Below are 56261 nucleotides of genomic sequence, written 5' to 3' on the forward strand. Positions count from 1 at the left end.
GGCGGGGGGCCGCCCCCCGGGGGGGGGGGGGGCCCGGTGTGCGGCGGGCCCCGCCCGATCCGTGTAGGTCAGTTGTCGGAGATGTTCTCGCGAGCGTGCTGAGCCTGGTCTTTCACTTCACCGGCGGCGTTCTGTGCTTCATCCTTGACCGTGGAGACGGAGTCCTGCGCCGATTCCTTCACGGATTCGACGGAGGCCTGCACGGGCTCTTTCAGATGCTCGCCGACTTCCTTCGCGACGTCTGTGACCTCGTCCACCAGCGGCTGCGCCTGCTCCTTCACCGTGGCAGCGAGATCCTTCTCTTTCGACGATGCAGGGATCAGCGAGGCGACGACCAGACCGGCACCGAAAGCGATCAATCCGACCGCGAGCGGATTGCCTTCCGCTTTGGCCACGGCGCGGTCCTTCACGTCGCCGACGTGAGATCCAGCGCCCGACAGTGAGGAGCCGGCGTCGTCTGCGGCGCCCATCACACGCTCCCGCACGGAGCCGAAAACTCCGCGGACCTTGTCGATCTGCCGGTCCACGATCTTCGACGGCGAGACCTTGTCGGCCAGCGCGTCCACATCCATGCCGAGGTCTTGGCGGGTCCGCTCGATGTCGGCGCGGATCTCATCGGGTGAATCGCTCATCGGTTCTCCTCATTTCTCTTCAGCGTTTCGGGGATCTCTTTGAGGGTGTCCACGGTTTGCGGGGCGCCCTTGACTTGCTTGAACTGAGTCCGTCCCACCAGGAACAGGATCGCGGCGATAATCGCCCAGAGAACGGCGACGACGACGCCAGACCAGCCTCCGCCGATCAGGGTTCCCAGTGCCCACCACAGTGCGACAGACAAGAAGAACACCGCCATCAGCCCTCCGTAGCCGGCGGCACCCATGAGGCCTGCGCCCTTGGCGGACTTGGTTGCCGAGTCCTTCAACTCCGCTTTGGCGAGCGTGACCTCTTGGCGCATGAGCGTCGAAATGTCACGGGAGACCTCGCCCAGCAGATCTCCGATAGACGTCGACGCGGCCTTCGCCTCAGACGGCGTTGGGTCGGTCATAGCCGCCCTCCCCGAGAAGATCCGGACGGCTAGAAGCCGTCTGTGTGTAGACGGGGGTGCCGCCCGCGCCGAGGTCGTTCACGACAGGGACAGGTACCGAGGGGTCCGGGTGCACCTGCTGCGGCGGCGACACTGGTGCCGATGAGGCGTTTTTCTCGTCCGATGCGTTCGCGGCGAGAGCGCGCGTGAGGCGGCCGACGACGATTCCGCCGATCGCTGCGGCGAGGATGAACGTGCCCGGCTTGCGGCGGGCATAACGCTTGACTTCCGTGAGCACGGAACCGGGATCGCGGTCACCGAGCCACGTCGCGGCTGCGGACAGGCGACCCGAGACTTGCTGGACCAGATCGCTGGCGACGCCGCTGCCGTCGGAGTTGGTGGCCATGGAACCGAGTTCGTCGCTGACCGAGCGAAGACCTCCCGCGAGGCGCTGCTGCTGCGTGTTGGCCTGCTCCGACAGCTCCCGCTGGGTCTGCGCGTACAGATCCTTCGCCTGCGTCTTCGCCTCCCCCACGACGGTCGCAGCCTCATCCTTGGCAGTGCCAAGAACGTCCTTCGCCTGAGTCGCCGCCGTGTCCTTCAGGTCGGTGGCTTCCTGCTTGGCAGCGTCCACCTTGCCTGAGGAATCCGGGGATCGTACGCCCGAGCCGCTCGGGCTGGTCGTCTCATAGTTGTCCGACATTAGTGCTCCTCTCGCGGACCGATCAAACCGATCGGTGAATCCTGTTGTAGACCCCCGCACCCGACTTCATCAGGACCCTTGCACCGAGCAGCCTTACGGTGTACCCGGCCCGCCGGATCTCGAACAACGCCAGAGCCGGAGCCTTACTATGTAAGGTCGCATACAGTACGCCTCTATCTCCGGGAGGACAACCATCTCCCTGCTCACACGTCGTCGGCCTACTTTCTCCGTATGACCAGCAACGACTCGAACGAGTATCGGGAGCCCGGCGCGCCGGTGTACGACGAGGACTCCCCCCATGCGGCTGTCCCTGTTGACGCCGATCACACTCTCCGCACCGACGTCCACGAACGCGAGAAGGCCGAATTCGGCGGGTTCAAATTTGGTTCCGCCTTCTTCGGCTGGCTCACGGCAATGGGCACCACAGTGCTCTTGACCGCCCTGGTCGCAGCGGTCGGGGCTGCCATCGGTTTCGGCAACGGCACCACGCCGGACGAAGCCGCAGACGCTGCCGCCGAGAACGCGGGCACCGTCGGTATCGTCAGCGCGATCGCCATAGGGCTCGTGCTGCTGATCTCCTATTTCGCGGGCGGCTACGTCGCCGGGCGAATGGCACGGTTCAGCGGAGTCAAGCAGGGAATCGCTGTCTGGCTGTGGGCCATCGTCATCGCGATCATCCTCGCGATCGTCACCGCGATCGCCGGCTCCCAGTGGGACATCCTCGCCAACCTGCAGAGCTTCCCCCGTATCCCGGTCACCCCCGAAACCGCCACCCTCACCGGAATCCTCACCGCCCTTGGCGCTGCCGTGGTCACTCTCCTCGGCGCAATCCTCGGCGGCCTCGCAGGAATGCGCTACCACCGCAAGGTCGACCGCGTCGGACTCGGCCGCTGACCCTGCGGCAGACATCCGCGTCTTTGAGCGTTTCTCTCCCTCCGCCCCACCAACGAACGAACGAAAGGCAGCATCGCATGATCAGCGAACAGAACATCGCCAGTCTCATCGGAGCCAACGTCACCGACACTGAGGGCAACAAGATCGGAAAGGTCGGCCAGATCTATGTCGACCCCACCACCGGCCGCCCGAACTGGGCGACAGTGGTGACCGGCCTGTTCGGTACCTCCGAATCGTTCGTTCCCCTCGACCAGGCCGACGCCGTCGACGGGGAACTCCGCGTCCCGCACACCAAGGACGTCGTCAAAGACGCTCCGCGCATCGACTCGGGCACCGACCTCACCGACGCAGAACAAAACGAGCTGTACACCTATTACGGACACGGCGGTGCTCCTGCCACCGCTCCCGCAGACGGTAACACCGCTCAGGCCGAGGGGTACGACACCTCCGGCCCGACCACCGACGACGCGATGACCCGGTCCGAGGAGCAGCTGCACGTCGGCACCGAACGGGTCGAGACCGGTCGAGCCCGCCTCCGCAAGTACGTCGTCACCGAACAGGAGACCGTCTCCGTCCCCGTCAGCCACGAAGAGGTTCGCCTCGAGCGGGAGCCGATCACTGACGGAAACGTCGGCGACGCTCTCGACGGCCCCGACATCAGCGAAGAAGAGCACGAAGTCGTCCTCACCGAAGAACGCCCCGTGATCGCGAAGGAAACAGTACCGGTCGAGCGTGTCCGCATCGGCACCGAAACGAAGACCGACACCGAGCAGGTCAGCGCCGAAGTTCGCAAGGAAGAGATCGAGCTCGAGGACGGCACCACCCACCACACCGACCGCTGACCCAACCGTCAGTCCACTGAAAGGAGAATCCGATGGGTATCGGAGACGACATCAAGAACACCGCCGAAGATCTGAAAGGCAAAGCCAAGGAAGCCGCCGGCAAAGCAACCAACGACAAGTCCACCACCGCCGACGGTCACGCCGACCAGGCCAAGGCTGGCGCGAAGAAGGCCGGTCAGAACGTCAAGGACTCTCTGACCGACAAGTAACACCCTCAAGTTTCACGACGTATCCGGTGCCCCTACTTTCCCTTCGGGCACCGGATACTTTTTGCCCCGACCTTCCCCGTGCCGCGTTCGACGCTCACCGCTCCTCACGACTGCGCGAGAGCAGGCGGTGAACCTCGTTCTCAGGGAGGCCAGGGAGGGCGGCAACGGTCGACGTAGGTATCTCCGGGTAGTTCTCGTATATCCGCCGCCCAGGATCAGTACCCACCTGTGAACCCGGCGCGGGACCGGCTGCGGTGATCCACTCTGCAGCAGCTCGACTGAGGACCGCGATTGTGGCTGCGGCCACGTTCCTGATCGTTGTCGCTTCATCGATCCTGCGCAGAAGGCTGTCCACCACGGAGGATTCATCGCCCTGTCCGATGCGTCATCTTCTCATTCGTCGTTCTGACAACTCTTCGCACGCCGTGGATAAAGCAATGGGTCAGAGGCAGGTGTTCGCCCCGCTGATCGATGCGAGACTGGAGACCTCACGACACAGCGCTTACGTCCGGGTGCGCCTTTTGGCATGGTGTCCGTGATGCGAAGACCGAGGAGTGCATGTCATGGGAAAGCTCATCTATGAGGGCGGGCCGAAGGCCGAAATCGAAGACCGCGCTCTCACTCATCTTCAGTTGGTCATCACCGCGAAACTTCGCCGCGGTGAGCCGTTCTCGTTCACGTGGAAAGAGGACGTCAGTCTCGGCGGCGGGCGTACGACGGTCTGGATACACGCAGGTAGTTCGCTGGTGTTCAAGTATTTCGGTAGCCGACAGCCGGCAATCAATCGAGCATGGATCGATGCTCTCGCCCTCGCCGCTAACGCGCCCACCGGGCTCTACCTCACCCCCGAGCCAGCCGAGGGGTCTCGTCTTGAACCTGCACCAGCCTAACCGTAGGCGCAACCCCCTTCGTTCCCACGGGCACGCCTCGTACCGTAGGCGCATGCAGGAACGCACCGTGATCCACACCCTCATCACTATCGACGGTGCCAGCTTCGTCCTCGCTCCGACACAGGACGCCGACCAGCTCTGCGAAGAACTCGAGTCTGCCGCTGCGGGCACGGGAACCGTCGTGCGCTTTGAGGCCGCAGGGCACCGAATCGTCCGCTCACTCATCACTCCACGCAGCCGCGTGATCATCACCGAAGAAGAGGTGACACTGAATTCTGAAGATACGGTGATGTCGCTGAGCCAGTCAGGGAATTGGGATCTTCTCTAGTCGCCTACAGAATCCAGCTCCGGCGAGTCCAACATCTCATCGACGAGTACGATCCCGCCAAACGAACTCGCGGTATGCATCAGCTGTTCGATCCACTTCAAACTGATCTGCGGCGGCTCAGCCTCGTCAAAGATGAACCGCAGGGGAATCGACGGGTGAATCCAGATTGTCGAACGCCCTGCCGGATCACCCTCCGGATGTGTCCAAGACAGCGTGAAGCTCTCGTTGCGTCGCAACTTCGTCGCGATGACGATTTTCAAGTGCGCGAGAGCACGATCCTCGATATGGATCGGATTCGCGCTGTCGCCGTACACAAGACTCGCCATGAAGACCACCCTACCTACGTCAGCGCGGCGCGAACGTGTACAAGACTGCCTGCGGGTGGCGACCTTTTCGGCGCGCGTCGCGAACACCTGCCGAAATCGATCGATTTCGGTGGGCTGATGGAAGTTGCCTACCGCAAATGCGACACGCCGAGGCTCGACGCGCCGTAACCCCCTGCCGAAACCCAAACGCACCGAAACGGGTGGTGTACCGTTTGCGGCTGAAGATCTGTCCATGAACCGCGTGGGGTCAAGGCGTGGGGTTTTCACCGTCCGGACGACGTCGTTCGAGGGTCAGCCGGACTATCTGACTCATCTGTCCCAGCTTCTCCTCCGCTGCCCGGATGCTGATCTCGATTCCCTCGAGTTCGCCGAGCCACCCCATGCGCTTGGCCTCCGCGCGTCGCTCGTGCAGATTCGCGAGGATGGTCTCGAGGCGGTGACGTTGCGCCGAGTCGGGGCGGAGCATCGGGCAGCGGATGCACGCGTGCTCATGAATACAGGGGGTTCCGTAGCCGCGTGAGCAGGATCCGAGTTCGACCTTGCGCTTGGAGAAGTGCGCGTGGAACTCCTCGAGCTCAGTCGGCGATGGGTCGCGGTAGTCCTCCGCTGGCCTCAGCGACCGGCGGCGATCGACGAACTGCCGGAAATGCCGGGCAACATCTTCGTCGAAGACCGCCGCGTAGCCCTGGGTGGTGGAGATGTTCAAGTGCCCCATCACCTTGGCGAGGATGTGCACGGGGAGCCCGGATCGCAGCGCGTCCGTCGCAAACAGTCGCCTGAAATCGTGCGCAGTCAGACGAGTCTCAGGGCTGTCGAGGCCCGCCGCTCGCACGGCGTATGCGACGAAGTTCTTGAATGCCGCAGGGGAGAACACCCGCCGTATATCGCCGTCTTTCCACTGAAACAGAAATGGCAACGGTGGGGAGAACTCTCGCTCGAGCGAGTCGTAGCGGATCACAAGCGGGACCTGACGTTCATCGCCGCGCGCTCTTTGCCTGAGGCGAGCGAGAACGTGTGCGAGTTCGGGTGAAACGAGGAGCACGCGTTCTCGATCGGATTTCGACGGGACAACCTGTAGCAAGAGCATCTTCTCACCTGTCGATGCTTCGTAGGTGAACAAGGCGGTTGCCGTGAGCTCCGAGACTTCTTCCTGCCGCATGCCGGTCTCGTGCATGACATGGACGATCGCCCAGGACCAGAATGCTCGCTCCGCGATCCGTGCCTGGAGGATGCGGGTGTCGGTCGCGAGATCCAGAATCGGAACTGCCGTCATGGACACCCCGGGACCCGCACCCGTTTCACGAAGGTACGCTCGTCCAGCCCATTCGAATCGCTCTCCGAGAGGGGCCGCGGTCGCCGCGAGCAGAAGTGACTCCTGATGCTCGAGGTCTGCGTCGATGGCAGCCAGGAGCTTCGGGACGCTAGGGGCGATCTTGCGGACGCGCTGGTGGTGAGCTGCGATCACTCGCCGTCTATGCTTCTGGTGGCCTGCGGTGTCGATCTGAGTCACGATGCTCGCGGTCGACCAGGTCGCCCAGTAGGCGTCATGGGTAGCCCACACCGCGATGTCGAGGTACATCGCGCGCACTGCGAACAGGGTGCGGTAGCGGTTTTTCAGGCGTCCGACCGATTCGGTTTTCCACCACTCTGCGATGTCTGGCGCGATGCGCAGGTCGGCTTGCTCGGGATTGCGCGAGCGGATCTCCATCCAGAAGTTCCGGAGCAGCTCGGTCGACATCGCCTGCAGAGTGGGGTAGTCCACGCCTGGTGCTCGAGACTTGAGGTAACGTGCGAACATCTCTGCGACGGCGGGCGGCTCGATCTTGTTCCTCGCGACCATCGCCGCGGCGTCCGGCCTCGGCGGCTTCGCGAGCTGCCGAAGAGGCGGCAGGGCCAGCGGAACAATGCCGAGCTGTTTCAGGATCTCGAGTGCGTCTGCGAGCCCGCGGCGGATGGGTTTGCGGGCAACCGCGGCGAAAGCCACGACGTCGTCCGCCGTGATCTCTCTCAGATGTTTGCCCGTCGCCGCCTGGAGGATGAGGACCGCTCGCAACGTGTCTCGTGCAGCATCCGTGGGGAAACCTTCGAGCGACCATGGCGAGAAGCCGTTGAGGCGGATGCGACCTACCCGGTTCAGGAACTCTGCACTCGGTCGAAGTGCGTCGAGGCGAATGAAGATCGACACCGCTACGCCTGGACTCGTGCGGAGCTCGCGAGCGACATCGTTGAGGCCGGGGAAGGCGTCGTACCAGGTCAAGCTCGGCATGTCCTCGACCCCGCTGGCGTCCCAGCGCCGTTGCCAAGTCTCGCCGGGGAAGGTCATCAGCGTATCGATGAAGATCTGAACGATCGGGCGATAGTCGCTCCGGATTCCATCGTCGTACGGCGTGTGAGGAATCGCGGCGTTGAGGAACACGCCGGGGCGTGATCGTCCTCGGGACGGCTGTCGATGTCGACGGAGTTGCGGCGCTGTAAGCGGCGCTTCGATCGGGTCTTCCGTCTCGATGAGGTCTTTCACCATGATGCGTCCCCCAGAAGTTCGTCAAGATCGGAGCTGTCGTAGGTCAACCCCGGAGCCTCCGGCGTGGGCTTAGGCTCTGACCGCGCCAGAAGGTGCTGAGCGACGCGCTCGATGATGTCGTCGTCATGCTGTTGGAGGTACTCCTGGGTCGTGGACAGATGCAGGTGGCCGAGAATGCGTTGGATGTCGCTGAGTGTCAGAGCGGGGTCGTTGGACATCCGCACCGCTGCAGTGTGCCGAAGGCCGTGAAGGCGCAACTTCGCATCTATCTCGAGGCCGACCCTGTTGAACATCGCTCTGGCAGCGTCATACCCGAACGGCCGATACGGGCGTCGATTCGTCCACCACACCGGGTTGCCCTTCGCGAGTAAATCGGGCGGCAGCGACTCTTGGTACAGCCGCAGCCACAGGAACGCGTTGGACGAGGCTGGCAGCGCCTGCTTTGCGCGAGAGCCCTTCCGCTCAACAGTGATGCGCTGGGACCCCGGGTCGACGTCTTCGAGAGTCATGCCGAGCAGCTCTGAAGGGCGGGCGGCGCTGGAGAGGTAGAACTCGACGAGCGCGCGATCCCGCGCATTGTTGATGGTTTGAAGGATCTCGGCGACGCGCGACTCCACGATCAGTCGAGGCGCCGTCTTCGGGACCTTCTGACGAAAGTCGGCCCGACGGTCACGTCGGAACGCCAGTTCAGGGTTGTGGTGAGCGTTCAGCCGCTGGCCGCTCTGGGCACGGCGCGCAGGTACGGGATTGATGATCGGACCGCGCTGTTGCGCAAGCTGATAGTCGTAGAAGGCCGAGATCACGGCGAGGTTGTGATTCAGCGTCCGAGGCGAGAGCGGCCGAGCGCTCAGAGCCGAAGGTTGGCGACAGGCGAGCACGAAGTCGCGCACTGTTTCACGTGCTGCACGTTCCCAGTTCTCGCGCTCAAGTGCGAGATGACGAAACCATCTCAACAGCCCGTACGCGTACGACCGGCAGCTCGATTCAGCGTTCCCACGTGCCCAGAAGTCGAGCATGAAGTCCGAGACTGCCGCGATGACCTCGCCATCACCATCGATGACAGCCCAGAAGGGAGGGTCATCGAGGGCCAGCACGGCGCCGACGCGAGTTCGCTTCTCCATCTGATCGAGCATCGCACCGAGGACCGACAGGAGAGCGGCTTAGTTCGGTATACACACCTTCTCCATGCGCGCATTGATGAGCGGCGCCCGCTGCGGGCGATTCGGCGGGCTCTGCCAGTCCCACCGCACGAGCTCGAGGATGCGCCCCTCGCCGCGGTCGCGCACGATCGGCGCGTGCTCGGTCGGAGCGATGGAGTACGCACCCTGCCATGACTTCCACCAGTCCTCCGGCTTGCCGCCCTCGGCGACGAACTCGCGGATGAGCTCGTCGGTCGCGGCATCGTTCGCGAATCGTCCGCACATGTCACCCTCGGCATCCGTGTCGTCGGCCGCTGCACAACGCAACGGCCGTCATCCCCTCCATCATGCTGCACGCCGGGAGGTACGGGCCCGCCGCTGGCATCAGACCACGGCGATGACGGCGCCTCCGGTCAGGTGCTGCAGCTGGTCGAACGTCAGGGGCATCACCGTGTGCGGGTGGCCTGCGGCGGCCCAGACCAGTGGATGCGCCTGCAGGGCGTCGTCGAGGAAGGTGCGCAGCGGGGCAGGGTGCCCGACCGGCGCGACGCCGCCGATGGCCTGCCCCGTGGCCTCGCGGACCACGGCGGGCGGCGCCATCGTGACCTCGTCGGCGCCGATGCCCTGCGCCAGCACGGCGGGATCCGCGCGGTGACCTCCGCTGGTCATCACCAGCACCGGAGCGCCGTCGGCCAGGAACACCAGGCTGTTGGCGATGGCCGCGACGTCGCATCCGATCGCCGACGCCGCCGCGGCGGCGGTGCGCGCCGAGTCGGGGAGGACCCGGATCTCGGTGTCGACACCGGCATCGTGCAGGTGCTGCTGCACGCGCCTGCTGCGTTCGGGAAGGACGGTCGCGTCGGTCATCGCCTCACCGTACCCGAGGAGTTCAGCCTGCGTCGCCGACGAGGATCGCCGCCGCGTCCTCGCCGACCGGGTCAGCGGGCTCGTCGTCGATGTGCGCCAGGGCACGCCGCCCGAGGAACACCGTCAGCGCTGCGAGGAGGACGGCCACCGCGGCGAACAGGTACGGCACGGTCGCGCTGAAGAGGTGCCACAGCAGCGCGGCGATCGGCGGGGCCATCGCACCGCCCAGAAAGCGGACCGCCGAATAGGCGGAGGAGGCGACAGAGCGCGGGAGGTCGGTCGCCTCCATCACGGCCTCGGTCAGCACGGTGTTCATGATGCCGAGCAGCAGGCCGCCCACGATGATGCACGTGACGAGCGCCGCGGGCTGCGCGACCACCAGCCCCGCGACGATCAGGTCGACGGCGAGCAGAGGAAGCACGATGAGAATGATCCGCGTGCGGGGCATGCGGCGCATGAGCACGGGTGCGACCCACACGCTGGTGATCGCGAGTGCGACACCCCAGCCGAAGAAGGTCAGCCCGATGCCCATGGCACCGAAGCCGAGCGGGAACGGTGAGAACGCCAGCAGGACGAAGAAACCGATGTTGTAGAACAGCGCCGCGACGGCGAGGATCGCCAGGGCCGGTCGGCGCAACGCGGTGAACGGGGCGGAGAACGGCACGGGCGTGCGTGTCTCCCGGGGGCCGCGAAGCAGCACGAGCACCGCCACGAACGCGACCGCCATGAGCGCGACGACGCCGAAGAAGGGGCCGCGCCAGCTCTGCTCGCCGAGGAGTCCGCCGAGGAGCGGACCCACGGCGATGCCGAGCCCGAGCGCGGCCTCATAGAGGACGATCGCGGCGGCGCTGCCGCCCGATGCCGCCCCGACGATGGTCGCGAGGGCCGTGGAGATGAACAGCGCGTTCCCCAGGCCCCAGCCGGCACGGAACCCGATGACCGCGTCCACGCTCCCGCTCACCGCGCACAGGAGCGAGAACACCACGATCAGACCCAGTCCGACGAGGAGAGTGGCCTTCGCGCCGATGCGGCTGGAGATCCAGCTGGTCACGAGCATCGCCAGCCCGGTGACGAGGAGATAGCTCGTGAACAGCAGCTCGGTCTCGACGGGTGTGGCATCGAGCGACTCGGCGATCGCGGGAAGGATGGGATCCACCAGCCCGATGCCCATGAAGGCGACGACGCATGCGAAGGCGACGGCCCAGACCTGAGCGGGCTGCTTCCAGACGGAGGGGGCGGGCGCGGAGGGGGTGGCGGTCATCGAGCTTCTCCTGTTCGAGCGACGGCGGTGGCGGCTGCGAGGATCTCGGCTGCCCTGGTGAGCGCGGCCCAGTCCTCGTCGCCGAGGTCGCTGAATCGCGGCGCGATGATCGCGCGGAACTCCTCGCGCCAGGCGTGGAGCGCCTCGGTTCCGCGGGTGGTGATCGTGACGACGGTCGCGCGCGAGTCCTCGGGGTCGGGGGAGCGCCGCACGAGTCCGTCGCGTTCGAGCGTGCCGAGGAGTCGTGTCATGCCGGGCTGCGTCGTGCGCGCGGACGCCGCGAGCTCGCCCACTCGCCGCGGCCCGGCCTGCGCAAGCAGACTCAGCACTCGCCACTGCGCGGCCGGAGCCTCGTTCCCGGCGTCCTGGGCGGCGATCCGGCCGAGCGCATACCCGGACAGGACGAGGGAGGGGATCACATCCGGTCGATTCATACCAGCAAGTATATATCTCCTGATATGAATCCGGCTCACCGTCGGGCGTTCGCGATGCGTGCCGAGAGCTGATGGGCGTGGGCCAGCAGGATCCGCCCCAGCTCGGCCTGGCGGTCAGGACCGAAGCGGAAGGCGACCCCGGTGAGGCTCAGCGCCCACTCGGGCCGGCCTGAGCGATCGAAGACGGCGGCCCCGAGCCCCCAGCTGCCCTCGACGATCAGTCCGGGGTTGACCGCATACCCGCGCTCCTTGGTCTCTGCCAGTCGCGTGCGCAGCGGGCGCGGGGCATGGGTTCGCCCCCACGTCGTCGCCAGCTCCTGATGCCGCTCAAGGTACGCATCCACATCGTGGTCAGGAAGGAACGCGAGGATGGCCAGACCCGCGCTCGCGACCCCCAGCGGGAACCGCACGCCCTCGCTGAGGACGAAGGAGCGGATGGGGAAGGAGCCCTCCTCCCGGAGCAGGCACACGGTCTCATCCGCGCGGCGCACCGAGAAGAACGCGCTCTCCTCGGTCTTGACGGCGAGGGAGCGCACGATGTCGCGCGCGAGGGCGGTGACGTCGTAGCGCGCGGCAGCGACCGATCCCATGAGGAACAGCTCGGGACCCGGCATCCAGCGCGTGCTGCCCTCGTCCCTGTCCACGAGTCCCTCCACGCGGAGCGCGCTGAGCAGCCGGTGCGCTGTCGACCGGGAGAGATCGGCGGCCGCGGCGATGTCCTGCAGCGTCACCCCATCGGCACCGGCTGCAGTCACCAGTCGCAGCAGCGACGCCGCCCTGGCCACCGCCTGAGTGCCGGGGACCCCGGTCTTCGATTCCATATGGTGGACGCTAATCGCGCTGACGCCCACATCGCAAGACCCGGCTGGTGCGACGCAGCCGGCCGGACGGATCCTGGGAACCGGACCACGGAACCGAAGGAGCAGACGTGATCGACAAGCAATGGGAGTCCGCGACCGCCGCGGTCGCCGACATCCCGGACGGAGCATCGCTCGCCGTCGGAGGGTTCGGTCTCTCCGGCAATCCGATCGCCCTCATCGAGGCGCTCCTCGCGCAGGGGACCGCCGACCTCAGCGTGGTCAGCAACAACTGCGGTGTGGACGACTGGGGCCTCGGCGTGCTCCTCGCGGCGCAGCGCATCCGCAAGATGACCTCGTCGTACGTGGGCGAGAACAGGGAGTTCGAGCGGCAGTTCCTCAGCGGGGAGCTGGAGCTCGAGCTCACCCCGCAGGGGACACTGGCCGAGAAGCTGCGCGCAGGAGGCTCGGGCATCGCGGCGTTCTTCACTCAGACGGGCGTCGGCACGCAGGTGGCGGAGGGCGGTCTTCCTCGCCGCTACCATCCGGACGGCTCGATCGCGGTCGCCTCACCGCGAAAGGACGTGCGGTCCTTCGCGGTCGACGGCGAGATGAGGGACTTCGTGCTGGAAGAGGCGATCACCACCGACTTCGCCCTCGTGCACGCGGCCCGCGGAGACCGACACGGCAACCTCGTCTTCACCAAGGCCGCTCGCAACTTCAACCCGCTCGCCGCCATGGCCGGACGGGTCTGCATCGCCCAGGTCGAGGAGCTGGTGGAGCCCGGCGAGCTGGATCCGGACACCGTGCACCTTCCCGGGGTGTTCGTGCACCGCGTGGTCGAGGTCGGCACCGACATCCCCAAGCGCATCGAGCGGCGCACCGTCGCCGCGGAAGGAGCCTGAGATGGCGCTCACCCGAGACCAGATGGCGGCCCGGGCCGCCGCCGAGCTGCAGGACGGCGCCTACGTCAATCTCGGCATCGGACTGCCGACACTCGTCCCCAATCACGTCCCGGCCGACGTCACGGTGGTGCTGCAGTCGGAGAACGGGATCCTCGGGGTCGGGCCGTACCCTCGCGAGGACGCTGTGGACCCCGACCTGATCAACGCCGGCAAGGAGACCGTCACGACGCTGCCGGGGGCGGCGTTCTTCGACTCCGCCACGAGTTTCGGCATGATCCGTGGCGGCAAGATCGACGCCGCGATCCTCGGCGCGATGCAGGTGTCCGCCTCCGGCGACCTCGCGAACTGGATGATCCCGGGCAAGATGGTGAAGGGCCCCGGCGGGGCCATGGACCTGGTCCACGGCGCCGGCCGCGTCATCGTGCTGATGGAGCACGTCGCGAAGGACGGTTCGCCGAAGATCGTGGACGAGTGCTCGCTGCCGCTGACCGGACGCGGAGTCGTCGACCGCATCATCACCGACCTCGCCGTGATCGACGTCACCGACCGGGGGCTCGTGCTCGTCGAGCTCGCGCCCGGGGTGACCGCGGACCAGGTGATCGCGGCGACGCAGCCCGCGCTCGCCGTGTCACCGGCACTGCAGAACGAAAGGACCGAAGGCCATGACTGAGAACTCCACCCACGCCGACGACGTCGTGATCGTCGCCGCCGCACGCACACCGCAGGGCCGTCTGAAGGGTCAGCTCGCCGCGTTCACGGCGCCGCAGCTCGGCTCCTTCGCGATCCGCGGCGCACTCGAACAGGGCGGGATCGACCCGGGTGACGTGGACGCGGTCATCGTCGGCCAGGTGCTCGCCGCAGGATCAGGTCAGAACGCGGCTCGCCAGGCGGCCATCGGCGCCGGCATCGGATGGGGCGTGCCGGCCCACTCGGTCAACAAGGTGTGTCTCTCGGGCTTGACCGCGATCATCGACGCCGCTCGCATGATCCGCACGGGCGACGCCGACGTGGTCGTGGCCGCCGGCATGGAGTCGATGACCCGCGCCCCGCACCTGCTGATGGGGTCCCGCGACGGCTGGACCTACGGCTCCATCGAGGTGCTCGACCACATGGCCTACGACGGGCTCACCGACGCCTACGACCGGGAGAGCATGGGCGCATCGACCGAACGGCACAACGCCCGCTACGAGCTGACGCGCGAGGCGCAGGACACGGTCGCGGCGCTGTCGCATCAGCGAGCAGCGGCCGCGCAGGAGTCGGGGGTGCTCCACGCCGAGCTCGTCGCGGTGGAGGTGCCGCAGCGCCGCGGAGAGCCCGTGCGCGTCACACGTGATGAGGGCGTGCGTCCCGAGACCACCGTGGAGACCCTTGCGGGCCTGCGCGCCGCCTTCGCCGAGGGTGGTTCGATCACCGCGGGCAACTCCTCGCAGATCTCCGACGGCGCGTCCGCCGTGGTCGTCACGACTCGGGAGACCGCTGAGCGCAAGGGGTGGCCGGTGCTGGTGACCGTCGGGGCGAGCGGACAGACTGCGGGGCCGGACAATTCGTTGCAAGCGCAACCCGCGAGGGCGATCGAGCGGGCGTGCGAGAAACAGGGGATCGCGCCGGCAGACCTGGACCTCGTCGAGATCAACGAGGCGTTCGGTGCCGTGGTCGCCCGCTCCCAGGTCGAGCTCGGGCTCGACAGCGAGATCGTCAACGTGCACGGAGGGGGCATCGCCATCGGTCACCCGATCGGGGCGTCGGGAAACCGTCTGGTGGTGCACGCCGCGCACGAGCTGGTGCGCCGTGGCGGAGGAACGGCCGCCGTCGGGCTCTGCGGTGGCGGGGGACAGGGCGAAGCGCTGATCCTCATCCGCTGAGCGGCGCGGACGCCTGGGGAGACGTCAGGACCGCTTGTCCTGTGCGTGGCCCTGGGCGTCGGCGAGGGCCTTCTGCGAGCGGAACTGCAGGCGCTGCGCCTTCTTGGACTTCTTCACGGACTGCGGCGAGTCCGCGTCCACCGGGACGCCACGACGCTCGCGCCGCATGTCGACGACGGCGCCCACCGCGAGGGCCATCGTGATGCCCCAGCTCACCCAGGACAGGAGCGAGCGCCAGGTGATGGGTTCGTTGCGAGTGCCGCGCAGCAGCGAGATCCCTGCCGAGATCGCGGCGACGAGTCCGGTGCTGAAGAGGTAGCGCATGCCCCTACGGTACCCGGCGCGGCGCGGAGCGGGCCGGACCTTGACAACGCGGCGGCGGTGCTGGCAAGGCTCGTGTCCAGGAGCACCGGATATCATGGAAGGGTCGCGGGTCACCCGCGGCCGCACACACCGTGTATCTACCGGCCGCCGGCGACTCCGGCGGACAGCGGCGGCACCCGACATCGCGTCATCGACGCGCGAGAGCCATGACACGCGACACAGTCACAGCCACGACCACAGCCACTGCACGCTCGGACGATCCGAGTCTCTTCCGCATCGCGGGCCTGCCCTACTTCCTCATCGCGTTCATCGCGCGCCTGCCCTTCGCCATGATGGTGGTGGGCGTGCTCACCGTCGTCGTCTCGGCGCGGGGTTCGCTCGCGCTCGGCGGTCTCACCTCTGCGGCGGTCGGTCTCGGCACCGCGTGCTTCGGTCCGCTGCTGGGCGCCGCCGCCGACCGCTTCGGCCAGCGCGTGGTGCTGCTCCTGCTGGCTCTCGGCAACGCCTCCATGCTGCTGCTGTTCACCACGGTGGTCTACGGCACGGCGCCGGACGGTCTCGTGCTGCTGGCCGCTGTCGGCATCGGCGCGACCGCGCCGCAGGTCGCGCCGCTGTCGCGCTCGCGCCTCGTCACGATGATCGTGGAGCGCATGCCGGAGGATCGACGCACCAGGACCGTGTCCGGCACGATGGCGTACGAGTCCGCGGCCGACGAGACGGTGTTCGTCTTCGGACCGTTCCTCGTCGGCATCCTGGCCTCGGCGATCGCACCGTGGGCGCCGCTCGTGGGCGCTGCCGCTCTCACACTGATCTTCGTCGGGGCCTTCGCACTGCATCCGAGCGGACGGCACGTCTCGCAGGATCGCGACCGCGATGGCAGGGCGCCGTCCGCGGTCTCCGAGCTGTTCCGACCGCAGCTGCTCATCGTGGTGCTGGGCATCCTCGGCGTCGGCATCTTCTTCGGCACGATGCTGACGTCGCTCACGTCGTTCATGGCCGACCTGGGTGCACCGGAGCAGGCAGGACTGCTCTACGGCGTGATGGGGGTGGGGTCCGCAGCGCTGGCCCTCGGCGTCGCCTGGCTGCCCGCCCGCTTCACGCTGCGGGCACGGTGGCTCGTGTTCTCGGGCATCCTCCTGGTCGGCACGCTGCTTCTCGGCTTCGTCGACTCTCCGGCGACGATGATGCTGGCCCTGGCGATCATGGGCATCGGCATCGGGCCGACTCTCGTCACCCAGTACAGCTTCGGCGCGGCACGCAGCCCGCGAGGTCGCTCGGCCACGGTGATGACGATGCTCGGCTCCGGCGTCGTGGTCGGACAGTCTCTCGGCGCGGCCGTCGCGGGGGAGCTCGCCGAGAGTGTCGGCACCTCTGCGGCGCTGCTGCTGCCGATGGCGGCGGCCGCGATCGCCTTCGCGGCCGGTGCGGCCAACTGGATGCTCAGCGGCGAGAGTCGTCGGACCGCTTTCGTCAAGCCCTGAGCGCAGATCAACGAATGACACGGTTCCTCGATAGCCTGGAGGAAACCCCCCGGGAGGAGCCCTCCGTGACCGCTGCTGACTTCGTCGTCGTCGCCAACCGTCTACCCGTCGACCGGGTGGTGGGCCCCGACGGCGAAGAGACCTGGCGCACGTCGCCCGGCGGTCTGGTCGCCGCGTTGGAGCCGATGATGCGCAGCGTGCACGGCGCGTGGGTCGGCTGGCCGGGGCAGGCCGATGTCGAGCTGGAGCCGTTCGAGGCGGACGGGATCGACCTCATCCCGGTCGCCCTGAGCGCCGACGAAGTCGCCGACTACTACGAGGGCTTCGCGAACGACACCATCTGGCCGCTCTACCATGACGTGATCGCCCCGCCGCAGTACCACCGGGAGTGGTGGGAGGCCTACGTCATCGTCAACAGGCGGTTCGCAGAGGCCGCCGCCGCGGTGGTCGCGAAGGACGGCACCGTCTGGGTGCACGACTACCAGCTGCAGCTGGTGCCGCAGATGGTCCGCGAACTGCGCCCCGACGTGACCATCGGGTACTTCCACCACATCCCGTTCCCTGCGCACGGGCTCTACGCGCAGCTGCCGTGGCGCGACCAGGTGCTGCGCGGGCTGCTGGGCGCCGACGTGATCGGGTTCCAGCGGGCGCAGGATGCCACCTACTTCCTCACGGCCGTACGCCGCCGGCTGCGCTACGAGGTGAAGGGTGCGGGCATCGCCATCCCGGACGGCCAGGGCGGCAGCAGGACGGCGGTGGCCAAGGCCTTCCCGATCTCGATCGACACCGCGCCGTACCTCGAGCTCGCGGCGCGCGACGACATCAAGGCGCGTGCGGCCGAGATCAGGGCGAGTCTCGGCAACCCCAAGCGCATCCTCCTGGGCGTCGACCGCCTGGACTACACCAAGGGCATCGGTCACCGCATCAAGGCGTACGGCGAGCTCCTGGAGGACGGCCGCCTGGCCGTCGAGGACGTGACGCTGATCCAGGTGGCGAGCCCGAGCCGCGAGCGCGTGGACGCGTACGCGCACCTCCGCGACGAGATCGAGCTCGCGGTCGCCCGCATCAACGGTGATCACGACACGGTGGGTCATTCCGCGATCCGCTACCTCCACCAGGGCTACCCGCGCGAGGAGATGGTGGCGCTCTACCTCGCCGCCGACGTGATGCTCGTGACGGCCCTGCGGGACGGCATGAACCTGGTCGCCAAGGAGTACATCGCCACGCGCACCGACAACCACGGTGTGCTCGTGCTGAGTGAGTTCACCGGGGCTGCGGACGAACTGCGCCAGGCGGTACGCGTGAACCCGCACGACATCGCCGGTCTCAAGGACGCCATCATGGAGGCGGTGGAGATGTCGCCGGCCGAGCAGTCCCGCCGCATGCGCGCGCTGCGTCGCCGCGTCCTCGACAACGACGTGAACGCCTGGTCCTCCTCGTTCCTCGCCGCCCTCGCCGACGTGCGCACCCGGTGAGCCGTCCTGCCGCCGCACGCCCCGCGACCTGCACCCCGCACGACCCTCGAACGGAGAAACTGTGACGCGCCTCTGGACCCCCGGAACCGCTGACGCCGACCTCACGGCCCTCGCGACCACCCCGCGGCTCGTGGTCGCACTCGACTTCGACGGAACCGCATCGCCGCTCGTGGTCGACCCCATGGCCGCACGGGCGCTGCCGGCCGTGGCCGAGCAGGTGACGCGTCTGGCCGCACTCCGCGACACCGTGGTGGCGTACGTGTCCGGGCGCAGCATGCACGACCTCCGCGAGATCACCGAGCACACGGACGACTCGGTCATCGCACTGGCCGGGTCGCACGGCGCGCAGTACTGGTTCCCCGGCGAGGGGGCGGCGGATGCCCCCGGTGACGCCACGGAGGACGGCGCGCGGGAGGAGCTGTGGGCCGCCGCACGGCCGATCATCGACCGCTACGAAGGCGCGGAGCTGGAGCCCAAGACGTTCGGCATGGGCGTGCACACCCGCCGCGCCGACCGGGAGACCGAGGAGCGTGTCTTCGCCGAGATCGACGCCCTGGTGGCCGAGCGCTTCCCGCACTGGCGTCGGCGCTCCGGCCACCGCGTGCTGGAATTCTCGTCGCGAGCCGAGGGCAAGGACGCCGCGATGACGGCGCTTCGGGAGCGGTTCGACGCGACCGGGATCCTGTTCGCCGGCGACGATGTCACAGACGAGGACGCGATGCGCGCGCTGCGGCCCGGCGATCTCGGCGTGCGCGTGGGCCCTGGGGAGAGCGCTGCGACTCTCCGGGTTGATTCGCCGGAGCAGGTCGCCGCTCTGCTGAAGACACTGGCGGACGAGCGGGTCGTGGCGTTCGGGGGCTGAATCGACGGATTCGCCGAGCGCGCCGCTTCTGTTCTGGTATAGCGGTGCGCCAGCCGTGGGCACCCCATTTTCACGCTCACAGCGCGTCGCTCCGTCCTGTTCTTTTCTGTTTCTCTTCTCTCGCAGAGCCCTGGAGGTGAGGGTGTGCGCCTGAGCGGGCGCGGTCTGCAGTATCGAAGGGAAATTCGTGTTTTCTGTATCCATCAACGACCGAAGAAGTTCGCGCGCCTGGCGTCGGGGGGTGGTCCGATCCCTCGCCGCTCTCGCGGTGGCCGCTGCTGTCCTCGGAGGATCGAGCCCCGCGCTGGCAGAGACGGTCACGCCGTCGAGCTGTGGCCCTCAGGGCAAGCTCGCGCCTTCGTGCGGTGCCCTGTGGGGGGTGTACACGACCGAGGGGGCCACACTCACCACTGCCGTCACCGACCTCGAGGCGAAGGTCGGACGCCGCTTCGACATCACGTTGCGGTACCACGACTTCTCGAACCACATCCACCAGGGGCTGTTCCCCGACAGCGCCGAGCAGGAGCTGGGGCGCACGCGCACGCTGCTCTTCGCCTGGCAGTCGCGGGTGTCCGACACCAACACGAACATCCCGTGGTGGAAGGTGGCCGGAGGCGCGATGGACGGCTTCATCGATGCGGCAGCCGACCGTGTGAAGGCGTACGGGCAGCAGGTGATGATCGCGTTCGACCCGGAGTTCGACGCCGACAACAACCGCGACAAGGGGACCACGGCGGACTACGCACGGGCGTACCGCCGCGTGCACGATCGGTTCGCGGCGAAGGGCGTCAGCAACGTCACCTGGCTGTGGGTCTCGACCGGCTACCTCGGCGCGGGAAACGACGCGCGCATCATGGCCGGGTACCCCGGGAACGCGTACGTGGACTGGGTCGGGTTCGACCCGTACAACTTCTACACCTGCAACGGCACCGCCTGGACGAGCTTCGAGAACAAGGTCGCCTCGCGATCCCAGTTCTTCATCGATCAGGGCCTCGGCAGCAAGCCGCAGATCCTCTCCGAGTACGGCACCTCGTACAACGCGGCGAACACCACCCTGTCTACGAGCTGGCACCGGGAGATCCCCGCGGCACTGCGTCAGCATCCGCAGATCAAGGCGGTCGTCCGCTTCAACGCCGGCGGCGCGCTGGGGACGGGGCAGCAGTGCCAGCTGCAGCTGAACAACGGTCCCGGAATGCTCACCTCGTTTCGGGATGCGGGCCTCGACCCCTACGTGAACACGCGCCAGGGATGAGCCTCTGAGCCGGAAGCGCGGCGATCGTCGACTCCCCACAACAGATCGCCGCGCTTCTGGCGGTGGCCGCGGACGAAGCGGTCGCCGCGCAGGAATAGACTCTCGTCATGTCCTCGCATGATCCCTCCTCCCGCGCGCCCATCGACATCAAGCCCCGCAGCCGCGTCGTCACCGACGGCATCGAGGCGACGACCTCCCGCGGCATGCTCCGTGCCGTCGGCATGGGCGACGCCGACTGGGACAAGCCGCAGATCGGCATCGCGTCGAGCTGGAACGAGATCACGCCCTGCAACCTGAGCCTGGACCGGCTCGCGCAGGGGGCGAAGGAGGGCGTGCACTCGGGAGGCGGCTACCCGCTGCAGTTCGGCACGATCTCCGTCTCGGACGGCATCTCGATGGGCCACGAAGGCATGCACTTCTCGCTGGTGTCGCGCGAGGTCATCGCGGACTCCGTGGAGACGGTCATGATGGCCGAGCGCCTGGACGGCTCGGTGCTCCTCGCCGGCTGCGACAAGTCCATCCCCGGCATGCTCATGGCCAGCGCGCGCCTGGACCTGTCGAGTGTGTTCCTGTACGCGGGATCCATCGCCCCCGGCTGGGTGAAGCTCTCGGACGGGACCGAGAAGGACGTCACCATCATCGACTCGTTCGAGGCCGTCGGCGCCTGCCGCGCCGGGCTGATGAGCGAGGAGGACCTCAAGCGCATCGAGTGCGCGATCGCACCCGGAGAGGGCGCATGCGGCGGCATGTACACCGCGAACACCATGGCGTCGGTCGCCGAGGCACTGGGCCTGAGCCTGCCGGGCTCCGCGGCTCCGCCCGCCGCCGACCGGCGCCGCGACTACTTCGCCCACCGCTCCGGCGAGGCCGTCGTGAACCTGCTTCGTCAGGGCATCACCACCCGTGACATCCTCACCAAGGAGGCCTTCGAGAACGCGATCGCCCTGGCGATGGCGCTCGGCGGCTCCACCAACGTCGTGCTGCATCTGCTCGCGATCGCCCGCGAGGCCGAAGTCGACCTGAGCCTGCACGACTTCAACCGCATCGGCGACCGGGTGCCGCACGTGGCCGACATGAAGCCGTTCGGGAAGTATGTGATGAACGACGTCGACCGGCACGGCGGGATCCCCGTGATCATGAAGGCGATGCTCGACGAGGGGCTGCTGCACGGCGACGCCCTGACCGTGACGGGGAAGACCCTGGCGGAGAACCTCGCCGAACTCGACCCGCAGCCGATCGACGGCGAGGTCATCCACACGTTCGACAACCCGATCCACGCGACCGGCGGCCTCACGATCCTGCACGGCTCGATGGCCCCGGAAGGCGCCGTCGTCAAGACCGCCGGCTTCGATGCCGCCGTGTTCGAGGGGCCTGCCCGGGTGTTCGAGCGCGAGCGCGCCGCCATGGACGCGGTCGCTGAGGGCACGATCGAGCCCGGCACTGTGATCGTCATCCGCTACGAGGGCCCCAAGGGCGGACCGGGCATGCGCGAGATGCTCGCGATCACCGCCGCCATCAAGGGCGCTGGGCTCGGAAAAGATGTACTACTCTTGACGGACGGACGATTCTCAGGCGGCACAACCGGCCTGTGCATCGGCCACATAGCACCCGAAGCGGTGGACGCAGGTCCCATCGCCTTCGTGCGCGATGGTGATCTGATACGGGTCGATATCGCAGCTCGCTCTCTCGATCTACTCGTCGACGAGGCGGAGCTCGCCTCCCGCCGTTCCGGCTGGGAGCCCCTTCCCCCGCGCTATACCCGAGGCGTTCTTGCCAAGTATTCGCGCCTCGTGCGGTCCGCCGCCGAGGGAGCGACCACCGGCTAACCCGGATGCACAGGCATCCGGCGTCCTCTCCAGTTCACCAGAAGGAATGTCATGACTGCTGACACCGTCTCGGCCGTGCCGAGGCCGCCCGCCCGTCCATCCGCGCCGGAGATCACCGGTGCCGAGGCCGTCGTCCGCTCGCTCGAGCTGCTCGGCGTGACGGATGTCTTCGGCCTTCCCGGCGGCGCGATCCTCCCTGTCTACGACCCGCTGATGGACGCGTCGCAGCTGCGGCACATCCTGGTGCGGCACGAGCAGGGCGCCGGGCACGCGGCCGAGGGCTACGCGTCGGCGTCCGGCAAGGTCGGCGTCTGCATCGCGACCTCGGGTCCCGGTGCGACGAACCTCGTCACCGCGATCGCGGACGCCTACATGGACTCGGTGCCGCTGCTCGCGATCACCGGCCAGGTGTTCTCGACGCTGATGGGGACCGACGCGTTCCAGGAGGCCGACATCGTGGGGATCACGATGCCGATCACGAAGCACTCCTTCCTGGTGAAGGACGCCGCGGACATCCCCGGCGCGATCGCCGCGGCCTACGAGATCGCCGGCACCGGCCGCCCCGGCCCGGTGCTTGTCGACATCACGAAGGACGCGCAGCAGGCCGTAGCGCCGTTCGTGTGGCCGCCCAAGATCGACCTGCCGGGCTACCGTCCTGTGACCAAGGCGCACGGCAAGCAGATCCAGGCCGCGGCCGCCCTGCTCGCCGAGGCCAAGAAGCCGGTGCTGTACGTCGGGGGCGGCGTGATCCGCGGCCGCGCGTCGGCGGAGCTGCTCGAGCTGGCGGAGTCGACGGGCGCGCCCGTGGTGACGACGCTCATGGCGCGCGGCGCCTTCCCGGACTCGCACCCGCAGCACCTCGGCATGCCCGGCATGCACGGCACGGTGCCTGCGGTCCTCGCGCTGCAGGAGGCCGACCTCATCGTGTCGCTCGGTGCGCGGTTCGACGACCGCGTGACCGGCAAGGCCGCGCTGTTCGCACCGCACGCGAAGGTCGTGCACGTCGACATCGACCCCGCGGAGATCTCGAAGATCCGCACCGCGGACGTCCCGATCGTGGGCGACGTGCGCGACGTGCTGATCGACCTCGACGCGGCGTTCCGCGGAGCCACGGGAGCCGCCAAGCCGGACATCGAGGAGTGGTGGTCCTACCTGGATGGTCTCCGCAACGAGTTCCCGCTGGGCTACGCGCCCACGACGGACGGTCTGCTGGCGCCGCAGTACGTCATCCAGCGCATCGGCGAGCTGACCGGTCCCGAGGGCATCTTCGCCTCCGGTGTCGGGCAGCACCAGATGTGGGCGGCGCAGTTCATCGCCTACGAGCGCCCCAACGCGTGGCTGAACTCCGGGGGAGCGGGCACGATGGGCTACTCGGTTCCGGCCGCCATGGGAGCCAAGGTCGCCGAGCCCGAGCGCCAGGTCTGGGCGATCGACGGCGACGGATGCTTCCAGATGACCAACCAGGAGCTCGCGACCTGTGCGATCAACAACATCCCGATCAAGGTCGCGATCATCAACAACTCCTCGCTGGGCATGGTGCGGCAGTGGCAGACGCTGTTCTATGACGGCCGGCACTCGAACACCGACCTGAACACCGGGCACGGCACCGTGCGCATCCCCGACTTCGTGAAGCTCGCCGAGGCGTACGGCTGCCTCGCGATCCGCGTGGAGAAGGAGGAGGAGGTCGACGCGGCCATCCAGCTCGCGCTCGACACCAACGACCGCCCGGTGGTGATCGACTTCGTGGTGAGCGCCGACTCGATGGTGTGGCCGATGGTCCCGCAGGGAGTCAGCAACAGCTACGTCCAGTACGCGCGCGACCACGCGCCCGCCTTCGATGAGGAGGACTGAGCCATGTCGACCCACGTGCTGAGCCTGCTGGTGGAGAACACCCCCGGTCTGCTGACCCGCGTCGCCGGGCTGTTCGCCCGTCGCGGCTTCAACATCGACTCCCTCGCGGTCGGCGTGACCGAGGTGCCGGGCATCTCGCGCATCACGGTCGTCGTCGACGTCGAGGAGCTCCCGCTCGAGCAGGTGACGAAGCAGCTGAACAAGCTGATCAACGTCATCAAGATCGTCGAGCTCGACCCCGCCACCTCGGTGCAGCGCGAGCACATGCTCGTGAAGGTGCGCACGGACAACGCGACCCGCTCGAACGTGATCGAGGTCGTGAACCTTTTCCGCGCTTCGGTCGTCGACTATGCCGCCGATGCCCTGGTGATCGAGGTCACCGGGGACAAGGGCAAGGTCGAGGCGCTGCTGCGCGCCCTGGAGCCCTTCGGCATCAAGGAGATCGCGCAGTCGGGTCTGCTCGCCATCGGCCGCGGCGGCAAGAGCATCACCGAGCGCGTCCTGCGCGGCTGACCACCACCCACCGACCTGCTCCGTCGTCACCCGGCGCGGAGCGACAACGACCGCCACGAACAAGGAGAAACACACAGTGAGCACCGAGATCTTCTACGACGCCGACGCCGACCTGTCCCTCATCCAGGGCAAGAAGGTCGCGATCGTCGGCTACGGCTCGCAGGGCCACGCCCACGCGCAGAACCTGCGCGACTCGGGCGTCGAGGTCGCGATCGCCCTCAAGGAGGGCTCGAAGTCGGCCGCCAAGGCCGAGGAGGCCGGCTTCCCCGTGAAGACCGTCGCCGATGCCACCGCGTGGGCCGACGTCATCATGATCCTCGCGCCGGACCAGCACCAGCGCACGATCTACAGCGAGTCGATCGCCCCGAACCTCACCGCCGGCAAGACGCTCGCCTTCGCACACGGCTTCAACATCCGCTTCGGCTACATCGATGCGCCCGAGGGCGTCGACGTGATCTTGGTCGCCCCGAAGGCCCCCGGCCACACGGTGCGCCGCGAGTTCGTCGCGGGCCGTGGCATCCCCGACATCATCGCCGTCGAGCGCGACGCGTCCGGCAAGGCCTGGGACCTCGCGCTGTCGTACGCGAAGGCGATCGGTGGCACCCGTGCGGGCGTCATCAAGACGACGTTCACCGAGGAGACCGAGACCGACCTGTTCGGCGAGCAGGCCGTCCTCTGCGGTGGCATGAGCCACCTCGTCCAGGCGGGCTTCGAGACGCTGGTCGAGGCCGGCTACCAGCCGCAGATCGCGTACTTCGAGGTGCTGCACGAGCTGAAGCTGATCGTCGACCTGATGTGGGAGGGCGGCATCGCGAAGCAGCGCTGGTCGATCTCCGACACGGCCGAGTTCGGCGACTACGTCTCCGGCCCGCGCGTGATCGACGAGCGCGTCAAGGAGAGCATGAAGGGCGTGCTCGCCGACATCCAGTCCGGAGCGTTCGCGAAGCGCTTCATCGAGGACCAGGACAACGGCGCCGAGGAGTTCCTGTCCCTGCGCGCCAAGGAGGAGCAGCACCCGATCGAGGCCACCGGCAAGGAGCTGCGCTCGCTGTTCGCCTGGAAGCAGCAGGACGAGGATTACATCGACGGCAGCGCTGCGCGCTGAGTTCGATTCTCGAAAGAACGGGTGCCCCCACGGGGGTGCCCGTTCTCGCGTTTCCGGCTACCTCCTGCCTTAAACATCCGATGTCTGTGTCAGGATGGACACATGCGACAGGAATGGTTTGACCACGCCCGCTTCGGGCTGTTCGTGCACTTCGGGCTCTACAGCGGCGCCGCGCGGCACGAGTGGGTGCAGAACTACGAACGCCTCACCGCCGAGGACTACCGGCAGTACTTCGACAACTTCGACCCGGACCTCTTCGATGCCGCGGCCCTCGCCCGGACGGCCAAGGAGACCGGCATGGGCTACGTCGTGCTCACCACCAAGCACCACGACGGCTTCTGCCTGTGGGACTCCGCGCTCACCGACTACACGTCGGTCGCCGCCGTGGGGCGCGACCTGGTGCGCGAGTACGTCGAGGCGCTCCGCGCCGAGGGGCTCAAAGTGGGGCTGTACCACTCGGTCATCGACTGGCACCACCCCGACTTCACGGTCGACTGGAACCACCCGCGCCGGGACGACGAGAACGCGCACGCGCTGAATGAGGGCCGGGACATGTCGCGGTACCGCGCCTATCTGCACGGGCAGGTGCGCGAGCTGCTCACCGCGTACGGCGACATCGACTACCTGTTCTTCGACTTCACCTATCCGGAGGAGAAGGACGGGTGGGCCGGCAAGGGCCCGCAGGACTGGGACGCGGAGGCGCTCCTGGCGCTGTGCCGTGAGCTGCAGCCGGACATGCTCGTGAACGATCGGCTGGGGATCCCCGCCGACTTCGTGACGCCAGAGCAGTATCAGCCGACGGCGCCGATCCTCCGCGACGGCGTCCCGTTGGTATGGGAGGCGTGCCAGACCCTGAACGGCTCGTGGGGATACCACCGGGACAACACGGACCAGAAGTCGCCGGCACTGCTGGTGCAGATGCTCGTGGACTCGGTGTCGATGGACGGCAACATGCTCCTCAACATCGGGCCGGACGGCCGCGGGGCGATTGCGCCGCGGGACGCCGCCTCCCTCGCGGAGATCGGGGAGTGGATGCGGCTGCATGAGCGCGCGGTCGTCGGGGCCGGGCACGCGCCCTTCACTCCGCCGCGCGAGGGCGTCTACACGCTGCGCGGCGACCGCCTGTACCTGAGCCTGTTCAGCTGGCCGCTCGGGTTCGTGCACCTGCCGGGGCTCGCGGGCAGGGTGTCGTACGCGAGACTGCTGAACGACGGCTCCTGGCTGAAGACCAGCGTGTCCGATCCCGAGCAGCAGGCGGACCTGATGACGCCCGCCGGGGAAGCCGAGGGCACTCTCACCGTGCACCTGCCGGTGCGCCGCCCCGACGTGCTGATGCCTGTCATCGAGCTCAGGCTGACCGCGGAGTGACAGCGGTGGCGTCGGCTCAGGCCGGCGCCACCGGGATCTCCATGCCCTCCAGGGCGAGTCGAGCGGCGCCGTGCAGGATCGCGTCGGCACCGGTGCGCGCCGCCTCGATGCGCAGACGCTGTGTCGCCAGCGGATGACACGCCTCGTAGACACGGCTCCGCACCGCTGCGATGAAGGGCTCGGACGCGCTCATGCTCCCGGTCAGGAACACGGCGTGCGGGTTGAAGAAGTTCACGACGCCCGACAGTGCCTGACCGAGGTGGGTGCCCGCCGTGCGCACCAGGGTCGTCGCGAGCGGATCGGCGTCGCGCGCCAGGGTGAGCACGTCGCCGGTGGTGCGGACCTCGTCGTTGCCGCGCTCGCGCATCTGCCGCACGAGGCTGGCGCCGCTGGCCACCGTCTCCAGGCATCCGGTGTTGCCGCAGGAGCAGGGGATGTCGCCACTGCCGTCGATGCGCGTGTGGGTGATGTCTCCCGCGGCGGCGGTGGCGCCACGGTGCACGTGTCCGTCCACGATGATGCCGCTGCCGATCGCGGTCCCCGCCTTGACGGTGATGCTGTGCTGCGCGTGGCCGAGCTGCTCCCGGTGCTCGCCGAGAGCGGCGAGGTTGGCGTCGTTGTCCACCGCGACGGGGACGCCGTAGCGTGCGGTCAGGTGCTCCCCGACGCGGAAACCCGGCCACCCCGGCATGCGCGAGGGCTGATCGACCGAGCCGGTGGTGATGTCGACCGGACCGGGAAGGCTCACACCGATCGCGTGGATGCGGGTGTCGGCGACATGGCGGTCGAACACCTCCGCGACGCGCGCGAGGGTGGCCTCCGGCCCCTCGGCCACGTCGATCGCGAGCGTCTCGCTGTCGAGCAGCGCGCCGCTGAGGTCGTGCCGTCCGACGCGGGCATGGCGTCCGCCGAGATCAGCCGTGAGCACGACGCCGTCCGCGGCGATCTGCAGCACTCGCGGACGACGCCCGCCGCGCGAGGTGCCGGCGCCCGCCTCCTGCAGCACGCCCGCGTCGATCAGGGACTGGACGCGGAGGCCGACCGTGGACGCGGCGACGCCGAGGGCGGCGGCCAGTTCCGAGCGGGAGCGCGCCTGCCCGCGGGCGACGAGGTCGAGGATGCGCCGCGTGTGCGGGTCGTCGACGGGAGTGTCGGCGGGGTTCGTCATGGGAGCCCTTCGTCTCGGAGCATCGTCAGCGTAGCGGGGGAGCAGCCTGTTTCGGGGAGATGACGGAACATCACCTCCCGATAAACATCGGATGTTCAGCTTGCGGCGCCTTGCGAACTATGAAAGCCTCACTTTATACGAAATCCTACTAGGTTAATTCGACCCGCGAAATAACCTTTCCCTTCTCAGGAGGCATTCAATGAAGAAGTTGCGTGTGGGGGCTGTCGCCGCTGTCACCGGCGTCGCGGTGGCGATGACCGGCTGCGCGAGCACCGGCGGTTCCGAAGGCTCCGGTGACGGCGACACCATCGTCGTCGACATGTGGGCGGGCAGCGAGTCCGACGTGGACGCGCTCGAGGCGCAGATCGAGTTCGCCCAGGAGCAGAACCCCGACATCACCATCAAGCTGCAGACGTCGCCGTGGAGCGACTTCTTCACCAAGCTGACCACCAACATGGCCAGCGGCAACATGGCGTGCATCACCGGCATGAGCGGCGCCCAGCTGGGCGGCTACACGGGCGGCTTCCGTGAGCTCAGCGACGAGGATCTGAAGACGGCCGGCATCGACTGGTCGGAGTTCAACCCCAGCGCCGACGGCATCCTCAGCTTCGAGGGCAAGGTCTACGGCGTGCCGTTCGACGTGGCCACCATGCTCGTCTACTACAACCAGGACCTGCTGACCGCCGGCGGCGCCGCCACCCCGGAGATCGGCTGGACGTTCGACGACTTCGAGACCATCGCCGCCGACGCCACGAAGGACGGCAAGTACGGCTTCGGCATGGGAATGGGCGGGTACCAGTGGATGTCGATGCCCATCGCCTACTCCGCCACGCAGCCGGCCTCCGAGGACGGCACGCTCCACATCGACGACGAGGCGTTCGTCGACGCGGCCACCTGGTACGCGGGCCTGGTCACGGACAAGAAGGTCGCGGCACCGGTCGCCTCCGCCTCCGACACCGGCTGGGGCGAGAACCAGTACACGGGTGCGAACGCGGCCATGGCCGTCGACGGCACCTGGAACGCCGTCAGCTACCTGAACAACGAGTCCGGGTTCGCCGCCGGCATGGCGCCGCTGCCCGCGGGCGTCGACGGCAACCCCGGCCCGATCCTCGGCTCCGGCTACGGCATCGCCGAGAACTGCAAGAACCCGGAGGCCGCGCTCAAGGTGCTCGGCTCGCTGGTGGGTGAGGACGCGCAGGACTACATCGCATCGTCCGGCCGCTCGTACCCCGCGCGCACCTCCTCGCAGCCGCTGTACTTCGAGTCGATCGACGAGCAGTACCGCGACCAGGTGCAGTCCGTGTTCGAGGCGGCCTTCGCCGACACGGTGCCGCTGTACATGACCAAGAGCTGGCAGAAGCTCGACAGCTACATCCAGCCCAACCTCGTCAGCGTCTACAACGGCCAGATGACGATGGAGGAGCTGCTGTCGAACGCCCAGGCGCAGTTCGGCGAGTGAGTCGGATCCGGCCACCGCAGCAGTAACACAGAAAGACAAGAGATGACGATCACGACGAGACGTCGAGGATCGCTCGCCAAGGTCGAGGGCCGCCAGGCGCTGGGTTTCGCAAGCCCGGCCCTGGTGGGCCTCGCCCTGTTCACGATCGTGCCCGTCGGGCTCTCGATCGTGATGAGCGTCTTCGACTGGCCGACCTTCGGCGAGCGGACCTTCAACGGCGTGGACAACTACGTCAAGCTGTTCACGAGCAGCCCCGACTTCTGGCCCGCGCTGCGGAACTCGGCGGTGTACACGCTGCTGTACGTGCCGCTGAGCGTCGCTCTCTCGCTCGTGCTCGCCCTCGGCCTCGGCCCGCGGATCCGCGGTCGCGGCGCCCTGCGCGTGCTCTTCTTCATCCCCGTCGTGACCCCGATGGTCGCGAACGTGCTGGTGTGGAAGATGATGCTGCAGCCGCAGGGGCTCTTCAACGGCCTCTCCGTCACCTGGTTCGGGGTCGAGCTGCCGAACTTCCTCGCCGACCCGTCGTGGGCCATGATCATGGTCGTCGTGATGAGCGTGTGGCAGGGGCTCGGCTACAACATGCTGATCTTCTCCGCCGCGCTCGAGCAGCTGCCGGAGAGCGTGCTGGAGGCGGCCAGCATTGACGGCGCCCAGGGCTTCCGTCGGGTCTGGAGCATCATCATCCCGATGATCTCGCCCTCGATCTTCTTCGCCACGATCATGACGATGATCACCTCGCTGCAGGTCTTCGTGCAGCCGCAGATGCTCACCGGAGGCGGCCCCGGCAACGCCACCAAGCCTCTCGTCATGTACATCTGGGAGCAGGGCTTCACGTTCGGCGACCTCGGCCTGGCCGCCGCCGCCGCATGGATCCTGTTCGCGATCATCATCGCGATCACGGGTCTCCAGTTCGCCGCGCAGAAGAAGTGGGTGCACTATGAGCACTGAAACCCTCGTCCGCCCCGCCGGCACCGCGCCCCGGCGCGACCGCGACCGCGAGCGTGCCCGCGGCGCCGCGACCACCCCTGCGGCCCGGGTACGGCTGATCCTCGCCCATGTCTCGATCTACCTGGCGGCGCTGATCTTCATCGCGCCCCTGGTCTATGCGTTCTTCTCGGCGCTCAAGCCGAACTCGGAGATGTTCTCGATGCCGCCGACGCTCGTCGGATCGGAGATCCGCTGGAGCAACTTCGTCGACGTCTTCGCGTACGGACCGTTCCTGACCTACATCATGAACTCGTTCATCGTCGCGATCGGCGGCACGCTCGTGGTGCTGGTCGTGTCGACCACTGCGGGCTACGCCTTCGGTCGGCTGCGCTGGAAGGGCCGGGACGCGGTGTTCGTGCTGTTCCTCGCGACGCTCATGGTCCCCGCCGAGGTGCTGGTCATCCCCATGTTCCAGGTGATGCAGTGGTTCAACTGGGTCGACACCTACCAGGCCCTCATCCTGCCCTTCGCGTTCGGCGCGTTCGGCACGTTCCTCATGCGGCAGTTCTTCCGCGGCATCCCCTACGAGCTGGAGGAGGCCGCCCGCGTCGACGGCGCCGGTCCCGTCCGCTCCTTCCTGCAGATCATCCTTCCGCTGTCGAAGTCCGCGGTCGCGGTGCTCGCCGTGTTCACGTTCCTCTCCTTCTGGAACAGCTACCTCTGGCCGCTGATCGTGACGGTCGACTACAACGCCCACGGCACGCTGCCCGTCGGCCTGGCGAGCTTCGCTGGACTCACCGGCACGCGCTGGGATCTGCAGATGGCTGCCGCCATCATCTCGATGATCCCGACGACGATCCTCGTGATCGTGCTGCAGAAGCACCTCGTCAAGGGCATCGCCATGGCTGGACTGGGCGGCCGTTGAGCATGATCGGTCAGGAACAGGGGACCACCATGCCCATCGCCGATTCCACCGCGGGTCACGCCCTCGCCGGCATCGACATCGGCGGCACGAAGATCGGCGCTCTCCTCGTGGGCTCGGACGGAGAGGTGCGCGCCCGTGGCAGTGTGCCGGCTCCGGCGAGCCTCGGCGGCGCGGCGATGGCGGATGCGGCCGCCGGTCTCGTCGTCGCCCTCGCCGCGGAGGCCGCGGTCGAGCTCGGCGCGGTCGGGGTCGGCGCCGCCGGCGTGATCGATCACGAGACAGGGACGATCCGCGCGGCCTCGGCGACCTTCGCCGACTGGGCGGGCTTCCCCCTCGCGGAGGAGCTGGAGCAGCGGCTCGGAGTGCCGGTGCGCGTCGAGAACGACGTGAACGCGTTCCTTCTGGGCGAGGCCGCCGCGGCTGGCCGCTCCGAGCGCGACGTGCTCGGCGTGATGCTCGGGACCGGCGTCGGCGGCGCGGTCATCATCGACGGGGAGCTGCACCACGGACCGCACGGGGCGGCGGGGGAGATCGGGCACACCCCCGGGTACAGCGACCTCGTCTGCACGTGCGGGCAGGTCGGCCACCTGGAGACCCTGGCGTCTGGCACGTCGATCGCCCTGCGCTACGCCGAACGTACCGGGACGGCGGTCGCTGATGCCCGCGGGGTCGCCGACCGCGCCCGAGCCGGCGACGCCGACGCCCGCGCGGTGTTCGACGCGGCCGGCCGCGCCCTCGCACTCGCCTGTGCGAGCGCCGCCACCCTGCTGGACCTGCCATGCGCGATCGTCGGGGGAGGAGTCGCCGCGTCCTGGGACCTCCTGGCTCCCGCCATCGACGCCGTGCTGCGCACGGACTCGCCCGTGTCCGGGATCCCGCTGCGCATCGTCCCCGCCGTCCTCGGCGCGGATGCCGTCGCCCTCGGCGCGATCGAGACTGCGCGCCGCGCCCTCGTGCCCACCCCGTGAGACCGACCCCCGAGCAGACGAGGAGAACATCGTCGTGACCGCACGTCCCGAAGCCCACGAGATCTGGATGGGACCGCTGCCGCCGCTCGCGGACGGCGGACTGCCGAAGCCGCGGATCGGCATCGGCGGCATCTCGATCGAGTCGAGCACCTTCTCCCCGCACATCTCGGGAGACGAGGCCTTCACGATCCGCACCGGCGACGCGCTCCGCGCGTACTATCCCTTCCTCGACGCGGGGGAAGAGCTCGCGGAAGCCGCCGAGTGGGTGCCGCTCACGCACGGCCGCTCGCTCCCCGGCGGGGCCGTCGCCGCTGACACCTACCAGCGCATGAAGGATGCGATCGTCGAGGGCATCCGCGCCGAGGGTCCCTTCGACGGCTTCTTCTTCGACATCCACGGCGCCATGAGCGTGGTCGGCCTCGACGACGCGGAAGGCGATCTGGCTCTCGCGGTGCGCGAGGCGCTCGGCCCGGACACACTCGTGTCGACCTCGATGGACCTGCACGGCAACGTGTCCGAGACCCTGCGCGACGCGGTCGACCTGCTCACGTGCTACCGCATGGCTCCGCACGAGGACTGGCTCAACACGAAGGAGCGTGCGGTGTGGAACCTGCTCGCGCGTCTCCGCGGCCCGCACGGCGCCGACCCGCACGCCCGGAGGCCGTACACCGCGTGGGTCCCGGTGCCCGTGCTGCTCCCGGGCGAGAAGACGAGCACTCGGCTCGAGCCCGCGCGCAGCATCTACGCCGAGCTCCCCGGCATCGAGGCGCTTCCCGGTGTCGTGGACGCCTCGGTGTGGATCGGCTACGCGTGGGCGGATGAGCCGCGCTGCCAGGCGTATGTCGTGGTGACCGGCGACGACCGCGAGCTCATCGCGCGCGAGGCCGAGAGGGTCGCGCAGCTGTTCTGGGAGGCCAGGGAGGACTTCGTGTTCGTGGCGAAGACCGGGTCTCTGGACGAGGCGCTCGAGGAGGCACTCACCCCGGACGCCCCGCGCCCGTACCTGATCTCCGACTCGGGGGACAACCCGACCGCCGGGGGCGCCGGCGACGTGACATGGACGCTCGCCCGACTGCTGCAGCGCCCGGAGCTCACCGACGGCACCCGCACGACCCTCGTGGCGTCGGTCTTCGACCGCGAGGCCGTCGCCCAGGCCGTGGCCGCGGGCGTCGGCGCGACCGTCACGCTCGCGGCCGGGGCTCACGTCGACGCCGGACCGCACGGCCCCGCGGAGCTCACCGGCACGGTGTTCTCGATCACGGACGGCGATCCCGATGCGGGAACCCAGGTCGTCATGGCGGTCGGGGGCCTGCACGCCATCCTCACGGAGCGCCGCAAGCCGTTCCATCACCTGGACGACTTCCGCATGCTCGGGCTCGAACCCACGACGGCCGACATCGTCGTGGTGAAGATCGGCTATCTCGAGCCCGAGTTGTATGAGCTCGCCGCGGGCTGGACGCTCGCGCTGACCCCGGGTGGCGTCGACCAGGACCTCCTGCGCCTCGGCCACCACCGCCTGCAGCCGGGGGTCTACCCGTTCGACACCACCGGCACCCCTGACCTGTCCGCGGTGGTCGTCCGCCGCGGCGACCGCGAGGAGCAGCACGCATGATGAACTTCGAGAAGCGCACGGGCCCGGACTTCGGCGCCGCGGCTCCCGTGTATCCGTCGAACGGGGTGCCGGAGTGGTACCGCGACGCCAAGCTCGGCTTCTTCGTGCACTGGGGTCTCTACTCGGTCCCCGCGTGGGCTGTGCAGCACGGCGAGGGCGTGAACATCCCCACCGAGGACGCGTATGCGTGGCATCAGTACGCGGAGTGGTACGGCAACACCGTGCGCATCGCGGGAAGCCCCACGTGGGAGCGGCACCAGCGCCTGTACGGCCCCGGCACCTCCTACGAAGACCTCGCCGACCGGTGGGACGCGGCCGCGTTCGACGCCGAGGCGTTCGTCGGGGAGCTCGTGGGTGCGGGGGCGAAGTACATCGTCCCGACCACCAAGCACCACGAGGGGTTCTGCCTCTGGGGCACGGACACGACCGGCTTCAACACGGTCGCGCGGGGTCCGCACCGCGACCTGATCGCGGAGTTCCACGACGCGACCCGTCGCGCGGGCGCGAAGTTCGGCGTGTACTACTCCGGGGCCCTGGACTGGCACGTGAGCGACTTCCCGCCGATCGAGTCCGACACGGACCTGTTCCGCTTCCGCCGCAACGACGAGTACTTCGCGCGCTACTCCGCGGCGCAGCTGGAGGAGCTCGTGCAGCGGTTCTCGCCCGACGTGCTCTGGAACGACATCGAGTGGCCGGACGGCGGCAAGGGGAAGGACGAGTTCGCGGTCGCTGCCCTGCTGCGGCGGTACTTCGACGCGGTGCCCGACGGTGTCGTCAACGACCGGTGGGGCGTGCCGTACCACGGCTTCCTCACCCGGGAGTACACGGACATCCCCGAGATCATCCCGGAGCCGTGGGAGTCGACGCGCGGCCTCGGCTACTCGTTCGGGTACAACCAGGACGAGGACGACCGCCACTCGCTCTCCGGCGCGGCGCTGATCCGCCTGCTGGTCGACGTGGTGGCCAAGAACGGGAACCTGCTGATCAACGTGGGGCCGGCCGCCGACGGCTCGATCCCCGAACTGCAGCGCCGCGCGATGCGCGAGCTGGGCGCGTGGCTCCAGGGCAACGGCGACGCCGTGTACGGCACCCGGCCGTGGACCCGGATGGGCGAGCAGCAGGGCACGCCCCGCCGTTACACGACCTCGCAGGGCGCGGTGCACGTGCACGCGCTCGACCCGGCGACCGGGATCCTGGAGCTGCCCGCGGAGCTGGACGACGCGGAGCTGCGATGGAGCGACGGCTCCGTCGCGGCGACGCGCGCGGACGCGGCCGGAACGAGCGTGACGGTTCCCGAGGGCCTGCGCGGCGCTCCCGTCGCCGTGCTCACCGCCCGCGGAATCTGAGGGCAGGGGGCGCGCGGTACGGACCGCGCGGACGAGGGGCGCCACGGTCAGAGGCCGCGGCGCTCCTGCCGTCCTCCGCGTTCAGGGGCGCGTGAGCTCCTCCAGCACCTCGATGACGTGGCGGTACGGCCGCCCGGTCGCCCTGGTCATGCCGATCTCGCACGTGCGGTTCGCCGACACAAACGCGTCGAAGCCGCCGCGTTCCGCATCGGCTTCCGCGACCTCGGCGGACTCCTGCGCGGTTGCACTGGCCGTGAGCTCCGGGTGCAGCATGCCGCGGTCGCCCGCGAACGCACAGCACCCCCAGCCCTCGGGCACGTACACGTCCTCGGCGACGGCGGACGCGATGGCGGTGAGTGCGCCGGTCGCGCCCAGAGCGGTCGTGGAGCATGTGGGATGCACGGCGACCGTGGGCAGCTTCGCAGCGACGGTCAGCCGGGGCAGGACCTCGCGCGCGACGAAGGTCGTCGCGTCCTCGATCCGCAGTCCGGCGTAGCGGGGGTTCGCGGCCACGGCCTGAGTCAGCATGACGTCGAGCCCCTCGGTGCAGGACGCCGCATCGCACACCACGGGCAGTGCGCCCTCGCGACTCGCGGTCCACAGCGCGTCCAGCACGCGGTCGCTCATGAGCCGGTAGCCGTCCAGGTGCCCCTTCGACTTCCACGGCGTGCCGCAGCACAGCCCTCCGTTCTCCTCCGGGATCACGACGGCGATCCCGGCCCGGTCGAGCAGCGCTCGCAGCGCGTCCCGGGAACCGGGGCCTTCCCCTTCCGCGCCGAACATCGTGCCGATGCAGGCCCCGAAGAACACGGCCTCCGCGTCGGCGGGCGACGACGGCCGCGGCGGTGTCGAGCCGCCGCGCGGCAGGCCCGCGTCGTACAGCGGCACCGTGTCGGCCCCGAGTACTGCCCGCCCGAGGTGCGTGGCACCGCGCACGAGCGGAGCGGGGAGGGCGTCCGCGACCGTGAGGGCCACGCCGCCGGCGCGCGTCACGGTGCCCCAGTGCTTCGCGGCGGCGCCCCAGGCGGCATCCTCGACCGCGTTCGACTGCTCCGCGCGCAGCCGACGCACCAGGTCGCCCGTGTTGATGTCGACTGGACACGCCACGCCGCACATGCCGTCGACCGCACAGGTCTGCACTCCGTCGTAGTCGTAGTCGGCGCGGAGGTCGCGCAGCAGTTCGGTGTCGCCCTGTTCCTCGGCCCACGCCATGTCGCGGCGGAGCACGATGCGCTGACGCGGAGTGAGGGTGATGCTCTTGCTGGGGCACGTGGGCTCGCAGTAGCCGCACTCCACGCACCGGTCGACCTCGTGCTCCACGGTCGGCACGCGCTTGAGGTCGTGCAGGTAGGAGTCCGGGTCGTCGGACAGCACCACGCCGGGGTTCAGGATGCCGTCCGGGTCCAGCAGACGCTTGATCTCCCACATGACCTCGGTGAGCGCGTCGCCGTACTGCCGCCGCACGAACGGAGCCATGATGCGCCCCGTGCCGTGCTCGGCCTTGAGGGAGCCCTGCTGCGCCAGGACGAGTTCGACCAGATCGTCGGTGAAGCGGCGATAGCGGGCCACGCTGTCCGGGTCGTCGAAGCGCTCGTTGAGGAGGAAGTGCACGTTGCCGTCCTTGGCATGGCCGAAGATGACGGATCCTTCGTAGCCGTGCTCGGCGAACAGCTCGATGAGACGCTCGCACGTCGCCAGCAGCCGCGGGACCGGCACCACGATGTCCTCCAGCAGCGCGGTCGTGCCGGAGGGGCGGGCTCCGGCGACGGCGGTGTAGAGGCCCTTGCGGACGTGCCACAGTGCGGCGCGCTCGGGCGCGGCGGTCGTCAGGCGCGGGGCGATCGCGAGGGGCAGCGTGTCGAAGTGGGCCTGTGCCGCGGCGGACGCGGACTCGAGAGCGGCATCGTCCGTGGCATGCACCTCGACGAGCAGTGCGGCATGACCCTGCACGTCGATCTCGGCGATCGCGGCGGGCACGTCGCTGAGGCCCTGGGCGACGCGCAGTGAGGCGGCGTCCAGGAGTTCGATCGTGGCCAGCCCGAGCTCGGTGAGTGCGGGGAGCGCGGTCATCGCGGCGGACAGCGTCTCGAACACCAGGAGTCCGGTGGCGATCGCGGGGCGGACCTCGATGGTGCGGAAGCGCGCCTCTGCGACGAACCCCAGCGTGCCCTCCGAGCCGATCAGCAGGTGCTCCAGGATGCGCACGGGGTCGTCGAAGTCGAGGAGGGCGTTGAGGCCGTAGCCCATGGTGTTCTTCATCGAGAACTGCTGCTGGAGGAAGGCGACGTGCTCCGGCGAGGCGAGGATGCGCTCGCGGAGCGCGAGGAGCCCGTCCGCGATCCGCGGCTCGGCGGCGCGCAGCACGGCGTTCGCGTCAGGGCGGCCCGTGTCCAGGATGGTGCCGCTCGGCAGCACGATCGTCATCGACTCGATCGTCCGGTACGAGTTCTCGGTGATCCCGCAGGCCATGCCGCTGGAGTTGTTGGCGATGACACCGCCGATCGTGCAGGCGATCTCGCTGGCGGGGTCCGGGCCGAGCTTGCGGCGGTGGCGGGCGAGGCGGGTGTTCACCTGGCGGACGGTGGCGCCGGGCCCGACCCGGACGATGGCGCCGTCGTCCTCGATACGGATGTCGCGGAAGTGGCTGCGGGTGTCGACGAGGATGTCGCCGCTCACGGCCTGCCCGGAGAGGCTCGTGCCGCCCGAGCGGAAGGTGAGCGCCCGCCCGGCCGCGCGCACGGCCGCGAAGGCTCTGGCCACGCCCTCGGCGTCGGCGGGGGAGAGCACGGCGTCCGGGATCAGCAGGTAGTGCGAGGCGTCGTGTGCCCTGGCGAAGCGGTCGATGGACCGGGCGTGCACCTGCGTGTCCGCGCCGAGAAGCGCGGGGTCCAGGGGGTCGGCGAGTGTGGTCGGCACGGTGCTCCTCTGCTCCGGATCCAGATTGTCTGACAAGTGTACTGGAGTCGCGGCCGCTCGCTAGGCTGAGGTCATGACAACCGTCACCGACAACGGGCTCGGGATCATCGGGGTCGTCGACGCCGTCACCGGGCAGTTGCGTGCGCGCATCCTCAGCGGTGAGATCCGCTCCGGGGAGCCCTTGACCGAGGCAGCCGTCGCACAGCACTACGGTGTCGCGCGCCCGAGCGCCAAGGCCGCCATCGAGCAGCTCGTGGCGAGCGGCCTCCTGGAGCGCACTGCGCACCGAACGGCGCGCGTCGTCGGCATCGATCCGGCGACCGTGCGGGACGTGTACCGGACGCGTACACGACTGGAGAGCGCGGCGCTGCGGGAGCTCGCGGAGACCCGCGCGGTGCCCCCGGCCGCCGTCGCCGCGAACGACGAGCTCCTCGCGATGGCACCCGGCCCCGACCCCGCCACCGTCGACCCGGACCTGCGCTTCCACACGGCACTGATCGATGCGCTCGACAGCGAGCGGACGGGACGGATGTACCGCAGCGTGATCGACGAGGTGCGGTTGTGCATGGCGCAGGTGCAAGGCAGGCGTCTGCTCGACGCGGCCGCCATCGCCGCGCAGCACCGTGACATGCTCGACGCCGTGGCGGCGGGCGATGCGGACAGGGCCGCGGCGCTGCTGCACGCGCACCTGGGCTCGGCGGAGGAGCGACTGGTCGAGGCTCTCGGCGCGGACTGACCTCAGCCGGCGTTCTCGGGGGCGTCCTCCACCACGATGGGCGCCTCATCCGGATCCGCCCACACCGGTGCCGGCAGGGGAGTGTCGACCGCACCGGCCTGGATCGCCCGCAGCGCCTCGGTGATCTCGTCGGCGTTCTCCGGCACGGGGAGTCCACACGTGCGAAGCTCCGACGGGAACTGGAGCGTCAGCCGGATCTTCCCCGCTTCGATGGCCTGGTTCGTGGTGCCGGTGCGGATCTCGCTGCCCGTCTGGATGGCAGGCACCTCGTCGCACACGTGGTACACCTTGCCGCCGTCCACCCACACCACCTCGTCCTTCCCGAGCAACTGGATCACGGTGGACTGATCCGCCGTGTACTGCTCGATCGAGGGCGGGTCGAAGTCGATGCCGATGAACACCGCGATCGCGGCGAGCACCACGCCGACGATGCCCGCGGTCGTCTTCTGCCCCTTGTCCATGTCCTTGTTCAGGAAGATCAGGACGACCAGCGGGAGGAACGCCACGACCGCGATGATGGCGCCGAGCTGGTTCTGCACGAAGAAGCGGGCCTTGTCCGCCCTGCGGGCGGGGTCCAGACGGTTCGCCTTCTTCCACAGCAGCGAACCGGTGATGGACAGCGCCGCGATGACCACGAGGAGCACGAGCAGCGTCACGAAGGCCCACTGGGGGAACTGCGCCGTCGCCCCCTGCGTCTCCAGCAGCCCGGTTTCGGGATCGCGCACCAGAGCCCCGTCCTCGCCGACGACGACCCGTTGGCGCAGCAGCCAGAAGATGCCGAACGCCTCGCCCGCGATCGCGACGGCCCAGAGCACCGCGGCGATCCAGCGGAACCGGGTGGCTGTGGCCTTCGCTTCGGCGCTGGGCTTCCACCCCGCGGGCGGCTCGCGATCGGCCGCTCCCGTGGTGGGTCGCACGCCGGCGCCCGTGGTCTCGTCGCTGCTCTCGGCCACGCTGTTTCCTTCCCCCGAAGGCCCGGCCGCACGCGCCGAGGCAACAAGATCCTAATGGACCGGGTGTCCTACGCTGGAGGAATGACTTCCGATCCCGATGACGCGCTGAGCTGGGAGGGCGACGACGCGGTCGACGCCCGAGGTCCCGCCCGGCGGGGGCCTCGCCGCGCCAGGCCCGAGTCCTCGCCGCGCACGGCCGTGCCGTCGCAGCCGGCCACCGCGCAGGAGCAGGCGCCGACCGCGGAGCGCCCGACCTCCGCGGCCTCGACCTCCGGCGCTGTGGCGTCGGATGAGCCCGCGCCGTCATCCGTCGCCTCGGGCTCCGCGGCCCCGGGCTCCGCGGCCTCGGGGTCCGTCACCTCCGCTGATCGCGGCGCGCAGAGCAGCGAAACGGACCGCGCGGCGATCGATGACGAAGCCCCTGCGGGCCTCAGCACCGCGATGCTGCTGCTCGTCGGCGTCGTCGGCGGCATCTACCTTCTCTACACGGCGGGATGGATCATCGGCGGTCTCCGCTTGCAGCCGCTGGCCTCGTTCCTGGTCGCCGACGCGATGTTCCTGCCGTGGTTCGTGCTCGCCATCGCGGCGCCGGCGCTCTGGTTCCTCGCGACCTGGGTGCTCACGCGGGGCAGGGCGAGCTGGATCCGCGTCGCCGTGCTGCTGGCGGGCGTCGTACTCCTCGTGCCCTGGCCGTTCGTGACCGTGGGGGTGATCGGCGCATGACCGCCGCACAGACGACACCGGCGGTGGCTCCGGGCTCGCCGCGTTGGCTGGTGTGGGCCGTGGTCGGCCTGGCCGGCCTGTTCTACGCGTACGCGGTGTGGAACGCCGTCGCGCACCTGATCACGATGGCGCAGACGGGGCTCACCGGCACCGGGTGGGCGGTCCTGCTGTTCGGCGTGGTCTTCCCTCTCATCGTCTTCGGATTCGCCTTCGCGATCGGACGCCGGAGGCGCGTGGGCGAGCTGGCCCTCGTGTTCCTCGCGGGGCTCGGCATCGTCGCGGTGTTCTGGATGAGCCTGCTGGCGCTGAGCCTGACGCTGCCGAGCGCCTGACGAGGCGGACCGTCACACGGCACGGAGCGGGGTGGCGGCTCCGGTAGAGTTGTCGCGATCGCGCCCCCGACGGTGTGCGGCGCATCGGCCCCTCCCGCCCTGTCGTGCTGCCCCGAAGGATCCACTGTGCCGAAGCCCGTCGTGCTCATCGCCGAAGTACTCTCTCCCGCCACGATCGAGGCGCTCGGCCCCGACTTCGACGTCCGCCATGTCGACGGCACCGACCGCGAGGCACTGTTCGGCGCTCTCGCGGAGGCCGACGCGGTGCTGATCCGCTCGGCGACCCGCATCGACGAGGAGGCGCTGACGCACGCGCCGAAGCTGAAGGTGGTCGCCCGCGCGGGCGTCGGCCTGGACAACGTCGACATCAAGGCGGCGACCGCGGCCGGCGTCATGGTCGTCAACGCGCCGACGTCGAACATCGTGTCGGCGGCCGAGCTGACGGTCGGCCACATCCTCAGCCTCGCGCGCCGCATCCCGGCCGCGCACGCCTCGCTCGCCGCCGGGCAGTGGAAGCGCAGCTCCTTCACCGGCGCCGAGCTGTTCGAGAAGACGGTCGGCATCGTCGGCCTGGGCCGGATCGGCGCTCTCGTGGCCGCTCGTCTCGCGGCGTTCGACATGCGCGTCGTCGCGTACGACCCCTACGTCACCTCCGCACGCGCCCAGCAGCTCGGCGTGCAGCTGCTCTCGCTGGACGAGCTCGTCGCCGAAGCCGACTTCCTCACCATCCACATGCCGAAGACCCCCGAGACGACGGGCATGATCGGCGCCGAGCAGTTCGCCGCCATGAAGCCGACCGCGTTCGTCGTCAACGTCGCCCGTGGCGGTCTCATCGATGAGGAGGCGCTGCACGAGGCGCTCGTCGCGGGCGAGATCGCCGGCGCCGGTCTCGACGTGTTCACCTCGGAGCCGCCGGCGGAAGGCGGCAGCGCCCGCGCTCTGCTCGACCTCCCCAACGTGGTCGTCACACCGCACCTGGGCGCGAGCACCGAGGAGGCGCAGGAGAAGGCCGGCGTGTCCGTCGCCCGCTCGGTGCGCCTCGCCCTCGGCGGCGACCTGGTGCCGGATGCGGTGAACGTCGCGGGTGGTGTCATCGACCCGTACGTCCGCCCCGGCATCTCGCTCGTGGAGAAGCTCGGTCAGATCTTCGCGGCGCTCGCGACCTCGCCGCTCACGAGCCTCGACGTGGAGGTGCACGGCGAGCTGAACGAGTACGACGTGAGCGTCCTCAAGCTCGCGGCCCTCAAGGGCGTGTTCACGAACATCGTCAGCGAGACCGTGTCGTACGTGAACGCCCCTCTGCTGGCCGAGCAGCGCGGCATCGCCGTCCGTCTCCTCCAGGACGACGTGAGCGAGGAGTACCGCAACGTCATCACCCTGACGGGCGCGCTCTCCGACGGCACGCAGCTCTCGGTCTCCGGCACGCTGACCGGTCCCAAGCAGACGGAGAAGCTGGTCGGTATCAACGATCACGCACTCGAACTGCCGATCGAGAAGCACCACGTCGTGATGCTCTACACGGACCGTCCGGGAATCGTGGCCGTGTACGGCCAGAAGTTCGGCGAGGCCGGCATCAACATCGCCGGCATGCAGATCGCGCGACGGGCTGCCGGAGATCAGGCGCTCAGCGTGCTCACGCTCGACTCGCCGGTCTCCGAGGAGCTTCTCGACGACGTGCGCGACGCGATCGACGCCGACCTGTTCCGGCAGATCGAGATCACCGAGGTCTGAGCGGAGCGTTTCGGACGAAGGGCGGGAGCACGCGGCTCCCGCCCTTCGTCGTCTCCCGCCGCGGCTTCCTCCGGTCGCGGCTCAGGCCGTCGCGCGCAGGACCAGGGCGATCAGGTTGGCGAGCTCGTCGCTGCGCGGCACGAGCCGTTCGGGGCCGTGCACATCGAGGGAGTTGTTGAAGTAGAGGCCGTCGCTCACGAGCATGACGAGGTCGAGGCTCGCGGTGTCCCGCACGTGCGGGCGGATGGTCTCGGCCCAGCGCCGGCGGGTGTCGCGGAGCATGTCCGCCGCGCGGGGGGATCCCCCCTGGGCGAGCCGGGTGGCCGCGATCAGCGCCCGGTCCAGCGCGTCGTCCTCCATGACGGAGGTGCGGACGTAGTACGCGACCGGTCCCTCCTCGGCGGCGTTCATGCGCTCCAGGTCGAGCGTCGTGAGGTGCTCGAGCCGGTCGAGCAGACCGGTCTCCAACTCCTCCTTCGAACCGAAGTGGTAGAGCAGGCCGCCCTTGGAGACGCCTGCGGCCTTGGCGGTCGCGTCGAGGGTGGCGGCGCGTTCCCCCTCGTCGATCAGGATCGCCTCGAAGGCGTCGAGCACCTTCTCGCGGGCCAGGGGAGGGCGCGGCATGTTCATCCTCTGTTCAGTGGGGACGGGTCCAACTCTGTTACTATACCAGCCGGACGGTTCACATACGGGACCGCCGAACGACAGGAGAGGTGTTCCATGACCCGTACTGCGTCGATTCCGACGACAGAGACGGAAGCGCCCCGCGTCGGCGCACGGGGCTGGGCGGCGCTCGTCGTCCTCATGCTGCCCGTGCTGCTGGTGTCGGTGGACAACACGGTGCTGAGCTTCGCGCTGCCCGAGATCTCGATCTCGCTCGCGCCCACCGGTGCCGAACAGCTGTGGATCATCGACGTCTACCCGCTCGTGCTCGCGGGGCTGCTCGTGACCATGGGCACGCTGGGCGACCGCTTCGGCCGGCGCCGCCTGCTGCTCATCGGCGCCACCGGCTTCGCCGTGGTCTCGGCTCTCGCGGCGTTCGCTCCCACGGCGGGGCTGCTGATCGCCGCCAGGGCGCTCCTCGGCTTCTTCGGCGCGATGCTGATGCCGTCCACGCTGTCGCTGCTGCGCTCGATCTTCCAGAACCGCGACCAGCGCCGCATGGCCATCGCGGTGTGGGCCTCCGCGTTCTCCGCAGGCTCTGCCCTCGGCCCGATCGTCGGCGGGTTCCTGCTCGAGCACTTCGCGTGGGGCTCGGTGTTCCTCATCGCGGTGCCCGTGCTCATCCCGCTCCTGATCGGCGCGCCGCTGCTCGTGCCGGAGAGCCGTGACCCGCACCCCGGCCGGATCGACCCGATTAGCATCGTGCTGTCGATGGCCGCGATGATCCCGGTGGTCTACGCAATCAAGTCGTTCGCGGTGGACGGCCCCTCGCTCTCCGCGGGTGGGTGGGCGCTGCTCGGCCTGCTGATGGGCGGCCTGTTCGTGCGCCGTCAGCTGCGCGCCGACACCCCCATGCTCGACATGGCGCTGTTCCGTCGAGGGTCGTTCTCCGGCGCGATCCTCGTGAACCTGCTCAGCGTGGTCGCGCTCGTGGGCTTCCTCTACTTCGTCTCGCAGCACGTCCAGCTCGTCCTGGGGCTCTCGCCCATGATGGCCGGGCTCGCGCTCGTGCCCGGCATGGCCGCGATGATCGTCGCCGGACTCACCGTGGTGCCGATCTCCCGTCGCGTCGCTCCGCACATCCTGATCCCGGCGGCGCTGGTGTTCTCGGTCGCGGGCTACCTGATCGTGGCCTTCACCACGCACGAGCACGGTGTGACGCCGCTCATCCTGGCCTTCGCCGTCCTGGGCATCGGCATCGGGGCCGCCGAGACGATCTCCAACGAGCTGATCCTGTCCAGCGCCCCCGCGGCGAAGGCCGGTGCCGCGAGCGCCGTCTCCGAGACCGCCTACGAGCTCGGCGCCGTGCTGGGCACCGCGGTCCTCGGCGGCATCATTACCGCGTTCTACCGGGGCGCGCTCGTGCTGCCGGACGGCCTTCCGGACGACGCGGTGCACGCCGCGCAGGAGACCCTCGCGGGTGCGTACACCGCCGCGCAGCAGCTGCCGGCACAGCTCGGGGACGCGCTGTGGCGGGCGGCGGCCGACGCCTTCGGCTCGGGGGTCACGGTGACCTCGCTCATCGGCGCGGGGCTCGTGGTGATCGCAGGCGTGATCGCCGCCGTCACACTGCGCAAGGCACCCACGCACTGACCACTACGCTGGGGGGACCGGCCCGTTCGACCCGCGGTCGCTCCGCGGCCGGTCCACCCCCGTGCAGTGCGCAAGGAGTCTCATGTCGCGAGTCGTGAAGCTGGCCGTCATCCCCGGTGACGGCATCGGTCCCGAGGTCATCGCCGAGGCGGAGAAGGTGCTCGACACCGTCACCGCCGACAGCGGCGTGACGTTCGACAAGACCCGCTTCTCGCTCGGAGCCGCGAGGTACCTGGAGACGGGGGACACCCTCACCGACGACGACCTCGCCGCCATCTCCGCTCACGACGCGATCCTGCTCGGTGCGGTCGGCGGCACGCCCGGCGACCCCCGCCTGAAGGACGCGAACATCGAGCGCGGGCTGCTGCTGAAGCTCCGCTTCACGCTCGATCACTACGTGAACCTGCGCCCGTCGAAGCTCTACACCGGGGCACCGGGACCGCTGGCCGAGCCCGGCGACATCGACTTCGTGGTCGTGCGCGAGGGCACCGAGGGACCGTATGTCGGCAATGGCGGCGCGATCCGCACCGGCACGCCGCACGAGGTGGCCAACGAGACCTCGGTCAACACCGCCTTCGGCGTGGAGCGCGTCGTGCGCTACGCGTTCGAACTCGCGGAGCGCCGCCGGAAGAAGCTGACCCTGGTGCACAAGACCAACGTGCTCGTGCACGCGGGCGCGATCTGGCAGCGCATCGTGAACGAGGTCGCCCGCGAACACCCCGACGTGACGGTCGACTACCTGCACGTCGACGCCGCCACGATCTTCCTGGTCACCGACCCGTCGCGCTTCGACGTGATCGTGACCGACAATCTCTTCGGTGACATCCTCACCGACCTCGCCGGCGCCGTCACAGGCGGTATCGGCCTCGCCGCCTCCGGGAACATCAACCCGGATGGCGTCTTCCCGTCGATGTTCGAGCCCGTGCACGGCTCGGCGCCGGACATCGCGGGCCAGCAGAAGGCCGACCCGACCGCCGCGATCCTCTCGATCGCGCTGCTGCTCGACCACCTCGGACTCACTGCCGAGTCGGCGCGTGTGAGCGCCGCGGTCGAGGCGGACATCGCCGCGCGCAGCGGTGCCCGCACGACGGCGGAGATCGGCTCCGCCATCACTGCCCGCCTCTGAGCGACGGGCGTAGGCTGACAGGGCGCGAGGATGCGCCCACCCCACAAGGATTGGATGACGAGATGACGACCATCGACGCCGAGACGAGCGTGGCTCCGCTGGAGTTCGCCGTGACGAAGAACCTGAACGCGGCCAGCCCGCAGCGCCTCGCCGAGGTGCTCGAGAACCCCGGCTTCGGGGTCGTCTTCACCGACCACATGGTCGACATCTGCTGGTCGGCGAAGGGGGGCTGGCACCGCCCGCGCGTGCAGCCCTACGGCCCGATCCCGCTCGACCCTGCCGCGTCGGTGCTGCACTACGCCCAGGAGATCTTCGAGGGCATCAAGGCGTACCGGCACGCGGACGGCTCGATCCACACGTTCCGTCCCGACCGCAACGCCGCACGCCTGCAGGCCAGCGCCCGTCGTCTCGCCCTGCCTGAGCTGCCCACCGAGTACTTCATCCAGTCCCTGCGGGAACTGATCGCCGTCGACGGCCGCTGGGTGCCCTCCGGCGCCGACCAGAGCCTGTACCTGCGTCCGTTCATGTTCGCCAAGGAAGCCTTCCTCGGTGTGCGCGCCGCGCAGAAGGTGGCCTACTACGTGATCGCGAGCCCCGCGGGCGCCTACTTCACGGGCGGCGTGAAGCCCGTCCGCATCTGGCTCTCCGAGGACTACGCCCGTGCGGGCAAGGGCGGCACCGGCAAGGCGAAGACCGGCGGGAACTACGCCTCCAGCCTCCTCCCGCAGGCGGAGGCCAGCGCCAAGGGCTGCGATCAGGTCGTGTTCCTCAACGAGAAGCGCGACGTCGAGGAGCTCGGCGGCATGAACGTCGTGTTCGTGTTCAAGGACGGCCGTGTGGTCACGCCGGAGTCGGACAGCATCCTCGAGGGCATCACGCGCGACTCGCTGCTGCAGCTCGCGGAGGACCGCGGCTACACGGTCGAGAAGCGCGCGATCTCCATCGACGAGTGGCGCGACGGGGTGGCCTCCGGCGACATCGTCGAGGTATTCGCGTGCGGTACCGCCGCGGTGGTCACGCCGATCGGCGCGCTCGTGGGCGAGGGCTTCGACGAGCCGCAGCCCCTGGGCCAGCTGGCCCTGTCGCTGCGCGAGGAGCTCACCGACATCCAGTACGGCCGCCGCGAGGACAAGCACGGCTGGCTCGTGCGCCTCGACGCCTGATACGCTTCGTCACTTCCTCCACGAGACCCCGGGCGGGACGACCTGCTCGGGGTCTCGTGTGCTCGATAGGCTCTATCCATGAAGATCGCCCGGTTCAGTCACGACGACGCCATCATGTACGGGATCATCGACGAGCGGGAGCTCGTGGTGCTGGCAGGGGACCCGATGTTCTCCGGTTACGAGACCACGGGCGCCCGGGTGCCGCTGGCCGACGCAGCCCTGCTCGCGCCGGTCATCCCGCGGTCGAAGGTCGTGTGCGTGGGCAAGAACTATCACGACCACGCCGCCGAGATGGGGGGAGTGGCGCCCGAGGAGCCGCTGCTGTTCCTCAAGCCCAACACCGCCGTGATCGGCCCCGGCGACACGATCGTCCGTCCGACCGCGCTGTCGGAGCGCACGGAGTACGAGGGCGAGCTCGTCGTGGTGATCGGCAAGGTCGCGAAAAACGTCAAGGCCGAGAACGCGCTCGACTACGTGCTCGGCTACACCATCGGCAACGACGTGACGGCGCGTGACCTGCAGCGCAAGGACGGGCAGTGGTCGCGCGCGAAGGGCTTCGACACGTTCTGCCCGCTGGGGCCGGTGATCGAGACCGACTTCGACGCGTCCACGGCGACCATCGAGACCCGCGTGAACGGTGAGGTGCGTCAGCAGGCACCGCTGACTGACATGATCCACTCCGTCCCCGCGATCATCGAGTACGCCTCGGCGGTGTTCACCCTGCTCCCCGGTGACGTGATCATGACCGGCACGCCCGCCGGCGTCGGGACGTTCGTCGCGGGCGATGTGGTCGAGGTGGAGATCACCGGCCTCGGCATCCTGCGGAACACCGTGCGCGACGCCACTTCCGCCTCATGACCGACGCCGCGCTCACCGCGGCGCAGCAGACGGCGGTGCAGCGCCGCACCGTCCTGGTGCTGTCGCTCGGACAGGTGCTCGGCGGCATCGCGTTCGGGGCCACCGTGTCGCTGGGCGCGCTCCTCGCCGCGGACATCTCCGGCAGCGACGCGCTCTCCGGGCTCGCCACGGCGTCGGTCACGCTCGGCGCCGCCCTGTGCGCCATCCCGCTCGCTCGTCTCGCCGCCCGGCTCGGTCGCCGACGGGCGCTCACCCTCGGCAATCTGTTCGCGCTGATCGGCATCGCGGTCGTCATCCTCGCCGCCTCGGTGCGGGTCTTCCCGCTGCTGCTCGCCGGGATCCTGCTGATCGGCGCGGGCAACGCGGGCAACCTGCAGTCGCGCTTCGCGGCGACCGACCTTGCCGCGCCACAGCACCGGGGTCGTGACCTGTCCATCGTCGTCTGGTCGACGACCATCGGCGGCGTCGCCGGCCCGCTGCTCCTCGGGCCGGGGGAGGTCGTGGGTCAGGCGATCGGCATGCCGGCGCAGACCGGGTCGTACGTGTTCTCGTTCGTCGCCCAGTGCGCCGCGCTCGTGCTGTATCTCGTCGCCCTGCGGCCGGATCCGCTGCTGGCGGCGCAGCGCCTGGCGAAGGCGGCCGCGGCGACCACGGGGACCGTCGTCGCGGATCGGCCCCGAGTGGCGCGCTACGCGATCTTCGCGATCGCGGGTTCGCACGTGGTGATGGCATCCGTCATGGCGATGACCCCGGTGCACCTGTCGCACATGGCGCACGGCGCGCACGGTGCAGCGGCGACGCCCGCCGACGTCTCGGCGCTGGTGGGGATCACGATCGCGCTGCACGTCGGAGGCATGTACGCGCTGTCCCCGGTGTTCGGCGTGCTGGCCGACCGCTGGGGGCGCCTGCGCGTCGTGCTGCTCGGACAGGCCATGCTCGGCGGCGCTCTGGCCTTCGCCGTGTTCGCCGGGACGGAGGCGTGGGGCGTGATGGTGGCGCTCATCCTGCTCGGTCTCGGCTGGAGCGCGGCGACGGTCGCCGGTGCCGCGCTGCTCACGGAGGCGTCGGCCCCGGAGGTCCGCACCCGCCGCCAGGGGCGGAGCGACTCGCTGATGAGCCTGTCTGCTGCGGCGGGCTCCGTGCTGGCCGGCGTGGTGCTGTCGAACTTCCAGTACGCGGGGCTCGGCGTCGCCGCCTCCGTTCTCGTCCTCGCGATCGTGGTGCTGTCGCCGATGGGGCGCCTGGCCGCACGATGAGCCGAGCCGGGGCGCAGGGGAGCACGCAGGCCTCACCGTAGAATCGAAGGGCTATGGTTACTCCGCATCCCCTCACCACGACCGCCAGCGGCGCTGACGTGCGCGTCCGCTTCTGCCCCTCTCCGACGGGGCTGCCGCACGTCGGCATGGTCCGCACGGCTCTGTACAACTGGGCGTACGCGCGCCACAACGGCGGGAAGATGGTGTTCCGGATCGAAGACACCGACGCCGCCCGCGACAGCGAGGAGAGCTTCCGTCAGCTCGTCGACGCGCTGACCTGGCTGGAGATCGACTGGGATGAGGGCGTCGAGGTGGGCGGGCCGCACGCCCCGTACCGTCAGTCCGAGCGGCACGACATCTACCGCGGCGTGATCGACAAGCTCCTCGCGACCGGCGCCCTATACGAGAGCTACTCGACGGCCGAGGAGATCGACGCCCGCAACGAGGCGAACGGCCGCGCGAAGCAGCTCGGCTACGACAACTTCGACCGCGATCTCACGGAGGAGCAGAAGGCGGCCTTCCGCGCGGAGGGCCGTCAGCCCGCGCTGCGACTGCGGGTGCCGGACGAGGACCTCACCTACGTCGACCTCATCCGCGGCGAGGTCACCTTCCCCGCGGGTTCGTTCCCCGATTTCGTGGTGGTGCGCCCCAACGGGGTGCCGCTGTACACGTTCGTGAACCCGGTCGACGACGCGCTCATGGGGATCACGCACGTGCTCCGCGGCGAGGACCTGATGCCGTCCACCGCACGGCAGCTGTCGCTGTATGCGGCCCTGATCGACGCAGGGGTGACCACGTTCGTGCCGCGGTTCGCGCACATGCCGCTCGTGTTGGGGGAGACGGGCAACAAGAAGCTCTCGAAGCGCGACCCGCAGGCCGACCTCTTCCTGCACCGGGAGCGGGGCTTCATCCACGAGGGCCTGCTGAACTACCTGGCGCTGCTCGGCTGGTCCATCGGTCCGGACCGAGACGTGTTCTCGCTCGACGAGTTCATCGCCGCGTTCGACATCGAGAACGTCAACCCCAACCCCGCGCGCTTCGACCAGAAGAAGGCCGAGTCGATCAACGGGGACCACATCCGCATGCTCGACGTGAAGGACTTCGCCGAGCGCACGGTGCCGTACCTCGCCGCCGCGGGGCTGTTCGACGAGCCCACGCACGAGCAGCTCGTGCTGGCCTTCCGCGCCGCGCCGCTGGTGCAGGAGCGCGTGCAGCTGCTGGGCCAGGTGCCGGGCATGGTCGGCTTCCTGTTCCGCGACGAGGTGTCGTACGACGCGGACGCGCTCAAGGGTCTGCCCGCGAACGCGGCCGAGGTGCTGGACGCGTGTGTCGCGGCGCTCGAGCCCGTGACCGAGTTCACGCCCGAGAACATCCAGGAGGCGCTGGCGACCGCGCTCGTGGAGAACCTCGAGCTCAAGCCGCGGGTCGCCTACGGGCCGCCGCGTGTGGCCGTCACCGGCCGCCGCGTCTCCCCGCCGCTGTTCGAGTCCATGGAGCTGCTCGGCAAGGACGAGTCGCTGCGTCGGCTGCGTGGCCTGTCGGCGTTCCTCACGAGCTGAGTCGCGACGCGCCCGAGCGGCGGCTCACGCCGGTGGTTTTGGCGATACGTCGCCGCTCGGGTAAGCTTGACTCTCGGTGCGAGGCCCCGGTTTCGCCCTTGGGGTATGGTGTAATTGGCAACACGGCTGATTCTGGTTCAGTTGTTCTTGGTTCGAGTCCAGGTACCCCAGCCACACGGTTCTTACTCGAACCATGGTCAAATGAACTAGCTTTGACTTCTCTGAATTCCCTGCCTTCGGGCGGGGAGTTCTTGTTTTCCGCTCTTCGAGTGCGCGCTGGCCCTGAAGTTCACGGATCTGGCGGTTGGCCTGGGTGCGCTCGCCCCGTGATCTGCACGCGATTGTCCTCGACGCGGATGATCAGGCGGCTGAAGTATGCGGTGATGAGGTCGCGGCGCACCGTGTCCGAGGCTCGCTCGTAGAGGTTGCCCGGCTCGCGGAGAAGGTCGATGTAGGCCAGCGCGGTGTCGGCACCGTACTGAAGCCGGTCGAGCGTGACGTCGAGCTGTTCCTTGATTGCTTCCGTCTGGAGCGTCGTGCGTTCGATCCGTTCGCGGATCTTCGCGATCGGAAGGGTGCCGGTCGCGGCGAGCTCGATGAGCCGTTCCTCCTGTGCCTCAAGCTTTCGCAGTTGCCTGGTGAGCTGTGCTTTGGCATCGCGATCGGAAGCGAGGAGGTTGTTGATCGCAGCCTGCAGGTCTTCGCGGATGCTATCGATGGTGTCGAGGTCAAGGCGTTCGCCAGCTACGACGGGTGTGATCTCGGCTTCGACCTGCTCGACGCGGAGCCAGGGCGTCTTGCATTCGCCACGTTGCTTGGCGGCGTCGGTCGTCGCCTTCTTGATTTGGCCGATGTCGCTGGTGCCCGAGATCGGTGTCCGTGGCGACTGCCAGGATGGGAGCTGTGGACGTAGAAGCCCTTGCCGTTACGAAGATCCAGAACATGATTGCGCGCTGCCCCCATCTGAAAGCGTTCATCAGCTCGAACGACAAGACGCCCTTCACCGATGGCCATGTCGATCTGTATGGGGGATTCGGTCAGAACAAGACGGACTTCCTCGGCCGGGTTCCCGTACAGGTCAAGGGGCGCACTCGTTCTGGGAAGCTTGCAGATCAATTGACCTTCGGCATCGATCGCACCGATCTACTCGGCTTTCAGAAGGAATCGGGGGTCCTCTACTTCTACGTCGCCGTCGACCGGCAAGGGCAGCGAAGTACTCCGTACTACGCGATCCTGTCGCCGTTCGTTATCGAGGACTACCTGCGGAGCGCACCGGAGGAGCAAACGAGCGTTGCCGTCGACTTCAAGAAGTTCCGCAACAACACGAACGAGATAGAGCGGATTCTTGGGCTTGCATTGAAGACCCGTGACCAGAATCCGTCGCTCGGCTTCGACCCCGCACTGTTCCAGAAGATGCAGAGCATCACTGTCCACACCCTCAGCGATCTCTGTTTCGATGAACCGCTCGTCCTTCGTCCGCGAAAGCTGGACTACGCGGTGGAGCTCGTCACGGACGGTGGCATGCGGGTTCCTATGGGAGGCGAGCTTCACATCTATCCGGGACTGTACATGGAGCAACCCTTTGACGTCGTCCTCGCCGCAGGTGGAGTGAGCTACACCCGCGTGACGCGGCAGCAACTCGACCCCAAATCAATCGTCCTCAAGCTTGCCCCAGGTCTCAGTCTCACGATGACCGAGGCAAACGAGCAGAGACTATGGAACTTTGCCTTCTCAGAGGAAGGGAGCTTCGCCGACCGCCTCAAGGCTGCGAGATTCATCGAAGGCTTCCTAGATACCGGTGGGATCGAAGTTAACAAGAAGATGACGCCGCTGGGAGTGATTAGCGATTCCAGTGAAACCGACCTCGTGGAGCTCCGACGTCAACTCCGTCTGATTCACATGATGGACGAGCTTTTCAGGCACCTGAACATCGACGGTTCTCTCGTTGATCTGGATGCCGTAGACGACGTGCAGATTCGGAACATCCACACCCTCCATCGCGCCTTGATCCATGGTGAACAAGTGTCTAATCCCGACGGGGAGGTTGCTCGGGGTCTTTTCAGCCTCGGACGCGGAGCGGTGATGCTCATCATCCTCGAGGGCGACACCCCAGACAAGTGGCGTTTCGTCGATCCGTTTGACCCACAGGCACCGCACCTGTTCCGCTGGTCGGCTGACGACGACGCGACGAAGGTGTTCCCCGTGACGGTCTACGACGTCCTTGAGAAGGGCGAGCTGTCGACGATTCTGAATCTGCGTCTCGACTCGATAGTCAGGGCCTACGACGCGATCGTCGATGCCGAGCGCACCACCAACCTCGCGAATCATCAGGTGCTGGCACTCCTGAGGGCAGCCGACTCCAACAATCAGCGGCGGTCAGAATTCCTCGGCGCAGCCGATACCCTCAACGAATGGGTGATCGAACACGAGGGAGAACTCCCGACCCACCTGATCAACCGTTGGCAGATTCGCCAGCGCATCGCGACTCTAGCTCCTGCGGACCTGGACGCGATCCGCGAACTCCGACGATCGGTCGTTCGCGACGGAGGTCAACGCGCGGCCGAGCTCGAAGTGGCGTGTGCACTGCTCCTCGGCGAGCACTCCGAGGCGGACTACCTCATCGCCAGGTTGGCCGACGACACGCTAAACGAGATGAAGGATTGGCCGATCTGGACGCTACGGAGCGCGAGTACCAGCGAAGCCGTGGAAGCCGCGAGATCCTGACTGGGCCCAGCGAGGTCGAGGTCCGCAGCTGGGTCTCATTGATGCACGTTCGTCGCCGCAACGTCCCGAGATCGGCTGGCTCGCCGACGCAGTCGAGCAAGCTCGCTAGCTCTGAAGCTCGACACCGGAACATGGCCTCACTGGCGCACTTGAGTCTTGCGGATAGGGTGCGAGCATGACCAAGCGCCGGCCGAAGCAGAAGCGTCCGACAGACGACATCGCTGGGTGGCCGTTGCGTCTAGGACGCATGTCGACGGCTGTCGAGGCCTGGCGACGCCGCGCAGAGAATCCAGAATCGCCCGAGTCAGGTAGCTCGCTGGCCGCCGACTCAGTGAACGGGCTCAACGTCGAGAACCCGATCTGGTACTCGATGTGCATCGCTTCTGAACCTCTCGACTTCGCGATCGATGCGATGCGAGCGACCAGCACGATGTACCCAACGGCGTACATGACCGTCGCCCGGACCGCCTTCGTCGCTGCTGTCAACGCGGTATGGGTGCTAGCGCCGCAATCACGACAGGAGCGTCGGGAGGACCACGCATGAGCAGCCTTAGCGTGGCACACAAGACCTTCCTCGAGCCGGTACTCGGCATGTCTGGCGGACAGGTTCTGGACTTCAGTAACGCCTCATTCGCCAACTTCTTTCGCGACCTCAACATCGACATCTACGACGCGGAGCGGTACCCCGGCTTCGGCGACTCAAAAGCAAACAGGCTTCGCGCGTTCTGGAAGAGCGCTGACGACGACGAGGTCGCGACATCGTTCATCGCCCTCGCCGACTACGTCGAAGCAAAGCAACTAGCGGGAAACTCCAGCATCGATATGAGCCCCGACCAGCTCGCTCGTCTACGCTCGATCGCGCTTGAGCTGGCACCTGCTCCAGATCCTGTCGCCAACGCTGGGACTGCCGCCAGCTTCACGACCGAAGCGACAGTCAATGCGAACCGGATCCAGATCGAAATCCACGAGGACATCTACTCGCATATCGAGCGATACCTTACGACTGGGGACTACTTCCACGCCGTTGAGGAGTCCTACAAGCTAGTGCGGGAGAAGCTTCGAGACATCACCGGCAAAGAGCGGGCCACTGACGTTTTCAATAGCAGCGCCCAAAATGAGGGGCACTGGAAGGCGCTGTTCGGCAAGGCAGCAGCGTCAAGTGATGCGGAGAAGGACTTCTTCCGAGGCATCGGGTACCTGCACCTCGGCGTTCAGCACCTTAGGAACGAGAAGGCACATACGCCTGCGTCGCCGATCGATCCGAACCTCGCAATCCACTACATCGCGCTGGCGAGCCTCGCCTACGACCTGATCACCAAGTACGTCAGTGAGGAGTTGATCACGGAGATCGAGGAGCTCGTCACTGCCACGCGCCGCGGCTACTCGGTGACCCGCTTCTATCGTGCATTCGAAGGCGGCAGGTGGATCGACGCGCTGACGCTTCCTGCGGGGTTGGCATCGTCATCAGTGCGGAAGGTGCTGAAGTCGAAATGGCTCCAAGAGGCAGACTTCACACTTTCCTACGATCACAGCAACATCATGTTGATGCGGCTCGAGCTCGTCGCTGAGGAACTGACTCAGGCCGACATCGATGCGCTCCTCGAGTACCCGACGATCGACCATCGAGGGAACAGCCAGGAAGCTGGCATGCTCCAATTCCTTGAATACATCCAACAACTCGATGCGGCCAAGATTTCGAGTCGCGCAAGCGATTGGATGACAGACAAGCGGCGTGAGTGGGGCGAGGGCTGATGGCGTTGACGCTCGGCCCGATCCTGCTCGACGCGCGCATCGACCTATCGGACGCGCTGGTAATCCGCCAACACTCGGCGCTTCCCAGCCGACCCTCCGCGCTTCTGGGTCGTTTTCATCCGTGAGGGCGGTGACCAGGCTCGGCTCTGGGCAGTGGTCGAGAATCGCAGCGAGTTCGCCAACGACGGAGTGCGCCGCATCTTCGACATGATCGTCTCCGAACACATGGCGGATCTGCATGGGCGTCTTGTCATCGGCTGGCGGTCCCCGCGCACCTGGTGGATGCGAGCCAGTACCGCCGCGAGCTACCCGGTGAAGGATATCGCCGACGCCGAGCCGGTGCCTTTCCCTGGGTTCGATCGGCTCGTTCTCGACTACCCGCAGCTTCAGGCCGTTATGCGGGAGCACCGCTATGCCTCGTGGCGGACAGCCCTTCCGTCCCTCGTCGGCATTTACCTGATCACGGACACCCACGATGGACGTCACTACGTCGGCAAGGCGGACGGCGAAGAGAACGTTCGCCAGCGCTGGACCGTATATGCGACCAACGGTCACGGAGGCAACGTCGAGCTCCGCGGCCTCGATCCGTCGAGCTTCCGCTATTCGCTGCTACGAGTCTTCGACCCATCGACGCCAACTTCCGCTATCGATGCCTTGGAGAGCCACTTCAAGGTCGCGCTCGACAGCCGGAGGCATGGGCTGAACCGAAACTGAC

The 56261-nt window shown here is 68.3% G+C and carries 54 protein-coding genes and 1 tRNA gene; 39 read left to right on the forward strand and 16 right to left on the reverse strand.

The genetic code is table 11. From position 1 onward, the window contains the following. Positions 1 to 68: 68 nt before the first annotated feature. From M3C17_RS05700 to M3C17_RS05710, 3 genes are read right to left on the reverse strand one after another with little or no spacing between them, the layout of a single operon-like run. On the reverse strand, positions 69 to 632 hold the full coding sequence (locus M3C17_RS05700; protein ID WP_137771927.1) for a DUF3618 domain-containing protein: 564 nt from the start codon (positions 630 to 632) through the stop codon (positions 69 to 71). Next, positions 629 to 1042: a phage holin family protein gene (locus M3C17_RS05705; protein WP_127011783.1), complete on the reverse strand. Its 414-nt coding sequence runs from the start codon at positions 1040 to 1042 to the stop codon at positions 629 to 631. Before M3C17_RS05705 ends, M3C17_RS05700 begins: the two co-directional genes overlap by 4 nt. Continuing rightward, on the reverse strand, positions 1020 to 1655 hold the full coding sequence (locus M3C17_RS05710; protein WP_259976686.1) for a hypothetical protein: 636 nt from the start codon (positions 1653 to 1655) through the stop codon (positions 1020 to 1022). The genes M3C17_RS05705 and M3C17_RS05710 overlap by 23 nt, the downstream gene beginning before the upstream one ends. Before the next feature lie 300 nt (positions 1656 to 1955). Between M3C17_RS05710 and M3C17_RS05715 the strand changes: the two genes are divergently transcribed. The 5 genes from M3C17_RS05715 (at position 1956) to M3C17_RS05735 (ending at position 4887) form a co-directional block, all read left to right on the forward strand. Continuing rightward, the gene (locus tag M3C17_RS05715) at positions 1956 to 2618 is read left to right on the forward strand and encodes a hypothetical protein (protein ID WP_259976687.1); all 663 of its coding nucleotides are present in this window, start codon (positions 1956 to 1958) and stop codon (positions 2616 to 2618) included. 77 nt (positions 2619 to 2695) lie between these two features. After that, on the forward strand, positions 2696 to 3460 hold the full coding sequence (locus M3C17_RS05720) for a PRC and DUF2382 domain-containing protein (protein ID WP_259976688.1): 765 nt from the start codon (positions 2696 to 2698) through the stop codon (positions 3458 to 3460). 32 nt (positions 3461 to 3492) lie between these two features. After that, a complete protein-coding gene (locus M3C17_RS05725; protein WP_113681172.1) occupies positions 3493 to 3669 on the forward strand; it encodes a CsbD family protein in 177 nt (58 codons plus the stop codon). Positions 3670 to 4232: 563 nt separating this feature from the next. Further along, positions 4233 to 4559, forward strand: coding sequence for an ATP-dependent DNA ligase (locus M3C17_RS05730; RefSeq protein WP_259976689.1), 327 nt, complete (start codon positions 4233 to 4235; stop codon positions 4557 to 4559). A gap of 52 nt (positions 4560 to 4611) precedes the next feature. Continuing rightward, positions 4612 to 4887 carry a hypothetical protein gene (locus tag M3C17_RS05735; protein WP_259976690.1) on the forward strand — a complete coding sequence of 92 codons (276 nt, stop codon included), beginning with the start codon at positions 4612 to 4614 and terminating at the stop codon, positions 4885 to 4887. On the opposite strand, the gene M3C17_RS05740 is transcribed toward M3C17_RS05735, so the two are convergent. The 8 genes from M3C17_RS05740 to M3C17_RS05775 form a co-directional block, all read right to left on the reverse strand. Next, positions 4884 to 5213: a hypothetical protein gene (locus M3C17_RS05740; RefSeq protein ID WP_259976691.1), complete on the reverse strand. Its 330-nt coding sequence runs from the start codon at positions 5211 to 5213 to the stop codon at positions 4884 to 4886. The two genes, M3C17_RS05735 and M3C17_RS05740, sit on opposite strands and share 4 nt — an antisense overlap. Positions 5214 to 5460: 247 nt before the next feature. Then, positions 5461 to 7734, reverse strand: a complete 2274-nt coding sequence (locus tag M3C17_RS05745; protein WP_259976692.1) for a site-specific integrase — start codon at positions 7732 to 7734, stop codon at positions 5461 to 5463. Further along, positions 7728 to 8855, reverse strand: a complete 1128-nt coding sequence (locus M3C17_RS05750; RefSeq protein WP_259976694.1) for a tyrosine-type recombinase/integrase — start codon at positions 8853 to 8855, stop codon at positions 7728 to 7730. Before M3C17_RS05750 ends, M3C17_RS05745 begins: the two co-directional genes overlap by 7 nt. A 39-nt stretch (positions 8856 to 8894) precedes the next feature. Beyond that, entirely contained in the window at positions 8895 to 9158 is a 264-nt protein-coding gene (locus M3C17_RS05755) for an SOS response-associated peptidase (RefSeq protein WP_259976695.1), read from the reverse strand. Positions 9159 to 9257: 99 nt separating this feature from the next. Further along, complete coding sequence (locus M3C17_RS05760) at positions 9258 to 9740, reverse strand: YbaK/EbsC family protein (protein WP_259976697.1); 483 nt, start codon at positions 9738 to 9740, stop codon at positions 9258 to 9260. Between the two features lie 22 nt (positions 9741 to 9762). Then, positions 9763 to 11001, reverse strand: a complete 1239-nt coding sequence (locus M3C17_RS05765) for an MFS transporter (RefSeq protein ID WP_259976698.1) — start codon at positions 10999 to 11001, stop codon at positions 9763 to 9765. After that, entirely contained in the window at positions 10998 to 11435 is a 438-nt protein-coding gene (locus M3C17_RS05770; RefSeq protein WP_259976699.1) for a MarR family winged helix-turn-helix transcriptional regulator, read from the reverse strand. The genes M3C17_RS05765 and M3C17_RS05770 overlap by 4 nt, the downstream gene beginning before the upstream one ends. A 35-nt stretch (positions 11436 to 11470) precedes the next feature. After that, entirely contained in the window at positions 11471 to 12256 is a 786-nt protein-coding gene (locus M3C17_RS05775) for an IclR family transcriptional regulator (protein WP_259976700.1), read from the reverse strand. Positions 12257 to 12363: 107 nt separating this feature from the next. Here M3C17_RS05775 and M3C17_RS05780 point away from each other — a divergent pair, with 107 nt between their 5' ends. The 3 genes from M3C17_RS05780 to M3C17_RS05790 are packed head-to-tail and all read left to right on the forward strand — an operon-like array spanning position 12364 to position 14999. Continuing rightward, positions 12364 to 13137, forward strand: coding sequence for a CoA transferase subunit A (locus M3C17_RS05780; RefSeq protein ID WP_259976701.1), 774 nt, complete (start codon positions 12364 to 12366; stop codon positions 13135 to 13137). Position 13138: 1 nt separating this feature from the next. Next, positions 13139 to 13807 (forward strand): CoA transferase subunit B, encoded by a 669-nt coding sequence (locus tag M3C17_RS05785; protein ID WP_259976702.1) that lies wholly within the window; start codon positions 13139 to 13141, stop codon positions 13805 to 13807. Beyond that, positions 13800 to 14999, forward strand: coding sequence for an acetyl-CoA C-acetyltransferase (locus M3C17_RS05790; RefSeq protein WP_259976703.1), 1200 nt, complete (start codon positions 13800 to 13802; stop codon positions 14997 to 14999). The genes M3C17_RS05785 and M3C17_RS05790 overlap by 8 nt, the downstream gene beginning before the upstream one ends. 24 nt (positions 15000 to 15023) lie before the next feature. Here M3C17_RS05790 and M3C17_RS05795 read toward each other — a convergent pair whose 3' ends face one another. Continuing rightward, positions 15024 to 15323 (reverse strand): hypothetical protein, encoded by a 300-nt coding sequence (locus M3C17_RS05795; RefSeq protein ID WP_259976704.1) that lies wholly within the window; start codon positions 15321 to 15323, stop codon positions 15024 to 15026. 206 nt (positions 15324 to 15529) lie between these two features. Between M3C17_RS05795 and M3C17_RS05800 the strand changes: the two genes are divergently transcribed. The 9 genes from M3C17_RS05800 to M3C17_RS05840 all read left to right on the forward strand — a co-directional run bounded on the left by M3C17_RS05800 (position 15530) and on the right by M3C17_RS05840 (position 27056). Continuing rightward, positions 15530 to 16804, forward strand: a complete 1275-nt coding sequence (locus M3C17_RS05800) for an MFS transporter (protein WP_259976705.1) — start codon at positions 15530 to 15532, stop codon at positions 16802 to 16804. 14 nt (positions 16805 to 16818) lie between these two features. Continuing rightward, positions 16819 to 18279: a trehalose-6-phosphate synthase gene (locus M3C17_RS05805; protein ID WP_259976706.1), complete on the forward strand. Its 1461-nt coding sequence runs from the start codon at positions 16819 to 16821 to the stop codon at positions 18277 to 18279. A 61-nt stretch (positions 18280 to 18340) separates the two neighbouring features. Further along, positions 18341 to 19141 (forward strand): trehalose-phosphatase, encoded by an 801-nt coding sequence (gene otsB / locus M3C17_RS05810; protein WP_259976707.1) that lies wholly within the window; start codon positions 18341 to 18343, stop codon positions 19139 to 19141. Between the two features lie 241 nt (positions 19142 to 19382). Next, the gene (locus tag M3C17_RS05815) at positions 19383 to 20393 is read left to right on the forward strand and encodes a glycosyl hydrolase (RefSeq protein ID WP_259976708.1); all 1011 of its coding nucleotides are present in this window, start codon (positions 19383 to 19385) and stop codon (positions 20391 to 20393) included. Positions 20394 to 20500: 107 nt separating this feature from the next. After that, positions 20501 to 22219: a dihydroxy-acid dehydratase gene (ilvD, locus tag M3C17_RS05820; protein WP_259976709.1), complete on the forward strand. Its 1719-nt coding sequence runs from the start codon at positions 20501 to 20503 to the stop codon at positions 22217 to 22219. Between the two features lie 51 nt (positions 22220 to 22270). Further along, positions 22271 to 24070: an acetolactate synthase large subunit gene (locus M3C17_RS05825; protein WP_259976710.1), complete on the forward strand. Its 1800-nt coding sequence runs from the start codon at positions 22271 to 22273 to the stop codon at positions 24068 to 24070. 3 nt (positions 24071 to 24073) lie between these two features. Then, positions 24074 to 24583 (forward strand): acetolactate synthase small subunit, encoded by a 510-nt coding sequence (ilvN, locus tag M3C17_RS05830; protein ID WP_259976712.1) that lies wholly within the window; start codon positions 24074 to 24076, stop codon positions 24581 to 24583. A gap of 76 nt (positions 24584 to 24659) precedes the next feature. Further along, positions 24660 to 25688, forward strand: a complete 1029-nt coding sequence (gene ilvC, locus M3C17_RS05835; protein ID WP_259976713.1) for a ketol-acid reductoisomerase — start codon at positions 24660 to 24662, stop codon at positions 25686 to 25688. 102 nt (positions 25689 to 25790) lie between these two features. Beyond that, on the forward strand, positions 25791 to 27056 hold the full coding sequence (locus tag M3C17_RS05840) for an alpha-L-fucosidase (protein ID WP_259976714.1): 1266 nt from the start codon (positions 25791 to 25793) through the stop codon (positions 27054 to 27056). 16 nt (positions 27057 to 27072) lie between these two features. Here the strand turns inward: M3C17_RS05840 and M3C17_RS05845 are convergent, their stop codons facing one another. Continuing rightward, a complete protein-coding gene (locus M3C17_RS05845; protein WP_259976715.1) occupies positions 27073 to 28224 on the reverse strand; it encodes an ROK family transcriptional regulator in 1152 nt (383 codons plus the stop codon). A 199-nt stretch (positions 28225 to 28423) separates the two neighbouring features. Between M3C17_RS05845 and M3C17_RS05850 the strand changes: the two genes are divergently transcribed. From M3C17_RS05850 to M3C17_RS05875, 6 genes are all read left to right on the forward strand, one after another. Next, positions 28424 to 29683, forward strand: a complete 1260-nt coding sequence (locus M3C17_RS05850) for an ABC transporter substrate-binding protein (RefSeq protein ID WP_259976716.1) — start codon at positions 28424 to 28426, stop codon at positions 29681 to 29683. A gap of 42 nt (positions 29684 to 29725) precedes the next feature. After that, positions 29726 to 30631: a carbohydrate ABC transporter permease gene (locus tag M3C17_RS05855; RefSeq protein WP_259976717.1), complete on the forward strand. Its 906-nt coding sequence runs from the start codon at positions 29726 to 29728 to the stop codon at positions 30629 to 30631. Next, positions 30621 to 31535 carry a carbohydrate ABC transporter permease gene (locus M3C17_RS05860; protein ID WP_259976719.1) on the forward strand — a complete coding sequence of 305 codons (915 nt, stop codon included), beginning with the start codon at positions 30621 to 30623 and terminating at the stop codon, positions 31533 to 31535. Before M3C17_RS05855 ends, M3C17_RS05860 begins: the two co-directional genes overlap by 11 nt. A gap of 29 nt (positions 31536 to 31564) precedes the next feature. Then, positions 31565 to 32503, forward strand: a complete 939-nt coding sequence (locus M3C17_RS05865; RefSeq protein ID WP_259976720.1) for an ROK family protein — start codon at positions 31565 to 31567, stop codon at positions 32501 to 32503. 67 nt (positions 32504 to 32570) lie between these two features. Continuing rightward, entirely contained in the window at positions 32571 to 34115 is a 1545-nt protein-coding gene (locus tag M3C17_RS05870; RefSeq protein WP_311198431.1) for a M81 family metallopeptidase, read from the forward strand. Beyond that, a complete protein-coding gene (locus tag M3C17_RS05875; RefSeq protein ID WP_259976722.1) occupies positions 34112 to 35461 on the forward strand; it encodes an alpha-L-fucosidase in 1350 nt (449 codons plus the stop codon). Before M3C17_RS05870 ends, M3C17_RS05875 begins: the two co-directional genes overlap by 4 nt. 81 nt (positions 35462 to 35542) lie before the next feature. Here the strand turns inward: M3C17_RS05875 and M3C17_RS05880 are convergent, their stop codons facing one another. After that, positions 35543 to 38377, reverse strand: a complete 2835-nt coding sequence (locus M3C17_RS05880; RefSeq protein ID WP_259976723.1) for an FAD-binding and (Fe-S)-binding domain-containing protein — start codon at positions 38375 to 38377, stop codon at positions 35543 to 35545. Between the two features lie 73 nt (positions 38378 to 38450). On the opposite strand from M3C17_RS05880, the gene M3C17_RS05885 reads away from it, so the two are divergent. Continuing rightward, on the forward strand, positions 38451 to 39113 hold the full coding sequence (locus M3C17_RS05885) for a GntR family transcriptional regulator (RefSeq protein WP_259976724.1): 663 nt from the start codon (positions 38451 to 38453) through the stop codon (positions 39111 to 39113). A gap of 2 nt (positions 39114 to 39115) precedes the next feature. Here the strand turns inward: M3C17_RS05885 and M3C17_RS05890 are convergent, their stop codons facing one another. After that, entirely contained in the window at positions 39116 to 40066 is a 951-nt protein-coding gene (locus M3C17_RS05890; RefSeq protein ID WP_259976725.1) for a hypothetical protein, read from the reverse strand. 81 nt (positions 40067 to 40147) lie between these two features. On the opposite strand from M3C17_RS05890, the gene M3C17_RS05895 reads away from it, so the two are divergent. From M3C17_RS05895 to serA, 3 genes are all read left to right on the forward strand, one after another. Beyond that, positions 40148 to 40789 (forward strand): hypothetical protein, encoded by a 642-nt coding sequence (locus tag M3C17_RS05895; protein ID WP_259976726.1) that lies wholly within the window; start codon positions 40148 to 40150, stop codon positions 40787 to 40789. After that, positions 40786 to 41121, forward strand: a complete 336-nt coding sequence (locus M3C17_RS05900) for a hypothetical protein (RefSeq protein WP_259976727.1) — start codon at positions 40786 to 40788, stop codon at positions 41119 to 41121. Before M3C17_RS05895 ends, M3C17_RS05900 begins: the two co-directional genes overlap by 4 nt. A gap of 126 nt (positions 41122 to 41247) precedes the next feature. Continuing rightward, positions 41248 to 42852 (forward strand): phosphoglycerate dehydrogenase, encoded by a 1605-nt coding sequence (serA, locus tag M3C17_RS05905; protein ID WP_259976728.1) that lies wholly within the window; start codon positions 41248 to 41250, stop codon positions 42850 to 42852. Between the two features lie 81 nt (positions 42853 to 42933). Here serA and M3C17_RS05910 read toward each other — a convergent pair whose 3' ends face one another. After that, positions 42934 to 43476: a TetR/AcrR family transcriptional regulator gene (locus tag M3C17_RS05910; RefSeq protein WP_259976729.1), complete on the reverse strand. Its 543-nt coding sequence runs from the start codon at positions 43474 to 43476 to the stop codon at positions 42934 to 42936. Positions 43477 to 43572: 96 nt separating this feature from the next. On the opposite strand from M3C17_RS05910, the gene M3C17_RS05915 reads away from it, so the two are divergent. The 12 genes from M3C17_RS05915 to M3C17_RS05970 all read left to right on the forward strand — a co-directional run bounded on the left by M3C17_RS05915 (position 43573) and on the right by M3C17_RS05970 (position 56260). Then, positions 43573 to 45108: an MFS transporter gene (locus tag M3C17_RS05915; RefSeq protein WP_259976730.1), complete on the forward strand. Its 1536-nt coding sequence runs from the start codon at positions 43573 to 43575 to the stop codon at positions 45106 to 45108. 82 nt (positions 45109 to 45190) lie between these two features. Next, positions 45191 to 46234, forward strand: a complete 1044-nt coding sequence (locus M3C17_RS05920) for a 3-isopropylmalate dehydrogenase (RefSeq protein WP_259976731.1) — start codon at positions 45191 to 45193, stop codon at positions 46232 to 46234. Between the two features lie 62 nt (positions 46235 to 46296). Then, positions 46297 to 47397 carry a branched-chain amino acid aminotransferase gene (locus M3C17_RS05925; protein ID WP_259976732.1) on the forward strand — a complete coding sequence of 367 codons (1101 nt, stop codon included), beginning with the start codon at positions 46297 to 46299 and terminating at the stop codon, positions 47395 to 47397. 78 nt (positions 47398 to 47475) lie between these two features. After that, on the forward strand, positions 47476 to 48255 hold the full coding sequence (locus M3C17_RS05930) for a fumarylacetoacetate hydrolase family protein (protein WP_259976733.1): 780 nt from the start codon (positions 47476 to 47478) through the stop codon (positions 48253 to 48255). Continuing rightward, positions 48252 to 49511 carry an MFS transporter gene (locus tag M3C17_RS05935; protein WP_259976734.1) on the forward strand — a complete coding sequence of 420 codons (1260 nt, stop codon included), beginning with the start codon at positions 48252 to 48254 and terminating at the stop codon, positions 49509 to 49511. Before M3C17_RS05930 ends, M3C17_RS05935 begins: the two co-directional genes overlap by 4 nt. A 53-nt stretch (positions 49512 to 49564) precedes the next feature. Beyond that, positions 49565 to 51070, forward strand: coding sequence for a glutamate--tRNA ligase (gltX, locus tag M3C17_RS05940; RefSeq protein WP_259976735.1), 1506 nt, complete (start codon positions 49565 to 49567; stop codon positions 51068 to 51070). Between the two features lie 99 nt (positions 51071 to 51169). Further along, a tRNA-Gln gene (locus M3C17_RS05945) sits at positions 51170 to 51244 on the forward strand. A 130-nt stretch (positions 51245 to 51374) separates the two neighbouring features. Then, entirely contained in the window at positions 51375 to 51983 is a 609-nt protein-coding gene (locus M3C17_RS05950) for a hypothetical protein (protein WP_259976736.1), read from the forward strand. After that, positions 51974 to 53794: a hypothetical protein gene (locus M3C17_RS05955; protein WP_259976737.1), complete on the forward strand. Its 1821-nt coding sequence runs from the start codon at positions 51974 to 51976 to the stop codon at positions 53792 to 53794. The genes M3C17_RS05950 and M3C17_RS05955 overlap by 10 nt, the downstream gene beginning before the upstream one ends. Before the next feature lie 175 nt (positions 53795 to 53969). Beyond that, positions 53970 to 54338, forward strand: a complete 369-nt coding sequence (locus M3C17_RS05960; RefSeq protein ID WP_259976738.1) for a hypothetical protein — start codon at positions 53970 to 53972, stop codon at positions 54336 to 54338. 11 nt (positions 54339 to 54349) lie between these two features. Beyond that, positions 54350 to 55546: a TIGR02391 family protein gene (locus M3C17_RS05965; protein ID WP_259976740.1), complete on the forward strand. Its 1197-nt coding sequence runs from the start codon at positions 54350 to 54352 to the stop codon at positions 55544 to 55546. 153 nt (positions 55547 to 55699) lie between these two features. Next, positions 55700 to 56260 carry a GIY-YIG nuclease family protein gene (locus M3C17_RS05970; RefSeq protein ID WP_259976741.1) on the forward strand — a complete coding sequence of 187 codons (561 nt, stop codon included), beginning with the start codon at positions 55700 to 55702 and terminating at the stop codon, positions 56258 to 56260. Position 56261: the final 1 nt, after the last annotated feature.

Source organism: Microbacterium sp. p3-SID336 (assembly GCF_025143365.1).
Lineage (GTDB): Bacteria > Actinomycetota > Actinomycetes > Actinomycetales > Microbacteriaceae > Microbacterium.

Coding starts and splice junctions, on each gene's coding strand:
- M3C17_RS05870 (WP_311198431.1), top strand. CDS start 32,571: ATGGGACCGCTGCCGCCGCTCGCGGACGGCGGACTGCCGAAGCCGCGG.
- M3C17_RS05875 (WP_259976722.1), top strand. CDS start 34,112: ATGATGAACTTCGAGAAGCGCACGGGCCCGGACTTCGGCGCCGCGGCT.
- M3C17_RS05860 (WP_259976719.1), top strand. CDS start 30,621: ATGAGCACTGAAACCCTCGTCCGCCCCGCCGGCACCGCGCCCCGGCGC.
- M3C17_RS05755 (WP_259976695.1), bottom strand. CDS start 9,158: ATGTGCGGACGATTCGCGAACGATGCCGCGACCGACGAGCTCATCCGC.
- M3C17_RS05885 (WP_259976724.1), top strand. CDS start 38,451: ATGACAACCGTCACCGACAACGGGCTCGGGATCATCGGGGTCGTCGAC.
- M3C17_RS05760 (WP_259976697.1), bottom strand. CDS start 9,740: ATGACCGACGCGACCGTCCTTCCCGAACGCAGCAGGCGCGTGCAGCAG.
- M3C17_RS05935 (WP_259976734.1), top strand. CDS start 48,252: ATGACCGACGCCGCGCTCACCGCGGCGCAGCAGACGGCGGTGCAGCGC.
- ilvD (WP_259976709.1), top strand. CDS start 20,501: ATGTCCTCGCATGATCCCTCCTCCCGCGCGCCCATCGACATCAAGCCC.
- M3C17_RS05720 (WP_259976688.1), top strand. CDS start 2,696: ATGATCAGCGAACAGAACATCGCCAGTCTCATCGGAGCCAACGTCACC.
- M3C17_RS05865 (WP_259976720.1), top strand. CDS start 31,565: ATGCCCATCGCCGATTCCACCGCGGGTCACGCCCTCGCCGGCATCGAC.
- M3C17_RS05850 (WP_259976716.1), top strand. CDS start 28,424: ATGAAGAAGTTGCGTGTGGGGGCTGTCGCCGCTGTCACCGGCGTCGCG.
- M3C17_RS05930 (WP_259976733.1), top strand. CDS start 47,476: ATGAAGATCGCCCGGTTCAGTCACGACGACGCCATCATGTACGGGATC.
- M3C17_RS05845 (WP_259976715.1), bottom strand. CDS start 28,224: ATGACGAACCCCGCCGACACTCCCGTCGACGACCCGCACACGCGGCGC.
- M3C17_RS05920 (WP_259976731.1), top strand. CDS start 45,191: ATGTCGCGAGTCGTGAAGCTGGCCGTCATCCCCGGTGACGGCATCGGT.
- M3C17_RS05855 (WP_259976717.1), top strand. CDS start 29,726: ATGACGATCACGACGAGACGTCGAGGATCGCTCGCCAAGGTCGAGGGC.
- M3C17_RS05925 (WP_259976732.1), top strand. CDS start 46,297: ATGACGACCATCGACGCCGAGACGAGCGTGGCTCCGCTGGAGTTCGCC.
- M3C17_RS05800 (WP_259976705.1), top strand. CDS start 15,530: ATGACACGCGACACAGTCACAGCCACGACCACAGCCACTGCACGCTCG.
- M3C17_RS05725 (WP_113681172.1), top strand. CDS start 3,493: ATGGGTATCGGAGACGACATCAAGAACACCGCCGAAGATCTGAAAGGC.
- M3C17_RS05745 (WP_259976692.1), bottom strand. CDS start 7,734: ATGGTGAAAGACCTCATCGAGACGGAAGACCCGATCGAAGCGCCGCTT.
- M3C17_RS05805 (WP_259976706.1), top strand. CDS start 16,819: ATGACACGGTTCCTCGATAGCCTGGAGGAAACCCCCCGGGAGGAGCCC.
- gltX (WP_259976735.1), top strand. CDS start 49,565: ATGGTTACTCCGCATCCCCTCACCACGACCGCCAGCGGCGCTGACGTG.
- M3C17_RS05735 (WP_259976690.1), top strand. CDS start 4,612: ATGCAGGAACGCACCGTGATCCACACCCTCATCACTATCGACGGTGCC.
- M3C17_RS05785 (WP_259976702.1), top strand. CDS start 13,139: ATGGCGCTCACCCGAGACCAGATGGCGGCCCGGGCCGCCGCCGAGCTG.
- M3C17_RS05840 (WP_259976714.1), top strand. CDS start 25,791: ATGCGACAGGAATGGTTTGACCACGCCCGCTTCGGGCTGTTCGTGCAC.
- M3C17_RS05900 (WP_259976727.1), top strand. CDS start 40,786: ATGACCGCCGCACAGACGACACCGGCGGTGGCTCCGGGCTCGCCGCGT.
- M3C17_RS05750 (WP_259976694.1), bottom strand. CDS start 8,855: ATGGAGAAGCGAACTCGCGTCGGCGCCGTGCTGGCCCTCGATGACCCT.
- M3C17_RS05770 (WP_259976699.1), bottom strand. CDS start 11,435: ATGAATCGACCGGATGTGATCCCCTCCCTCGTCCTGTCCGGGTATGCG.
- M3C17_RS05740 (WP_259976691.1), bottom strand. CDS start 5,213: ATGGCGAGTCTTGTGTACGGCGACAGCGCGAATCCGATCCATATCGAG.
- M3C17_RS05915 (WP_259976730.1), top strand. CDS start 43,573: ATGACCCGTACTGCGTCGATTCCGACGACAGAGACGGAAGCGCCCCGC.
- M3C17_RS05715 (WP_259976687.1), top strand. CDS start 1,956: ATGACCAGCAACGACTCGAACGAGTATCGGGAGCCCGGCGCGCCGGTG.
- M3C17_RS05795 (WP_259976704.1), bottom strand. CDS start 15,323: ATGCGCTACCTCTTCAGCACCGGACTCGTCGCCGCGATCTCGGCAGGG.
- M3C17_RS05705 (WP_127011783.1), bottom strand. CDS start 1,042: ATGACCGACCCAACGCCGTCTGAGGCGAAGGCCGCGTCGACGTCTATC.
- M3C17_RS05895 (WP_259976726.1), top strand. CDS start 40,148: ATGACTTCCGATCCCGATGACGCGCTGAGCTGGGAGGGCGACGACGCG.
- M3C17_RS05790 (WP_259976703.1), top strand. CDS start 13,800: ATGACTGAGAACTCCACCCACGCCGACGACGTCGTGATCGTCGCCGCC.
- M3C17_RS05960 (WP_259976738.1), top strand. CDS start 53,970: ATGACCAAGCGCCGGCCGAAGCAGAAGCGTCCGACAGACGACATCGCT.
- M3C17_RS05825 (WP_259976710.1), top strand. CDS start 22,271: ATGACTGCTGACACCGTCTCGGCCGTGCCGAGGCCGCCCGCCCGTCCA.
- M3C17_RS05730 (WP_259976689.1), top strand. CDS start 4,233: ATGGGAAAGCTCATCTATGAGGGCGGGCCGAAGGCCGAAATCGAAGAC.
- M3C17_RS05765 (WP_259976698.1), bottom strand. CDS start 11,001: ATGACCGCCACCCCCTCCGCGCCCGCCCCCTCCGTCTGGAAGCAGCCC.
- M3C17_RS05775 (WP_259976700.1), bottom strand. CDS start 12,256: ATGGAATCGAAGACCGGGGTCCCCGGCACTCAGGCGGTGGCCAGGGCG.
- M3C17_RS05910 (WP_259976729.1), bottom strand. CDS start 43,476: ATGCCGCGCCCTCCCCTGGCCCGCGAGAAGGTGCTCGACGCCTTCGAG.
- M3C17_RS05700 (WP_137771927.1), bottom strand. CDS start 632: ATGAGCGATTCACCCGATGAGATCCGCGCCGACATCGAGCGGACCCGC.
- ilvN (WP_259976712.1), top strand. CDS start 24,074: ATGTCGACCCACGTGCTGAGCCTGCTGGTGGAGAACACCCCCGGTCTG.